The following is a 55,752-nucleotide window of genomic DNA, read 5'->3' as shown; positions in this document are numbered from 1 at the left end:
CGCGGGTCGACGAGGAGGCACTCGCCCTGCGGATGCTCGCCCCGTACGCCCCCTGGCCGATCTTCTGGCAGCCGGTCTGGCGCGGCGTGCAGGCCGTACCCCCGGACCGGCGCCTGCTGCTGGACCGTGCCACGGCGCCGCGCACCGTGACCCGGTGGCGCGCTCCCGAACCCGTGCTCGACCTGGCCACCGCCGCCGACCGGCTGCGCCGGGCGCTCGCCGACGCCGTGGCCGTGCGCACGGGCGGCCACGAGGTGATCGCCAGCGACCTGAGCGGGATGGATTCGACGTCGCTCTGCGCACTGGCCGCCCGGGGCGGCAGCCGGGTGGTCGGGCTGACCTGCGTGAGCCCGGACCCGCTCGACGACGACCTGCCGTGGGCCCGCCGGGCCGCCGCCGAACTCGGCTCGGTGACCCACGAGGTGGTGGCGGGCGAGGCGAACCCCCTGCCGTACGAGGGGATCCTCCGGGCGGAGGACCGCTTCGACGAGCCGACCGCCGCCGTGCTGTACCGGGCGAGCTTCCTCGCCGTGTCCCGCCGGGCTCTGGCGCACGGTGCTCGTGCCCGCCTCACCGGGTTCGGTGGTGACGAACTGCTCAGCGCCGACCCGGTGCTGCAACTGACCCTGCTGAGGACGCATCCCTGGCAGGCTCTTCGTCAACTGCGGCTGCTGGGCGCGGCCTACCGGTGGCGACGCCGGGACACGCTGCGGGCGGTCCTGGACAGACGCCCGTACGGCCGCTGGATGGCGTCGCTCGGCAGGGACCTCGACGCTGCCCAGGTCAGCCGTCCCCGTCCACTCCTCGACTGGGGCGCACCGGTCGCGACCGCGCCGTGGCTCACCCCGGAGGCTCGGGCGGCCCTGGGCGAGGCACTGCGCGAGCGGGCGGCCGAGGCGGCGCCGCTCGCCGACGACCGGGGGCTGCACGGCCGGCTCACCGGGGTGTACGCGGGTGCGGCGAACGCCCGGCACCTCGCCCAGTCGACCCGGCGGGTCGGGGTGAGGGCGGCCCTGCCGTACCTCGACGACCAGGTCGTCGAGGCGTGCCTGGCGGTACACCCCGCGCACGTCACCGCACCCCGGGACTACAAGCCGCTGATCCGCGCCGCCATGCAGGGGGTACTGCCACCGGCGCTGCTCGCCCGGGACACCAAGGCCGACACCTCGATCGCGGCTGCCCGGGGCGCCGACCGGCACCGCGACGACCTGCTCGCACTCGCCGACGATTCGCGGCTGGCCGGGCACGGCCTCGTGGACGCCGCCGCGCTGCGCGCCGCCGTACGCAGCCCGGACGACCGCACCTGGTACGACCTCGACCAGACCCTGGCCTGCGAGACCTGGCTGCGCACCGTGGAAGCCGTACCCGTACCCGCACCCGCTATCCGATGAGGGAAAGACCATGACCTGGAAGCTGCGCGACCGGGTGTCCTGGACACCGACCGAGTACGGCGGCGTGCTCCTCGACGCCACATCCGGCCAGTACTGGACGCTCAACCCGAGCGCGGCGGCGGTGCTCGCCTCGCTGCTGGCCGACGGGGATCCCGGACACGCGGCGGCCCGACTCACCGAGCAGTTCGACGGCGACCCCACGGTGATGGCCGCGGACGTGTCCGGGCTGATCGCCGACCTGGAGGCGGCCGGACTGGTGGTCGCGCGGTGACCTCGGAACAGGTTCTCCGGCACGACCCCGGGCGCCTCGGTGTGCGGCGGCGGCTCGTGGTGCGCGCGGTCGTCGCCGTGGCCAGGCTGCTGGCCGTGCAGAGGCCCGACCGCATCCGTCGGGTACTGCACCGGCTGAGTCGTGGCGCGCGTCCGGCGAGCCGTGCGGAGGCGGCCGCCGCACGCCGGGACACCGTCATGACCAGTGCCTTCTGTAGTGGTCCACTGGGATGCCTGCCGCGTTCGATCGCCACGGTGCTGCTCTGTCGGCTCACCGGCAGCTGGCCGGTGTGGCACGCGGGCGTACGCCGCTATCCGCCGTTCGGGGCGCATGCCTGGGTCTCGGTGGACGGCGTCGCGGTGGACGAGCCGTACCCGGAGGACTTCCACATCCCCCTGCTGACCGTCGCCGCCGACGAGCGCGTCGTCGAGGAGCGCGTCGTCGAGGGTCTACGGGAGTTCGGATGAGCGGGGTGCTCCCGTACCTCTCCCTGGTCTGCCGTGGCACCGTCGTCGTGGTCTTCGCGTTCGCCGCGCTCGGCAAGCTCCGCAGCCGGGCCGCGTACGCCCGGTTCCGCCGTTCCGCCCGGCTCTTGACGGGCCTGCCGGAGGAGCCGGCCTCGGCGCTCGCGCGGCTCGTCGTCGCCGGTGAGGTGACCGCGGCGCTGACCGCCGCCGCCGGCCCGCTCTCGTCGGTCGGGCTCGGCCTGGCCGGCGTACTGCTCTGCGGCTTCACCTGGGCGCTGGCCCGGTCCCCGAGGTCCGGGCAGGCCCTGGAGTGCGAGTGCTTCGGCTCGTCGGTCTCGGCCACCCGCCGCACCGCCCTCGCCCGCAACCTCCTGCTGCTGGGCGTGGTCTCCGGCGGCCTGCTGAGCACCCGGATCGCCGCCGGAGCGGTGTCGATGCGTTGGGACGCCACGCTGATGTGCCTGGTCGGCGCCGTGGCACTGGCCGCCGTCATCACCCGGCTGCACGAGATCACCTCCCTCTTCACCGCTCGTCTGTGAGGCCGCGCCATGTCCGTGCTCGTCGCCGTCGTCGTGCTCAGCAGCGCCGTGTGCGCGTTCAACACCGCCCTGCTGGTCGCGGTGGTGCGACGCCTGCGCTACCAGTCCGAACTGCTCTCCGAGGTGGAGCGGCAGGGGGTTCCGGCGCGGGCGCTGTCGCGCGGTGACGCCGTGCGGGATTTCCTCGTCCACGACACCCAGGGCCGTCCGGTCACCCCGGACGTACCGGCGGCCACCCTGGTCGGGTTCTTCAGTCCGACCTGTGCGTCCTGCCGTCGTGAACGCGCACGGTTCCGGGCAGTGGCGGCGGGCTGGCCGGGTGGTCCGGCACGGGTGCTCGCCGTGGTGACCGGGCCGGACGCGTCGGCCCGGTTCCTCGCCCGGCTGGAGCCGGTGGCCCGGATCGTCGTCGACGCGGACGGCACGATGCGGCGGGCGTTCGGCATCGAGGGCTTCCCGGCGATCTTCGTACTGGCGGAGTCCGGGTGCCTGAGCTGGACCGGCATCCACGCCGATTCGGTGCCGGGGCTGAGCGCGGAACCGGTCGCCCCGCAGGCGCGGTGACCGCCAGCAGGGGCGCGGCGGGGGCAGGACTCGATCGCGATGACCTGTTGTCATGTGATTGACACTTGCGCCAATAGGTTTGCAATGGAAACCTATTGGCATGACCACTGATTCGGTTCCCGCCGCCGGCGATCCCCGTCGGCTGCTGGCTGACGCGCGCGACCTCGCGCGCCGAGTTCGTCTCGCCCAGCGGGTGACCTGGTTGCCGCTGCTGGTGCTGGCCCTGGTCACCTTCGGGGCGATCCTGGTGTACCGGTTCGGCGACCCGGTCCTCAGCGACTGCCAGCCGGTGGACCGCGGCCAGGTCTGCAAGGTCTGGTACCGGAGCGCCCAGCTCTACTGGTGGACGGCGCTGGTGCTGGCGTACGTGGTGATCGCCGGTGGATACCTGCGGGTCGCCCGGGCCCGGGGACTCGGCACCCGGGTACGGCCGTACGTGCTCACCGGCGTCGCGCTCGTCGTGCTCTCCGCAGCCGTCACGGTGGCGTGGCGACTCCTCGACAACCCGTACTTTCCCGACACCCCGCCCGCCCTCGTCCAGTTCCTCTTCCGGCTCTTCGACCCGACCGGAGCGATCGGGTTGGCCCTGCTGGTGCTGGCCTGGCTGGAACGGCGCGTCGCGCTGCTGCTCTTCGCCCTCGGATACCTGACGGTGGTGCTGGTACCGATCAACTTCGGCTGGGGAGTCGGCTGGGGTGACCGGTGGGGAATGGCCCCGCAGCTGGTCATCAACGGCGGCCTGCTGTTGCTGGGCAGCGCCGGTTTCGCGCTGGCGCAACGGCTGCGGCGACCCCGGTGACCGGCCCCGTCGACACCCCGGCACCGGACGAGACCGAATCCCCACACCCGGTCACCGGACTGGACGACGTGGTGCACCAGCGGGTCCGGCTCGGCATCCTCACCATCGCGCACGAGGCCCGCCGGGTCGAGTTCGGCTACCTGCGTACCCAGTTGGAGCTGACCGCCGGCAACCTCTCCAAGCACCTCGGCGTGCTGGAGGCGGCCGGCCTGGTCGAGGTCGAGAAGGGCTACGCCGGCCGGCGCGGCCGTACCTGGATCACCCTCACCGCCGCCGGCAGCACCGCGCTCGCCGAGGAGATCGCTCGGCTGAAGCTGCTCATCACCCGGATCGAGACCACCGACACCACGGAGGACCGATGACCAACGCACTGACCCGCCGACGTCTGCTCACCGCCGCGCTCGCCACCGGAGTCGCCGTGCCGCTCGGTGCCGCCGGCCACCGGTCGGCGACCCCGGCGCAGGCCGCGCCCGGCCCGGCCCGGCTCATGCTGCCGCGACCCACCGGGCCGCACCGGATCGGCACCGTGTCGCTGCACCTCGTCGACAGGTCCCGCCCGGATCCGGTCGCCGGCCCGGGACACCACCGCGAGCTGATGGCCGGCGTCTGGTATCCCGCCGCCCGGGACGCCCGGCGGCATCCGGTGGCGCCGTGGATGACCGCCGCGCCAATGCGCGACCTGCTGGCGTCCGCCGGGTTCGACGCCGATGTCGCGGCGCCGCGCACGGCCGGCCAACTGGGAGCGCCGGTGCTGCGCACACCCGGACGGCTGCCCGTGATCGTCTTCTCGCACGGCAACGACGGTCACCGTGCCGAGACCACCGTCGTGGTCCAGGAACTCGCCAGCCACGGCTACGTGGTGGTCACGGTGGATCACACGTACGACGGTTTCAGCGAGTTTCCCGACGGCCGGCTCACCGTCCCGCTCGACCTGTCGTTCACACCGTGGGACTCCACCCGCGATCTCCGGTTCGTACTGGATCGCATCGAGGACCTCGCCGCCGGCCGTAACCCCGACGCCGGGCACCGTCGGCTGCCGGCCGGCCTGGGCGCCGCGCTCGACCCGCGTCGCATCGGCATGTTCGGCTGGTCGAAGGGCGCGACCGCGACCGCGCTCGTCATGAACACCGACCGGCGCGTCCGGGCCGGGCTCAGCTTCGACGGCCCGATGCAGTCGAACCCACCGATCACCGAGATCGACCGGCCGTTCATGCTGATGACCGCCGAGTTCAGCCGGGCCGCCGAACCGAGCGTCGAGGACATCTGGGCGTACTACCTGCGCGGGTGGCGGCTCAACGTGCACGCCGAAGGCGCGGCCCACGGGTCGTACTGCGACCACCAGTGGCTGATCCCGCAACTGGCCAGGCTCATCGGGATGAGCGACGAGGAACTCGCGAGCTGGGTCGGCACCCTCGACCCGGCCCGGGCGGTACGGATCCAGCAGGCGTACCCGCTCGCCTTCTTCGACCTGCACCTGCGCCACCGCCGGCAGCGCCTGCTCGAAGGCCCGAGTGCGGCCTTCCCGGAGGTGCGGTTCATCCCCTGACCGCCGCAGCCGGAAGGATCCAGATTCGTGCCCGGGTCCTCCTACGCTTCCTCGGCACCCATTCCTCGGCCGAGTACCGCCACAGCAGGATGGTGAGCCCGGGCGCCTCCGCTAACCGAACCGGTCGGCGAGCTTCGTCAGCTTGCTGACGTACGCCGGCCAGTCGTAGTCGTCGGGGAGGTTGCTGCTCTCCCGCCGCAAGCCGATCGCCATGTCGTGCTGCTCGCGCATGATGTCCGCGTGACCGGCGTGCCGGGCGAGGTCGCAGATCACGTGGACGATGATCCTCTGCAACGTCACGACATCCTGCCCCGGCCGCCACCACGGCACCCGCCCAGGCGCGTCGAGCGGTAGCTGTTCGATCGTCTGATCCGCGAACTCCCCGACCCGGCGGTACAGGTCGATCAGCCCGTCCTTCGTCTCGTCCTCCCGGGCGTACCAGTCCGCCTGCGGGTCCTCCTCGAACGCCTGCAACGGGACCAGTTCCTCAGGCGTCGGGAACTCCCGTCCGAAGGTGGACCCGAAGTAGCCGGCCTCGACATTGAGGCAGTGCTTCAGAACTCCCAGCAGGTTGTTGCCGGTCGCGGTGCGGGGCAGTCTGGCCTCGCGTTCGCTCAACCCGTCGAGCTTCCAGATCAGGTTCTCGCGAATCGCCCGGAGGTAGTGGTGCAGCGCAGCCTTCGGATCGCTCAGATCAGCCATGGCTGCCAGTCTTCCCTATCAGCCCGAGCCACCGTACGAGGAGTCGCTCGCAGGATCAGGGGTCCGCCGGAGGAGCCGGCATCTGTCGAGAGAGCATCTGCCATCCGCGTTCCTGCCAGGGCTCGTCCCGCCGCCGGAGTGCCCCGGACGGATACCGGAGGGACGCCGCTGTCGTGCGGGGCACCCCAGGGTGCACCGGCCGCGCCCCGCAGCCAGGTCCCGTCGCCGTCTCGACGGATCTGCTGAAGCTCGAACCAGAAGACGCTCCCAGGGCGCTTGATCGGGTGCTGTCACCCGCCGACGCGTCGTATCTTGACCGGGATGACGACCTGGATCACGCGCTTCGGGTCACCGGCCGACTCGGACGGGCGTCTCCGGGTCGCCGTCAAGGACGCGATCGACATCGCCGGTGTGGTCACGACGGCCGGGTGCGCGGCGGTGCGTGCCCGGGCGAGCCCTGCCCGGACGGACGCGGGGTGCCTGGCCGGTGTGCGGGCGGCGGGCGCACTCATCGTCGGGAAGACCACGCTGACCGAACTCTGCGTCAGCCCGGTCGGCGACAACGCGGTGTTCGGTACTCCGGTCAATCCGCTGGCGCCCGATCGCATCCCCGGCGGCTCGTCCAGTGGCAGCGCGGTAGCGGTCGCCAGCGGCGAGGCGGATGTCGGGCTGGGCACCGACACGGGTGGGTCGGTGCGGATCCCGGCCGCGTGTTGCGGGATCGTGGGACTGAAGACGACCTGGGGCCGAGTGTCGACCGCAGGAGTCTGGCCGCTGTCGCCCAGTCTGGACACTGTCGGCCCGCTGGCCCGTGACGTCGCCGGCGTCGTCACCGGAATGCGCCTGCTGGAACCGGGCTTCACGGTCGCTCCGCGCCCGGCCCGCCTCGTCGGTCGACTGCGGATGGATGGCGTCGACCCCGCGGTCGAAGACGCCGTCGACGCCGCACTGGGCGCGGCCGGGATCGCCGTCCGCGAGGTGCGACTGCCCGGATGGCAGGCGACCTACGGCGCCTTCGGCACGATCATCCTGGCTGAACTGTGGCGGGCACACCGTACGCTGCTGGACGCCGAGGGCGTCGGTACCTTCGTCAACGACGGCCTGCACGCGGGCCGCGCCGTCGGTGCGGACCGGTTACGCCGGGCGATGTCTGCCCGCGCGAGGTGGCGGTCGGAGGTCGCGGCCGCGCTCGACGAGGTAGGCGTGCTGGCGTTGCCGACCCTGGTCGCTCCGCCGCCGTTGCTATCGGATTTCGCGGGCTTCCCACTCACGCAGCTGACCGCGCCGCTCAATCTGGCCGCCGTTCCCGCGCTTGCGATGCCGGTACCGTCACCCGGCCTTCCCGTGCCCGTCAGCATGCAACTTGTCGGCCCCGTGGGCGGCGAGAATCTACTCTGCGCCACCGGGCTGGCGATCGAACGCGCACTTCAGCCGGCCCGGTAGGACGGAGCTCGACGAGCAGTGCCGGCTCGGATCATCCGACCGGCGCGGCCGGGTCGGGTCATCGACCGGCTGTCGACGCGCCCGAGCGCAGGGCCCGCGAGCGGCCGTACGCGGCAAGGGCATGGAAGGCGGCCTTCGGCGTCCACGAGCCGTCCGGCAGTACCCGCACGATCCCGCGCGCGGCCAGGTCGAAGTCGCGCTCCGGGTCGCCGGTGGTCGGCAGGTGCCGGTTCGCGAAGGTGTACACGAAGGCTGCCTCGACTCCGCCCGCCTCGTAGTCGCGCAGCAGGTCCACGACGTAGCGGGCCTGCCCCTCCTCGTCGCGCTCCAGCTCCGCGGTGAGGCTCGCGGCGCGGCCGTGCTCGTCGTACGTCACCGGTTCGGTCCGGCCCGCGACGTCGGCCGCGCCGCGGAACGTGCAGCAGCCGAACTCCGTCACGGCGTAGGGCTTGCCCTGTCCCACCGCGGCCGACAGGGTTTGCGGGAACGCCGCGGCGTTGGTCGCGTCACGGTACCCGGCGTCGCTGACGATGATGTCGAACGGTGACCAGTCCACGGCCTCCATCGGAATCGAGGCGTAGCCGACGGGCCCGCCGAAGCGCTTCCGCACCGCGGGCACCGCCTCGGCGAGGAAGTCGTGCACGGCGGCGCGGGCGGCCGGGACCGCCTCCCGCAGCCGCATCGGGTCGGTGAAGAGCGCCATGCGCTCGGCCAGGTCACGGCCGGGCAGGAAGCCGTCGGTGAACATGGCGATCTCCGAGCCGGTGAGGTAGACGACCGACGCCCCGCTCTGCCGCAGCCGTTCGGCCCGCTCCGCGCCGTCGAGGACGAACGCCATCAGCGCGTCGCGGTCGAGGCCGTTGGTGAACGGGCAGTACCAGACTTCGAGCCCGGCCTCGGCGGCGAGTCGCGCGGTCAGTTCGAGCCGGTCCTGCACCCCGCCGGTGACGCGGACCGCGTCGCAGTGCAACTCGTCGCGGATGACGCGCAGGTCGCGCCGCACGGTCTCGGGGTCGAACGGCTCGTGCGTCGTGGAGCCGGCGCTCACGAAACCGGTGTCGTAGTTCATGCCGAAGACGCGCATCGGACGACTCTCCTCACTCGTAAGGTACGCCGCGTACCCTATAGGGTACGTGCAGTACCCTGCAAGCCATGGGCACGAGGCGCCGGGGCGAGGAGTTGGAGCGGGCGATTCTGCACGCGGCCGCGGAGGAGCTGCGCGAGTCGGGCTACGCCGGGATGACCATGGACCGGGTCGCCGCCCGAGCGGGGACCAACAAGAACGCCATCTACCGCCGGTGGCCGCACCGGGCGGCGCTGGGCATCGCGGCGTACCGCCACCTCTCCGACGCCGTGATGCCGAACCCCGACACGGGCACCCTGCGGGGCGACGCGCTGGAGATGCTGCAGCGGGCGAACGAGACGTGGTCGTCGCCGCACGGGGCGATCCTGCGCGGACTGCTCGCCGCCGCGGCCGACGACCCCGAACTGCTGACCCTCATGCGGCAGCGGTCCGGCGCGGACACCATGGACCGGGCCTGGCTGGCGATGCTGGAGCGCGCCGTAGCCCGGGGCGAGGCACCCGCTGCCGCCGCACGCCACCGGGTGGCGACGACACCGATGATGCTGCTGCGCGCCGAGTACGCGACGCGCGGCGTCCCCTCCGTGCCCGACGAGGTACTCGTCGAGATCGTGGACGAGGTCTTCCTGCCACTCGTGCGCGGCCACGCCTGAACACGGCGGGCGTTGCCCTGGGCTCTACGGCGTAGCGATGCTCGGTCCGACGGCCTGCTCGATCTCCTCGACAAGCCGGTCGGCGGGGCGTACCCCGAGAAGCACGCGCTGCATGACGCCCTGGTCGAAGAGCACCGAGGTCGGGGTCTGGGTCACGCCCCAGGCCCGGGTGGTGACCGGGTTGGTGGCCACGTCGACCGTGGCGACCAGCAGCCCGTCACCCAGACGCTGCGCGACCTCGGCGAGCACCGGGGCGAACGCCCGCCGAACCTCGCCGCCGGAGGGCAGGAACACCAGCAGGACCGGTGTCGGGCTCTCCACGACCCGGGCCCGGTAGGTCGCGTCGGTGACCGGAACGACGTAGCTCATAGGTCCTCTTCCGGCTGACGCTTCCATTCGAAGGCGGTCCGCCATCGGTTGTCGTCGTAGAGGTAACTGAGGAATGCGTCGGTGACCGCGTCCTTGGTCTGCGGAAACGGCGCGGCGTAGGCCCGGTCGGGGCCACCCTCGCGGTAGTCCACGTCCAGCCGGCCGTCGTCCAGCGCGTAGGTCTGGATGTAGTAGTGCGGCCGGATCCGGAGGACGGCGAACCGCGGGCCACGACTGTCCAGGCGGTCGATCCCGGCCCGGATGTCGGCCTCCGTCGCGTCGTCGATCGGATCCCGGTCCTCGATGTCAAGATTCATCGTCGACGCCCTCGGTGAGGAACCTGTGCGCGTACAGCAGCAGGTCGGTCAGCTCGATCTCCCGACCCTCGCCGCCCTCGGAGGCCAGCCGTAGGCCGTCCTCCCAGTACGCCCGGCGCAGCTTGTTCTGGAAGTTCTGGAAGTCGATCCACGCGCCCTCGGCCTGATCGAGCTTGCGCAACTCGCTGTACAGCAGGTCGGTCCTGGCGAGGCCGAGTTCGCTGCCGATGCTGCCGCCGCCGGTCTTCGGGTTGTCGAAACGCATCTTGAGGAATGGTTTCGGCAGGCGGTGGATGTCGGCGGATTCCAGGAACTTGTTGAACCGGTCGGCCGCCTCGATGTGCGACTCTCGACCGGAGAACTCGCAGCGCCATGCCGGAAACACCTGATAGGTGACCTCGGCGAGTTCGGGAATCTTTTTGTGCAGCCGATAGACGGCGGGGATCACAGCGCCGACCGTGTCGAACTCGTAATTGGAGCCCTCCGGTGGCGTGTAACCCTCGAGAACCGCGAACGGCACGGCGGCCAGCACCTCGGTGCTGCGCTCCCGGGCGAAGGACAGGACGCTGGCCATGAGTTCCTCGTCCCCCTCGCCGCGCACGTTCATCTGCACCGCGTGCGCGCCGTCGGGGGTGAGGGCCAGTCCGTAGGTGAACATGGTGCCCAGCGACCAGGTCCACGCGTCCTGCACCCCCGGCAGGGGGCGCACGCCGCTGAAGCCCTGGACGATGTTGGCGATATCGGTCACGACACTCCAGTTCGGTTACCGGCAGCTACGCGTCCTCGGGGGTCGGACATCAGGAGGCAGTATATCCGTCGCCCGTTTCCTGCTCGTATCTCAACCCCAATGTCGCGCCGCCTCTGGAATTCTCCGACCGCAGCATGGGCTGGAGATTATCGACGTTATTGTACCAGTCATTTCGATACTGCCTGGTATTGAACCGGCCATTCTCATTCCAGTCCTGCACCACTGGTTTGTTGTGTTCGTAGGTGATCGCGTCGCCCTCTGGAACGTCGATAACCTCACCGTTGTCGTCGAGCCAGGTCAGGTCTTCCTTGGGCACCCGCTGACCGCCGGGCGAGCGCGGCCACTCTCCGGCGACCGCACCCTCCACCGTGTATCTGCGGGCCATCTCGTCGTGCGTGGACTCGCGGTAGCCGCCGGGGTACTCGGTGTCGCGGTTGTGCGCGCCAGGCGGGGCGGTCGGGTCCTTGGCGTACCCGCCGTCCGGCCCGTGCAGCCGCCCGTTGTCGTCGTACTTGTAGCCCTCCGGTAGCGGCTCGCCGGTGATGGTGCTGTTCACCGGCGCCCGGGTGGTGGAACCGGCCGCGCTCGCGTTGCCCACCCGACCGGCCTCGAACGCCGCCTGTACGGCCGTGTGGCCCCCGTCGACACTGCTGGCGTTCCCGCCGGAACTCCTCCTCGGCGACGGCGCGACGTCACCGTCGTCGCCGGTACGGGTCGTAGAAGGAGTGTCGGTGCCGGTATGGGATCCCCCGCTGCCTCTGGCCATCGGCGCCCTACCAACCCTCGGCCGCGAGGCGAATGGCCGGCTCGGTCATGACGACGCCCCCAGTCGTACGGAAACTCCGGTCACGCTCATGCTCAGCTGCCCATCAGCGTCTTCAGGTTGGTGAGGCTGGTGATCAGCGCGCTGGTGTAGCTGGCGATCCGGCCGGCCCACTTCAACACCGCCGACACGATCTGCGCGGCGACCACCGGAATCGTGACGATCAGCAACGCCTCCGCCGCCCAGACGATCACCCGGGCGACCAGATCGCAGATCAGATCCCGGACGATGTCCCGGGTGAACTGCACCAGGTTGCCCGCCGCCTGGGTCGCCGAGGCCATCGTCGCCGCCAGCACGGAGAGACCGCCGATTCCGTCGACGTTGTTGGCCATCTTGCTCTGGTACGCCTCGGCCGCGCTGCCGCCCCAGTCAGGCAGATCCGACGCGAGGCTGGAATAGAGGTCCTCGGCCATGGTCTGCAGCGCACCGGCCATGTTCTTCCACGTCTCGGCGTGCGCGACGACCAGATCCGGGATACCGGTCAGCTTGTCGAGCACCTCACGCAGCGGCTCGAAATGCTCCATCGCCCAGCCGAGCCCGTTGGCCAGCAGGGCGCTGAACGGATCGATCACCGTGGCCGCGGCCTCCATCGCGAATGCCCCGCCGGCCAGCAGCCCGTCGACCCAGGAGCCGCTGTTCACCGACTGGTGGAGGCCCTGGAACCCCTCGGCCAGCGACGACCCCGTCCACGCCGTACGCGACGAGGTCGGTGTGGCTACCAACGCGTTGTCGGCGACCATGACGGCGACCTCACCCCATTCCGCCGGACCGGCGCACCCGGTCCGAGGACGAACGGTCAGCGGACTCGTACGCCCGGGCGGCGGTGGTCAACGCCTCCGACGCCAGCGACAGGTTCTCCTCCACGTACGCGTAGAGCGCGTCCTGCCGTTGGTGCCGGGCCTCGAGAATCCCGGCGATCCACCCGCACAACAACCCGTAGGCCTCGTCGTTCTGCGAGATCGCGCGGCTGGCGCCCTTGATCGCTTGCAGCTGGTCCCGCACCGCCAGCACCTTGGCCGCATGCCGGTGCAACTGCGCGGGGTCGACGTTGAACGCGTCAGCCATCGCCTATCCCCTGCCCAGTCCCGGGGCGGGCGGCCCGGGGACGCCGTCGGTGGAATCCGGCCGCTCGAGCAGCTGCTGCATCCGATCACCGATCGTGCGCGCCGCCACCGAGTCAGGCCCCATCGTCTCGATCGCGATCTCCCGCGAGCGATCGGCCGCCTGCACCCGCGCCTGACGCAGTGCGGACATCACCGCCCGCGCGACCACCTCCGGATCGAACCGGTGGATCCGCTCCGTGAGCTTCAGGTCGACCAGTACGCCCGTGGAGTCGACCGTCACCTCGGCCAGCCCGTTGCCGTCCCGCGCACTGGCCCGCAGCTGTCCGATCTGGTCGCTCATGGCCTGCGTCTTCGCCGCCATCGCCTCGACGCGCTGCTTCCACGACCGCAAATAGTCACGCGCGCTGTCCGGATCCAGAAACGCCTCGCTGTCCGGGATCCCCGCCATGGCCGCCACCCCCGCTCGCCGCTCGACGACCTGCCGAAGTCTAACAACGACATGCACAGTTGATCACATGGCCGTACCGCACCGCCACGGCCGTCCGAAGTGGTGTCAGCGACACCAGCCGGTCGCGGTGCGGGCCCCGGCACGGGAGCCACGGTGCCCCGGCCGGCGGGCACCTCCGCCGGTCGCGGCCGGTCTCCTCGGCACCGTCCGACTCCGCCACGAACCCTCCCCGACGGGCGACGCAGCGCAGTGGACCGGCGACCCGTACCGTCCGAGAACTCGGTTTCGGCTACGCGACGGCGCCATCGCCGTGCGACCAGGTTCCAAGACCAGCGCGACAAGAGCGGTCGGGGGTGACGGAGTACGCCGACCACAGCGCCCGTCGAGGCAGCCTTACCATTCCGGCCAAACGCAGAGGCATTCCGCAGAGAATCTATGTCGGATGTTTCGGTACCTGTCGCGTCGACGATGGACACGACCGAGCGTCGTCCCCGCAGCCAGGCCCGACCGCCCGGTCACATGCCTCTGCTACCTGGCCGAACACGCATTCGCCGACGTCCCGGCCCCTCGATTGTTTCCGGAATATTTCCGGAAGTCGTTGACAGTGCGGACGGTCGATATCGATACTGGCCCTTTGGAAGACATGCATGCGCGTCGATCAGTGGTCGTCAGCGTCGAGGAGGTCCGGTGAACAGCACCCTGAGACAGCGTAGGAAAGTTACTAGAATGGCCTTGCCGACGGCGATGTTGTTGCTAGTGGGCAGCGCTGTGACGGTCCAGTCCATCGGCCCGGCCGCTGCGGCCGAGACCACCCTGCGGGCCGCGGCCGCCAAGGCCGGGCTCTTCTTCGGCGTCGCCGCCTCACCGGGCCGGCTCAGCTCGATCGTCGGTCAGGAGTTCAACCAGCTGACTCCCGAGAACGACATGAAGCCGTCCACGATCGCCACGTCGAGCGGTGGACTCCAGAACACCGGAAACGCGGACACCCTGGTCAACTACGCCCAGACCAACAACATGCTGGTCCGCGGCCACACGCTGGTCTGGCACTCACAGGCCGGCGCGCTGCAAGGCGCCAACCAGGCGACGCTCAACACCTTCATCGGCAACGCCCTGAACCGCTGGGGCAACAGGATCGCGTACTGGGACGTCGTCAACGAGGCGCTGGACGACAACAACACCGGCAACCGCCGCAGCCAGTGGCCGCACACCCTGAACCGGGACGCGAACGGCGACGGCGACCTCTTCGACACCGGCGACACAGACGTCATCCGGGACTCGTTCATCCGGGCGAAGCAGGTCGTGCAGGCTGGTGGGCTGACCACCAAGCTCTGCATCAACGACTACGACGTCGAGGGCCTGACGGTCCGGGGCGGTGTCCAGAACCGCAAGGCCAACGCACTGTACGAGATCGTCCGCAACTACCGGCAGTACATCGACTGCGTCGGGTTCCAGGCCCACTTCAACGACAACCCGAACAGCATCATCACCGACGACCTACAGGCCAACATCCAGCGCTTCGCCGACCTCGGCGTGGAGGTGCACCTCACCGAGCTGGACATCGACGACGACCTGAGCAACAACGACATCGGCGCGGGCCAGGCGGAGAACTACCGCAAGGTCGTCCGGGCGTGCCTGAACGTCGCGAAGTGCACCGGCATCACCGTCTGGGGCATCGCCGACAGCGAGTCGTGGCGATCCTCGGAGCGGGGCCTGCTCTTCACCGGCGGCAGCGGAAACTACCAGAAGAAGGCCGCCTACCACGCTGTCCTCGACGAGCTGAACAAGGGCCGTGACGTCTCGACCGACCCGACCTCGCCGGGCACCCCGCCGACCCCGTCAGCGTCGCCGTCGGTGACGCCGTCCGTCCCGCCGACCACGCCGCCGAACCCGACCACCGGCTGCTCGGCCACGGTCTCACTGAACTCCTGGACCGGCGGCTTCGTCGCCACCGTGAGGGTCACCGCCGGCACCGCACCGATCAACGGGTGGACCGTCGGGATCACCCTGCCGTCCGGGGCCACCGTGACCAACAGCTGGAACGCCAACCGTACCGGCACCAGTGGCACCGTCCAGTTCAGCAACGTCAGCTACAACGGGTCGGTGAACGCCGGCCAGTACACCGAGTTCGGCTTCCAGGGCTCCGGCACGGCCACCGGCCTCACCCCGGTCTGCACCGCCTCCTGAGCACCGCCTGCCCCCCGCAACATCAAGATCTGATCGCGTACTCGTGCAGGGTGGACGTACCGAGGCGGCGCCTCGGTACGTCCACCCGCGGCCCACCCGTCCCGCGATCGCCCGAAGCTCGACGTTGATCCAGATCTCCGTCGTCTCGCCTCTCACGGGTTCGCGGCTGCACCGGCCAGTGCTTCGAGGGGCACCCCCGGATCGGCGAGCCGGGCGGGATCGACCCTGGCGTGTCGTCGGGCGAGCTGCTGGAGGTGCTCGTTGACGTCCCAGGTGTTGACGTTCATGCCGGCGGCCACCCCGCCGCCGGTGAGCCAGAAGGCGATGAACTCGCCGCTGCGCGGGTCACCACGGAAGACGACCTGGTCGAAGTGCGGGCTGTAGCCGGCGTACTCCATGCCGAGGTCGTACTGGTCGGAGAAGAAGTAGGGGGTGTCGGTGTAGGCAGTGGCTTCACCCAGCATGTTGACGGCGGCGGCCCTGCCCTGGTTGATGGCGTTCGACCAGTGCTCCACGCGGATGTGCTCCCGGTAGCCGGGATGCCAGGCCCGTGCCACGTCACCGGCGGCGTAGATGTCCGGGTGGCTGCTGCACAGGTACTCGTCGACCACGATGCCGTCGTCGACGGCGATGCCTGCCGCAGCGGCGAGCCCCGTACGCGGTACCGCGCCGATGCCGACGACGACGAGGTCGGCCGGGATGGCGGTGCCGCCGGTGGTGCGGACCTCCTCCACCCGCCCGTCTCCGTGCAGCGACCGGACGCCTTCCCCGAGGTGCAGGGCGACTCCGTGGGCGGCGTGGAGGTCGCGGAAGACCGCACCGACGTCTCCACCCAGGACCCGTTCCAGCGGGACGGTCCCAGGGTCGATCAGCGCGACCGGCAGTCCCCGCTGCCGTAGCGACGCGGCGACCTCGGTGCCGATCCAGCCGGCACCGATCACGGCGACCGCACTGGCGTGGGTTGCCGCGGCGAGGAGGCGGTCGGCGTCGGCCAGCGTCCGCAGGTAGTGGACGCCGTCCAGGTCCCCGCCGGGCGCCGTCATCTCACGCGGTGTGGCACCGGTCGTGAGCAGCGCCTTGTCATAGCGGATCTTCTCGGTGCCGGCGAGCGTGACGGTGTGCTCGGCCGGGTTCAGCGCGGTGACGGTGGTGGACGTGCGCAGCTCGATCGAGTGTTCGGCGTAGAACGTCTCGTCGTGGACGTGCACGTCCTTCGCGGCGCCGCTCAGGTGGGCCTTGGACAGCGGCGGACGCTCGTAGGGACGCTCCGGTTCTTCGCCGATCAGGACGAGGCGTCCGTCGAAGCCCCGGGCGCGTAGCGCTTCGGCGGCCTTGGCGCCGGCGAGGCTGGCGCCGACGATCACGAAGGTCTGCTCGGTGGGCATGGGTCCTGCTCCGTTTCTGGTCTGGGCCGACGCTGTCAGCGACGGACGCCGGTGAGGGCGAAGAACTCCTGCCGGGTGGCCGGGTCGTCGCGGTGCAGGCCGAGGAGGGCGGAGGTGAGGGTGCGGGCGCCGTAGGCGCGGACGCCGCGAAGTGACATGCAGAGGTGTTCGGCTTCCAGGACCACGGCGACGCCCTTCGGGCGCAGGTTCTGCTGGAGGTAGTCCGCGACCTGCCGGGTGAGCCGTTCCTGCACCTGCAGCCCCCGGGCGAAGTGCTCGACGACCCGGGCGAGCTTGGACAGCCCGACGATCCGCTCCTCGGGCAGGTAGGCCACGTGTGCGACGCCGTGGAACGGCAGCAGGTGGTGCTCGCACAGCGATCGGAACGGCACGTCGCGGACGAGGATCAGCTCGTCGTACCCGCCGTCGTTGGGAAACGTGGTCAGCGTGAACGCCTCGGGGGTGAGTAGTTCGGCGTAGGCCGCGGCCACCCGCCGGGGAGTGTCACGCAGGTGTTCCGAATCGGCGTCCTGGCCGAGCGCGGTCAACAACGCGCGAACCGCGTCCTCGGCGGCCGCCAACTCCACCGGCGGCGCGGCCCTGGCCAGCCGCAGATACGGTGGCCGTGGTGCCGGGTCCACCGGCGGGCACTCGGTCCAGGCAGTGCTGGTCATGGTCGTCTCCGTCCCTGTCGCCTCACCCGCTCCGTTCGGCTCGGCTCAGCGGCCCGACCGGTTCGGCGCGTTCACGGCAACGGCGAGGCGGGCCAGGGTCAGCGCTGCGAGCATGAGGCCGACGTCCCGGAGGGCGACGTCGAAGAAGTCGCCGAGCAGCAGCAGGTTGACGATGATGCCGCCGAGCCAGGCGGCGACCAGGTATCCGCCGAATCGGGGCAGGACGGCGACGGTGATGCCGGCGACGATTTCGATGACGCCGACGGCCAGCATGGCCTGGTGGGCCGTGCCGGGTACGAGCCGGTCGACCGCCGGGGCGAGGTAGCGGTCCCAGTCGGTGAGGAGGCCCGAGAACTTGTCCAGGCCGAACGTGACGGGCGCGACGGTGAAGGCGATCCTCAGCAGCCAGAACGCCTGGTACGTCGGGTCGGTCCTGAGCCGCTCGGCGGACGTGCCGGTGCTGGCGGATCGGGCGGCGGCGATATTGGTCATGGCGACTCCCTCTAACGGATACTATTGCCGACGTTAGAGTGCGAGAGTCTGTTTCGTCAACGATCATGTCCGTTACACTCGACCGGAGAGTAGGAGGAGCCCGGATGCCCGAGGAGTTCGATACGCAGGTCGAGCGGATCGCCGCGCTCGGCGAACCGGTCCGGCGCGAGCTCTACCAGTACGTCGTCGCGCAAGACACCCCGGTCGGGCGCGAGCAGGCGGCAGCCGGTGCCGGGGTAGCACACCACACCGCCAAGTTCCACCTGGACAAGCTGGTGGCCGACGGTCTGCTCGACGCCGAATATGCCCGCCCACCCGGACGGGGCGGTCCCGGCGCGGGTCGCCCTGCCAAGCTCTACCGGCGGGCGGCTCGCGACATCTCGGTGAACCTGCCCGACCGCCGCTACGAACTTGCCGGCCACGTCATGGCCGAAGCCATCACGATCGCCGCCCGGGACGACATCCCGATCATGGAAGCGCTGCGCGCCGCCGCGGCGGCCACCGGCCGCAGTCTCACCGGTGGTGCCGCGACCGGGGAAGACCTGGGGCTGGGCGGCCCGATCGAGAGGGTCGGTGAGCTGCTCGCGTCCAACGGCTACGAACCCAGGACCGCTGACGGCACCATCACCATGGCGAACTGCCCCTTCCACAACCTCGCGCAGACCTACACCGAACTGGTGTGCGGGATGAATCTCGGGCTGATCGACGCGCTGCTCGACGGCCTCGGCAGGACCGAACTCCGTGCCCGTCTCGACCCCGGACCCGGCCGATGCTGCGTCACCGTCACCACCCGATGAACGCGGCCCACCGCGAGCACGGACGAGCCGTGCCGTGACCCACCCACTCATCACCGTTGGGCACGGGACCCTCAGTCAACAGGAGTTCGCCGCCCTCCTGAAGACCGCCGGAATCGTAGAGCTGGTAGACGTCCGCCGCTTCCCGGGAAGTCGACGCCACCCTCACTTCAGCCGGGAAGCCCTCACCGACTGGCTCCCCGCGGCCGGCATCCGCTACCGGTGGGAAGAACGCCTCGGCGGACGCCGCCGGCTGCCGCCCGAATCACCGGACGTCTGGTGGCAGGTGGACGCGTTCCGCGCCTACGCGGCCCACATGCGCACCCCGGAGTTCCAGGACGCCATGACGACCCTCACCACCCAACTTGAGGTCTCCAGGTTGGCGGTGATGTGCAGCGAGAGCGTGTGGTGGCGCTGCCACCGCCGTCTCATCGCCGACTTCGCCGCCAAGGTCTGTGAGATTCCAGTACGCCACCTCGCCCACAACGGCCGGCTCACCGAACACGCCGTCGCACCGGGCGCGAGACTGTCAACCACGGGATCGCTGGTCTACGACCTCGCCTGACCGGTCCGCCTCGATTGACTGCGCGGGTGTCGTCGGCATCTTCATCCCCGGCGACGAGATCGTGGTGATCTTCTCCGCGAGGAGACCGGCGCGCCGGCAGCACGGCCGATCCTTCCGCCACCGCACGAGGAGCTGACCAGGACTGTGCAGACCCGCGACGGGCGGCGGCGGGTCGAAGCCGCTCCCACCCGCACGACGCTCCTGCCGTGCCGCACTGCCCGCGCCGCCGCGAGCCGGACGTCGTCGGTGATGTGGTTCAGAGTCCCGGGCTCGTCATCGTCGCCCCACCGTCCCCATGGGCCGGGGACGGCACTGCCTACCGTCCTCCGTGTCGAGCGGTCAGATCGTGTACGTGGCCGGCGGGAACGGTGCGGCGCCGCTGAACCCGGGCAGTGTGGCGATCACCGGCAGGCCGGGCCGGTGATCGGCCGGTACGGACCAGCGCGGGGTGTCGCTGATCTCGGCGGCGATGACGGGCGCCGGGAAGAAGTCGTAGAACACCTCCGGCAGGTCGATGTCGTCGAAATGGTCCTCGGGCCGGCCGGGTAGCCCGTTGGCGTCCATCCACTCCTGCTCGAACGCCAGCGGCTCGCCGGTGCAACCCTCGGCGTCACCGAGGTCGAAGGTGCGGACGGTCGCGCCGTCCCGGGCGACCAGCCACGTTGACCCGCCGTCCCGTTCGCCGTGGTAGAACGCGTGGGCCTCGCCGAATTCGGCGCTCAGCCGCTCGACGGTGGCGCGGGCCTCGGCCGGGCGGCCGGGATGGTCCGGCAGTTCGTAGAACACGTCGCACCAGGGCCCGGTGATCGTCGTCCATCCGTCGCTCGGCGGGCTGACGTAGACCAGCGGTTGCCCTGCACGGCAGTGCTCGATCGTTTCGAGGACGGTGTTGGCGAGTTCGAGGGTGACCGGGCGAGGGTCGTGCAGGCCGATCGACGCCATGACGGCGGCCTGGTCGTCGCTGCGCACGGACCACCACCGCAGCCAGCAACCGGAGAGCACGCTCGGGTCGTCCCGGTGCAGCCGGATGCGGACCAGACGCTCGACGAGGGCTACGTCGGCCGGGTCGAGGCCGGGTTCGCCGGCCACGCAGGCGAGGGCGTGGAGCGCACCGCCGCGCAGCCTGCCCGGGCCGTGCCGGCGCACCGCGACCAGCGCCTCCCGGGTCGCGGGATCATTGTGATCGAACTTCCACAGTACGTCGGTGCGCTCGTACTGGCTGGCCGCCCGCAACTGTTCCAGCAGCGCCCGCACCTCACCGGTCATGGCCGGCAATGTACGGCAAACGAACCCCTCCCCACGCGGGACGACCGGTCGACGACGCACAGCACGCCGTCCCAGAGCTCCGCACCCGGCAGCGGCTTCCACGCGGCGTCACCACCATCGTGGATCTTCGCCGGAGTCCGCCGCAGGGCGGACTTCCGCGTACCCCCGGGTTTTGAAAGGTTGGTGGCGTGTTGGCGGTCAACGGGCGAGAACAGGCCGAGCGCGTGCTGGTCCGCGTGTTCGGGGCGGTCCGGCTGGCACAGTACGCCGCAGCCGGGGTCGCCGCCGTGTCGACCGACCGATCGGCATATCCGCGACCGGGCGTCGTGTTCGGCCTCTACGCCGTCGCCGCCGTGTGGTCCCTCGTGCTCTACGGCGGCGCCCTGCGGGGCCGGCGCATCACATGGGTCGCCGTCCTCGCCGACGTCCTGCTGATCGGGGTGTCGCTCGTCGTCGTCGGCCGGTTGACCGCGCCCGGCCAGGCGGTCGGGTGGGCGAACTGGACCGTCGCGCCGGCGAACGCGGCCGGCGTGCTCGTCGTCGTCTTCGGCCCGCGCTGGCTGGCCGTACCGTCGATTCTGCTGCTCTCCGGCTGCTACCTCGCCGGCGTCTGGCGGGATCTCACCGCCGACTCCTCGCTCCTCGCCTCCGTGACCGGCAACATCGGCTCGCTGGTCCTGTTCACCGCCGCCGCCGGATTCGCCGCGACCTGGGTCCGTGCCTGGGCGCGCGCCGCGGACGAGGCCCACGCGTCCGCGCTGGCGGCCCAGCGCCAGGCCGCCGACGCGGCCGCCCGGATGGCCTCGGTCGAGGCCCGGGACTGGGAGCGGCGCCGGCAGTACCGGAACCTGCACGACACGGTGCTGTCCACGCTGACCGTCGGCGCGATGGGGCAGATCGACCTCAACACCGAGCAGTTCCGCAGCCAGTGCGAGCGCGACGCGAGATACCTGCGCTCCCTGATCACCGGGTCGGACGAGGCGATGTCGACGGACCTCGGCGCCGGGCTCGGACGCGTCGTGCGCGACCTGGCGGCTCTCGGGCTGCGGATCGACCACAACGCGGCGGAACTGCCGGCGGGCGTGCCGGGGCACGTCACCGAGGCGCTGCTGGGCGCGACCCGGGAGGCGCTCAACAACGCGCGCAAGCACGCCGGCACCGGACAGGCGTGGTTGACGACCCGGGGCGACGGCGCCGGCGGGGTGCGCGTCACGGTCGTCGACCGGGGCGCGGGCTTCGTGCCCGCGACCGCGCGGAGCGGGTACGGCCTGCTGGGCTCGATCCGGCACCGGGTGGTCGAGGCCGGCGGCCAGTGCGACATCACCAGTACGCCCGGCGAGGGCACCACCGTGGAGATCACATGGAAACCGTCATAACAATCGGCGCGATCGACGACGAGAAGATGCTGCTCCAGTCGTTCGCGAACTGGTTCGGCAGCACGCCCGACATCCGTCTGACGGCGATGGCCGGTTCCGTCGACGAGTACCTCGCCGGACCCGACGCCCCGGCGATCGTGCTACTGGATCTCGACCTGGGCAACTTCACCGACCCGGCGCACAACGTCGCGCAACTGACCGCCACCGGCCGTCAGGTGATCGTCATCTCGGTGGTGAAGGACCGCCGCTGGGTGGTCTCGGCGACCGAGGCCGGCGCGGTGGCCTACATCCCCAAGGAGCGCGATCTGCACGATCTGGCGGACGCGATCCGCGCGGTGCATCGCGGGGAGACGCCGACGTCGCCGGAGCACGCGTTCCTGCTCAGCGACGACGACCGTCGGGGTCCGTCGCTGACGCCCCGGGAGCGGCAGATCCTGCTGGGGGTGGCGGAGGGGATGACGCACGCCGCGATCGCGCGCCGGCTCGGCATCGAGAAGAGCACCGTGAAGACACACCTGGAGCGGGTTCGGCAGAAGTACCGGGACGACGGGCGGCCCATCACCAATCCGGGTGACTACGTCAAGCGCGTCGGCGAGGACCCGATCCGGGGTGATCTGCATTAGGCCGTACATCTGGTTTCCAACTGTCTGCCGTGGTGCACGGCGCGCGGCGCGGCGATCCTGAGAGTCGAGTCGATCCGAGCACTCAACGACGTCGTCCTGGGGAGCACGAGTGAGTGAGGTGGCGATCGCCAGCCTTCGGGAGATGGCCGGGCCGGACCTCTACCGGCACAACGCCTTCCGAGTCACCGGCCTGCCGGTGGACGTGGACCGGCGCACCGCGCGAGCGCGGCAGCAGCAGCTGACGGCGGCGCTACGGGTCGGTGCGGACGTGAGCTGGCAGGGTTCCTCGGCGACCACCGAGGAGGTACGCGCCGCGTTCGACGGGGTGTTGGGTGACCCGCGCCGCCGCCTGGTGCACGAGGTGTTCGCGGTGTGGGGTACGCCGGACGGCTGCGAATGCCCCGCCGGTGTGCACCACGACCACGACGCCGCGGTACGGGCGCACGCCGCGGCGCTCGACGTGCAGCCGGACGACCTGCTGGCCGCGACCATCGGCGGCGGGCTGCCGGGCCAGTGGACGGCGGCGGCCGCGGGCTGGACGAAGACGCTCCGGTCGGCGTCGTTCTGGCGGCACCTGCACCACCGGGTCGAGCGGCTCGACGACCGGCAGCTCGACGCCTCCACAGTGGAGGCACTGCGGGCGGAACTGCCGGTGGCGTTGGTGCGCCCGCTGCTGCGGCTGGCGGCGTCCGCCGCCTATCCGGCGCCGCTGCGGAAGAACCTGGCCGAGTGGCCGGTGCCGGCCCGGGACCGCGACCGGCTGATCGAAGAGGTCGCCGAGCCGCTGTACACGGAGCTGGAGGCCGCCGTCCGGGACCTGCACACCGGGCTGGACTCCGGTGACGCCGACGAGGTCGTGACCGAGATGCGCGCGCGGGTGCAGCCGCTGCTGGCCCGGCTGGAGGGACTGGCGCCGCGCGACCGGCACCGCCGCACGGACGCCGTCCGCGACAAGATCGCGGTACTGCTCAACAACTGCGCACTCGCCCGCAACCGGGCCACCGGACAGTACGAGGGCACGGTCAAGAGCTGGCTGGCGGAGGCGCAGAAGCTCGCCACCGATCCGGAGACCCGACGTCGGATCCAGGAGAACCTGCGCGGCTTCGACGAGGCGGACGGAGCGCTCAACCAGTTCCGGTTCAACGTCGACGAAATCCGGCGGACCCGTGGGCGGTACGAGGCCGCGAGGTTCCTGCGCGGCGTCCTCGCCCAGGTCACCGACGAGGCGCTCGCGGCGGCCATCCGCGACATGCTCTCCGAGCTGGAGGCCGGCGGGCCGGTCTCCTACGGCACGCCCAGCCGACCGGTCCGGTACCGCCAGCCGATCCGGCTGTCCGACTGGGAGGAGCGCCTGGAGCGGCGGCAGCGGTTCAAGGTGTTCGGTGTCCTCGCCCTCTGTGCGGTCCTGGTGGTGGCGCTGGTGCTGATCGTCAACGCGATGTCGGAGGCGGAGGAGAACTCGGTCGACATCCATCCGGCCGACTACGGCGCCGTTTCGCAGGAGATTCTCTGTGTCCGGGACGCGAACGACTGGCGCGACGGCGACACGACGGTGACGACCGTGCCCTGTGGGCGGGATCACGCCGGCGAGGTGATCGCCTATCTGGGGCTGCGGGAGTCGATCATTTCCTGGCCCGACGCCGACTACGACTACCTGGCCGGGCTGGCGCGCTTCAGCTGCGCGGAGCAGGCGATCCACTTCGGACTTTCGCCGGACCGGTACGCGACCGAGGTCGTCCTGCCCGCCCCGAACGTCGTCCTCAGTTCGGAGTCGGTCTCCAACTACGCGACGTGTCTGGTCCTGCGGGCCGACGGCGAGCGTTGGTCGTTCCTGGCGGCCTCGCGGCAGACCGGGGCCCAGCTCGCCGTACCACGGCCGGTGACGTCCCGTCAGGGTCGGGACCACAACGCACCGGCGGGATACTGCGTGGAACTCAAGCAGGAGCCCGACGGCGCGGACAACGTCTGGCCCATCGTGCGCTGCGACAACCCCCACTGGGCCGAGATTCTCGGTTACCAGATCCTGACCTGGCCGCCACCCGGGCCACAACTCGACGGGGACGCCACCCGGACCCGGCTGGCGGAGGAGGCGGCCCGGGCATGCCAGCGGCTGGCGAGCCAGCTCCAGGTACCCGGCACGTTCGCGGTCACACCGGTCCGGTCCGACTGGTGGTCCGAGCAGAGCCGGGAGCGGATGTACGCGGCCTGCGTGGCACACCGCAAGGACCACCAGCCCTTCGACGGGCGAGCCCGGTAACCCGGCATGGCACCGCAGAAGGAGTTGGCAGTGGGTGAGGAAACGCGCGCGGGCGGAAGCGTGACGTTGCGCGTCACCTCGCCCGAGGGGAGGGTCCGGGGCGTGGAACTGGCGGACGGGCCGGTCACGGTCGGGCGTATCGCGCCGGACCACACCCCGGACGTGGCGCTGGAGCCGGATCCGCAGCGCTGGGTCGGCCGGCTGCACTGCACCCTGGACTACAGCGACGGCGGCTGGACGGTCACCGACAACGCGAGCGTCAACGGCACCCTGCTCCGCTCGCTGAGTGGACGCACCGAACGCCTGGTGGGAAACCGCCGCCTGCGGCACGGAGACGCGCTGCTGATCCTCGGCGACATGTCCCCGGACGGCGAGCCGCTGTACTGGGAGCTGACGCTGCTCGACCCGCACACCACCCAGCCCGCGCCGTTCGAGTCGACACCTGCGGCGCCGACCCGCGGGCCGTGCCTGCGCTACGACTGGGTGGCCGCGCGGGCGTACCGCGTCGACGACAGCGGTGAGACCCCGGTCAGCGGGCTGCGGCCGCAGGGTCACCAACTGTTGCGGTACATGGTGGGTCGCAGCAGCGCCGGTGCGGCGGTCGCCTGCGGGCACGAGGAACTCATCACCGCGCTCTGGGGGCCCCGGGAGGAGTGGCCGGTCGGCCGCGCCTACACCCGTGCCGACCTGGCCGGCGTCGTACGCGCGGTGCGCCGCGCCATCGAGGCGGATCCGTCCGTGCCGCGCATCCTGGAGACCATCACCGGCATCGGGTACCGGCTCATCGTCAGCGATCCCGGGGACGACCGGTGAGCCTGCTGGAGAGCGGTGACCGGGTCACCGAGACGCTCGTGGTGGACCGGCTGCTCGGTGAGGGCGCCTTCGCCGAGGTGCACCGGGTACGCCACGAGTACCTCGGCTGGCAGGCCATGAAGGTCTTCAAACGGGTCGCCTCGCTCGACGAGACCCGTACCCTGCTGGAGGAGGCCCGGCTGCTCTCCACACTGGGGCATCCGAACATCGTCCGGGTGTTCGACGCCGGCACCGTGCGTACCCCGCAGGGCGTCCGGGGGTTCTTCACCATGGAGTACGTGGCCGGGGGCAGCCTGGAGCGGCTGATCCGCGCACACGGGCCGACGATTCCGGTCGAGCTGGCGGTCGAGGTGGCCGAGCAGATCGCCTCCGGGCTGACCGCCGCGCACGAACAGGACCCGCCGATCCTGCACCGTGACCTCACGCTCGCCAACATCCTCGTCGGATACGAGGGCAGCGGCCTGCGGATCCGGATCAGCGACTTCGGGCTCGCCAAGCGCGCCGACCCGTTCACGATGCTGGCCAGCGCCCAGGGCACGTTCGCCTTCATGGCACCGGAGGTGCTGCGCCGCGAGGGGTACTCCCGGGCCAGCGATGTGTGGTCGGTGGGCACCATCGTGTACCTGCTGCTGACCAACCGCCTCCCCTACGACGACGGTGCACCCCTGTCGTCGTACTCGCCGGGCCGGTTCGCGCGGGTACCGCTGCCGCCGAGCCGCTACCACCCGGAGGTGGACCCGGAGCTGGACCGGATCCTGCTCTCCGCCCTGGAGGTCGACCCGGCCGACCGGCCGGCCACGGCGGGAGTGCTCGCCGCCGAACTGCGCGGCCGGCGAGTCGGCGGCGGCTCCTCCCGCAGCGAGGGCGAGCCGGCGGACGCCCGGGCCCGGCGGCTCGCCGAACAGGCGCTGGCGCTGGCCCGGCACGCCGGTCAACTCGACCGAGCGGCGGGCCTGATGGCACAGGCGCTGGAGCTGTCACCGGACCTGCGCGCCCGCTACCTGCCCAAGCTGAATCTCTGGCGACGAGGGGTGACGATGTGAACCGCATGACGCGACTGCGCGAGGAGCTTCGCCAGCGCCGGCATCATCGGGAGTTCCGGATCGCGCCTCCGATGTGGACGGAGTCGCAGCGGGCCCGCCTGGAGGTCCTGCTGACCGCGGTCCGGGACGCGCAGCCGGACGAGAGGGAAGCACCGCCCGCCGAGCCGGACGAGGCGGCCCTGGCGACGGCCGTGACGAACCTGTGGCGGGCCCAGCGCAGGCTCGCGGCGGCCGGCGAACGCCCCTCGCCCCGGGACCGCCAGGCCGGCCGCTACCTGCGCACGTCCACCGAGGCGCTGGCCGACGCCGGCCTGGTCGTCCAGGACCACGACGGCGACGTCTTCAACGTGGGGCGGGAACTCGAAGTCCTGGTCTACCAGGAGAACCCCGCCCTGACCGCCGAGACAGTCATCGAGACCGTACGGCCGTCCGTCTATCTGCACGGCCGGCTCATCCAGGTGGGGCAGGTCATCGTCGGCACCCCCACCCAGCCCGTTGACGGAGGAAACGAGCATGCGTGACACCATCGACTTCGGCATCGACCTTGGCACCACCAACAGCGCGATCGCGGTGGTGGAGGAGGACGGCGGCGTCGCCGTCATCAAGAACAACGACGGCTGGGACATCACGCCCTCGGCGGTGTGGATTCCGAAGCCCGGCGTGGTGCACGTCGGTCGTCGAGCGCGCGAGCGGGTGCAGAGCGACCCGGAGAACGCGACCGCCGAGTTCAAGCTGGAGATGGGGCTGGCCGACGCCGGCAAGCGGTTCGGCAGGGCCGGCACGACACTGACCCCGCCGCAGCTCTCCGCCGAGGTGCTCAAGTCGCTGCGGGCGGACGCCGCGCACCACAGCGGCAGCCCACCGGACGCGGCCGTCATCACCGTGCCGGCCGCCTTCTCGCTGAACCAGAACAAGGCGACTCTGGAGGCGGCGGCGCTCGCCGGGCTCAGCGCCGCGTGCCCGCTCGTCCAGGAGCCCACCGCGGCGGCCTTCGCGTACGGCTTCCACGACGCCGACGACCGGGCGTACTGGATGGTGTTCGACTTCGGCGGCGGCACGTTCGACGCGGCGGTGGTGAGCAAGCGCGACGGGGACCTGCGGGTGCTGAACCACGCCGGTGACCCGTACCTGGGCGGCAAGCTCATCGACTGGGCGGTGGTGGAGCGGATCCTGGCCCCCGCCGCTGCGGCCGAGTTCGGCTTCGCCGACTTCCGCCGGGACAACCCGGAATGGCGGGTGCACTTCGCCAAGCTGAAGTGGCTCGCCGAGGAGGGCAAGATCGAGCTTTCCCGCCGGGACGCGATCGACCTGTCGATGGATCTGACGGTCGGCGGAGGGGAGGTCGAGACGTTCGAGTACACGCTCCGCCGGGACGAACTCGACCGGGTCGCCGAGCCGTTCTACGCCCGGGCGACGAACCTGTGCCGCACCGCGCTCGCCGACGGCGGGCTGGACGCGGGCGACATCGACCGGCTGCTGCTGGTCGGCGGCACCACCCTCGCGCCCGGACTGCGGGAGCGCCTCGCCGACAGCCGCGACGGGCTCGGGATAGCGCTCGACACCAGCCTGGATCCGACCACCGTGGTCGCCCGGGGTGCCGCCATCTTCGCCAGTACCGTCCGGCGCCCCGACCCACCGTCGTTCCAGCCGGCGGCGGGCGAGTTCGCCCTGCAACTCGCGTACGAGCCCAGCGTCACGACCACCACCCCGGTGGTCGCCGGCAAGGTGCACGCCGCCGCAGCCGTGGACTGGACCGGGTACGGCGTGACGCTGCGCAACCCGGACGGGCAGCCGCCGTTCCGCACCGGACGGCTGGAGCTGAACGCCGAGGGCGCCTTCCTGACCGAGGTCGCCATCGATCCACACACGACCTCGCGGTTCACGGTGGAACTCACCGACCGGTCCGGTGTACCGCAGAAGATATCCCCCGACACGCTCTCCATCACGCACCGGGAGGTGGAGTTCGGCGGTGCCCGACTGACCCACTCGCTCGGCATCCAGCTCGCCGACCGGGCGTTCGCGCCGCTGCTGCGCAAGGGCGCGACGCTGCCGACCCGGGCGCGCGAGGTGTTCCGCACCGCCGCCGCGCTGCGCCGCTCGGACGCCGATGCCGTGGTCCGGATCCCGGTGGTGCAGGGCGAACGGGACCGCGCCGACCGCAACCGCCCGGTCGGCATGCTGGAGATCCGCCCGCTGGACGTGCGGATCGACCTGCCCGCCGGAACCGAGGTCGAGGTGACGTTCGAGGTGGACACCTCCAGCCTGGTCACCGTTGTCGCCGACGTACCGCTGATCCAGGCCCAGTTCGAGGCGGAGATCAACCTCGACGAGGTTCGCACGCCGCAGGCGGACGAACTGGCGACCGCGCTGGCCGAGGCCGAGCAGCGGATGGCCGCGCTGCACGAGTCGCGCGCGTCGGACGTACCGGAGGTGCGCGACCGGCTTCAGCGGCTCGACGACGAGGGCACCCTGACCACCGCGCGGGAGCAGGTCCGGGCCTCTGGCGTGGACGCGGGCGCGGCCGCCACCGCCGAGGACCGGCTGCGTGAGGTGCAGGCGCAGCTCGACGACATCGAGGAGGCGGCCGACCGGCCGGCGCTGGTACGGGAGCTACGTGACCTGCTCGGCGAGGCCGGTCGGCTGGTCTCCGAGGTGGGGCATCCCGCCGACCGGTCGGCGCTGGCCGAGTTCGAGCAGCGCGCGAACGAGGCCATCGAGAGCGGCATCTCGGCGCGGATCAAAGCGGAGACCGAGCGGGTCACCGAGTTCCTCATCGAGCTCGAACGGCGGCAGCCAGGCTGGTCGGTACGCCTGTTCTACGCGCTCTGCGAGCAGCAGGGTCGGATGCAGCCGGCCGGTGAGGCGCGCGGGCTCGTCCGGGAGGGCAAGGAGGCGCTGGCGGCCGGCGACGAACGCGCGCTCGACGCGGTCAACTCGCGGCTGGTCCGGCTGCTGCCGCGCGAGGAGCAGCCGAAGATCATCGGGCTGGTCGGCCGGTGACCGCGCCGGCCCTGAGCACCGACCTGGCGCTGAGCCGGGCCACGGCCGCCGCCCGGCGCGGCGACCTGGACGCTGCCGCCGAGATTCTGGTCGCGTTGGACGGCGACGAGCCGGCCAGCCTCGACCTGCTCGCCCGGATCCGTGCCCAGCAGGGGCGCTGGCAGGAGGCAGACGAGTGCTGGGCGGCGGTCCAGGCGATCGACCCGGGGCACGAGGGCGCCGCCGAGGGCCGTCGGGCGGTCGCCGCCATCCTCGCCGGTGATCGCCGGCCACGTCCGGTCGTCCCGCCGGTGCGCCTCGCGGCGGCCGGCGCGGTGCTGGTGGTCGCGGTCGCCGCCGGTACCGTGGTCGTGCTCCCGTCGCTGTCAGCCTCGCCGCCTGCCAGGCCCGCCGCGTCCGTGACCACCCCGGCGCCGGAGACGGTGGCGCTGGACGTGGAGCGGCGCCGTGCCGCGGAGTTGCAGGGCCGGCTGGAGCAGATCGAGGCGGACAGGGCGGCGGCCGCCCAGGCGTTGGCCGCCCGGCTCGACGCGATAGCTCGGGGTGTCACCCTGCCCGGCGTCGTGGTGAAGCGCCGGCCGGACACGGTGGAGGTCTACTTCCGGAGGGGTCTGTTCAGCCGCGACGCCTGGTTGACCTCGTACGGCGCCGACGTGCTCGCCGACGTCGGCCGCCGGCTGCCCGACCTCGACGTGTCCGTGACCGTGATCGGACACAGCGTGCCGGTGCCGGGCGGACGCACCAGCGGCGGCTCGGGTACGGCGCTGAGCCGGGCCCGGGTCGCGGCGCGGGAGCTTGCGGAGGCCGGTGACCTGCCGCTGACCGCGTTTACCCTCCGCTCCGCCGACCAGTCGCAGGGCCCGTTCCGCGAACCGGCCCGCAACCGCAGCGCGAGCCTCGTCCTCACCCCGTCGTGATTCAGGACGTCCGGCAGGTGCAGCAGTCGCCACCGGGGCCGCCCGCCGACAGCGCCTCTACGAGCGTCAGGTCTGCTCCGGCCCGCCGACGGCGCGGCCCTCCGGCGTGTGCCGCGGGCAGCCGTCGGGCGCGGAGGTTCGCTGATCCCCAGCGCCGCGCCCGATGAGCTGCTCGGCCGGCCCGGACGGCTCCTCGCAGCCCAGAGCGCTCAGAGCCCGTCACGCTTCATCGCCGCGACGATCCACACGTGGCGGTCCGCGTTGGTCTGGCTGAACTCGTTGTCGTAGTTGAGGCCGTAGGGCCAGAAGTGTCCCCCACCGGTACGGATGACCGCGTTCGGGCCGTCGTACTGCCGTACGAGGGCTGTGGCTTGCGCGCCGGTCCAGGTGCCGCTGCCGCCGAGGGATTGCCAACCACCGCTCAGACCCACGCCCAGGGTGTGGGCCGTCTCGTGCAACGCCGTCCGCTCAGTCATGTAACTGCGGTTGCTGCCGAACCGGATGCTTCCGTTGATGTTGCCGTCAGCCGTCGGTACGCCGGGCACATAGTGCACGGTGATCGACTTACCAAGGTCGCTGAGGGCGTTGTACCGTGCCACAGCGGCGTTCATGGCCGACGTGATGCGCGCATATGCGTCCTGTTGATCCGCGGTCGGGTTCTGCGCCCGGGCAAGGGTCCAGGTGATCGTCGCCGCTGGCGCCGCCCTGGTCTGCGTGGCAGCCGGGGCGGCGTGGACCGCGCTGGGGCTGGCTACGACGCCGATGGCGAGAATGGCGAGAGCTACCTGCCTGAGGCGAGTTAGGGTCATTGTGGACTCTCCTTCAACTGCACCGCCCAGCGCTCTGACGTGGGGCGAACGGGTGACGACTCCGTAGACCATGCGTTGTCACTCCGGCCGGACTGACTCGTGTTCGTGACAACAGCTCGCGATGACGGACGACGGGTCCACGCATTCGTCGTACGGCGTGGGGCCAGTGACGCGCGAACACCGACCAGACATCGAAGACCATCGACCCCCTGGGGTCGAAAGCTCCTACATGGACAAGTGTTAGCGATCACATCGATACATGTCAAGCAATCGGACAGGGTCGTTCAGCAAGGCTCCAGCGCCTCGTCCCGGGCCAGAACTGGTTCGACGACGGTGGCTTGGTGCGCTGAGGACCGACTCGAACTGCACGGTGGTACCCGTTGGTCACTCCGCCGAGCACGACCGGGCCGCCACCATCTCTGCCGGCCCGGCGCGAGGCGGCTCCGTGACCTGCCCATCACCCGGAAGCGTCCCCTCCTCCGGGAACTGTACCGGTATGGTGCATAAGCCAGACAGATCCATTAGGAGGCATAAAAACGAATACGTCAGCGTGCGGACAGAATTGAGGATCGCCCATGCTTACGGCCATTGCCACCACGGTCGATGAGCCGCTCACGATCACCGAACGCGAGGTGCCCACGCCGGGGCCGGGCGAGGTCCTGGTCAGGGTCACCGCGTGCGGGATCTGCTACACGGACCTGGACCTGATCCAGGGACACTGGCCAGTCGCCCGCTTCCCCGTCGTTCCCGGTCAGGCCCGCCCGCGCTCGACGAGGCCGAAGTCCCCCAGGTGATCAGTGGAGTGGCGCGCCGGCCAGCCTGATCCCGCGCGTTCCCGGCTGGTGGCGTCAATTGTTTTGAAACGCCACTGCGCAGTCGCCACCCGCTACACCAAAAAATTGCCATACGCTACCCAGCCGCCTGCGCATTAGACGCATCTAGCGGCGGCAACGATTGAACGCCGCCGAACGGCCCCGGCGGCGGCCGTGTCACTACCGGCCGGGCCACCGGGGCCGCTGGTCGTACCGAATTTCTAGTGGTTGTCGACGTCGGTGCGCGGGTCGATGTCCCTGCTGCGGCTGCCGGCCTTGGCCAGACCCCGGCTAACCATGTAACCGACGGTGAGCAGGGTGATGAACCACCACGCCTTGTCTGCGGCGAACAGGTCCTGGCCATCGTTGTTTCCGCTGTCGCCGACCACGCTGGAGGCGATCAGCACACCGATGACAGCGAGCACGTAGACGACCAGTTCGCTGGTCTTGAACGACGGCTTCGTCTCGTCGCCGCGCGCACGGATGCGCGAAATCCCGGTAGTGCCGTTGTTCCCGTGGGTGGACGAACTCATCTGGCACTCTCCTGATGCTTGTCAATTGTCGGCGATGTCACCGGTCCACTCATTTCCTCCGGCGGGGCATCATCTACCCCCATCAGTTCGCTCTCACACATCGCTATCAGCGTCCGCCGGCGCTCGGGCTTTCGGGCGAGGTGCGGGACATCGCCAGCGCGCCGGAGTTACCCGAGCCTGCTGTCCGCGCGGGCGGCGGTGACGGCGGCTGCCATCCGGGCGAGGCGAGCGCCCTGGAAGCGGGCCGCTTCGAGGACCGCCTTGGCGTACTCGGGATCCCGGCTGGCGCGGCTCTCCACCTGGCTGACGCCGTACGGGTTCCCGCCACCGGCGTGGGCGACGGCGTAGTTCAGGTAACCCGTGGGCAGGATGATCGACCCCCAGTGGTGGAACGTCTGGTAGAGGCTGAGCAGGGTCGCCTCCTGGCCACCGTGTTCCTCGTAGCTGGCGACGAAGCCAGTCGCCGGCTTGTCGGCCAGCTCCTCCGCCTGCCACGGGGCGGTCGTGGTGTCGAGGAACTGGCGCAGTTGGGAGCAGACGTTCCCGAAACGGGTCGGCGTGCCGAAGGCGTACCCGTTGGCCCACCGGAGGTCGTCCAGGGTGGCCAGCGGGACATCGGCGGTGGCGTCGAGGTGTGCCCGCCACTGCGGCTTGGCATCGACCACCTGATCCGGCGCCAACTCTGCCACCCGGCGCAGGCGGACCTCCGCGCCGGCGTCGGCGGCGCCGTCGACAAATGCCTGCGCGAGACGGTGCACGGTGCCCGTGGCGGAGTAGTAGATGACGGCGATCCTGGCGTCCGCCTGCATGGTTGCCTCCTCTGGTCGGCTCGGTTCCCGATCAACCGTGCCGGGCAGGCTTACCGACTGCTGACCGTCCTCTTACCGATGCCGTCGAGCGCAGGTTCGTCGAGGTCGAGCCGCGCGCCGCGACGCATCTCGGCAGCGAGTTGCCCCTCGCTGAGCGCCTCGCGGAGACGGGAGGTGATGCGCCGTACGTCATGCTGCTCGCCGGCGGGCAGCGGCGCTCCGGCTGCCTCGCGCAGCGTCCGGGCCGCGCCCAGCAGCCGCGCGGCCCGGCGATGGTCACCGGCGAGGCTGGCGGCGCCGGCCAGGCCCTCAAGAGCCAGGGCCACGGCCCGGTGGTCTCCGGTGGCCCGCGCCGCGTCCAGCGACTCACGGTGGCGACGCTCAGCGAGGGCGGCATCACCGCGGTGTTCGGCGATGAACCCCAACTCGGCCAGTGTGAGCGCGCAGCCGGGCAGGTAGCCCGCGTGCCGGTTCCACTGCAGCAGGTCCCGCTGCCGGGTCTCGGCGGCGTCGAGGTCACCCCGCCGGCGTTCTACCATCGCCAGCCCGGTGCCGGCGAAGGCGGCGGCCGACCGGCTCGACTGCTCCCCCGCCACCTGTAACGCGCGGTCATGCCAGGCAACGGCTTCCTGGTAGTCGCCCCGCAGTAGGGCGAGCCGACCGAGGTTCGCCAACTGCCGGGACACCAACGTCCACAGCCGCAGGTGTTCGGCGATGCGCAGCGCCTCGCGGTGGCACGACTCGGCGCGATCGTAGTCGCCACGGATCTCCGCCAGACTCCCCAACAGACTCGTCGGATGCACCTGACCCCAGCGGTCGCCCAGTTGCCCGAACAACGACCGGCTGACCTCGCAGTCCCGCTGGGCGGCGGACAGATCGCTGCGGAGTACGAGCGCGAGGTCGGCCCGGGTGGCACAGGCCGCGGCGATGCCCCACCGGTCGCCGTGGGCGCGGAACGCCGCCAACGCCGCGTTGACCAGTACGGCGGCCTCGCCCGGGTCACCGGAGCCGAGCATCATGGAGGCGAACAGCCACTGCGCGAACGCCCTGTCCGGCAGGTCGGCGTCCGGGTAGCTCGCCAGGACCCGCTGCCGGGGAGCGGCCGGGTCACCGTCCCGGGTGGCGAGAGCGACCAGCCACATGTCCGCCTGTCGGCGAAGGGCGTCCGGCGCGACATCCTCCTCGCTCGTCGGGACGATCTCCAACGCCGTGCGCAGTGACCGGCTCAGCTCTCCGAAACGGCCTCGGAGCAGCCGGTACCAGGTCAACGAGGTGGCGAGCGTCAATCCGGCGCGGGCGTGCCCGTCGGTGGCGGCGACGTCGAGTGCCGCCCGGAAGTTGCCGTTCTCGGCGTCGAGCTCGCCGAGCGCGCAACTCTGGTCATGGCCCCGGAGCCGTCCGGTGACCCGCTCGGCGAGACGGGCGAAGCAGGCGGCGTACCGGCGACGGGTCTCGGGCAGTTCGCCGGCGCTGTCGAGTTGGTCGAGACCGTAGGCGGCCACCGTCTCCGACAGCCGGTAGCGTCGCGGACTCTCCCCGTGCCGCACCATGACCAGTGACCGGTCGATCAGGCGCGCCAGTACGTCGAGCACGTCGTCCGGGGACACCTGCCCGGCCGAGCACACCTGCTCGGCGGTCGCCAGGGTGGCGCCGTCGGCGAAGACCGCCAGCCGGCGCAGCACCGCGCGTTCCGGAGGCGACAGCAGCTCCCAACTCCAGTCGATCATCGCGCGAAGCCCCTGCTGGCGCGGGGGCGCGGTCCGCCGGCCGGAGGACAGCAGCCGGAAGCGATCGTCGAGCCGCGTCGCCAGTTCGTTCGGATCGAGTACCGGCAGCCGGGACGCGGCCAGTTCCAGCGCCAGCGGCACTCCGTCGAGACGCCGGCAGATGGTGGCGATGGTCTCCGTGTCTTCCTGGTCCACGCTGAACCCGGGCTCGATGGCGCGGGCGCGGGCTACGAAGAGCCGAACCGCCGGGGTCTCGACGATCTGCTCTGCGGTCGCTCCGGGCTCCGGCAGGGCCAGCGGCGGCACCGGGAAGACGACCTCGCCGGCGATCCCGAGCGGTTCGCGGCTCGTCGCCAGGATGCGCAGGTCGGCCGCGGCGCCGAGAAGTTTCTCGGTCAGTTCGGCGATCGGCTCCACCACGTGTTCGCAGTTGTCGAGCAGCAACAGCATTCGCCGGTCCCGCAGCGCGGCGACGAGCCGGTCCGTCGGCTCACGTGGTCGGTCGCCGGGCGGGCTGTCGTCCCGGATCTCCAGCGTCGCCGCCACCGTCTCGACGACCTCGGTGCAGGTCGCCGGGTCGCCGCAGTGCGGCTGGCCGGCCAGCTCGACGAGCCACACTCCGGCGGGGAACGTGTCGGCGAGCATTCGCGCGGCCTCGAGCGCCAGTCTGGTCTTCCCTACCCCGCCGAGACCGGTCAGGGTGACCAGCCGCCCGTTCGCCAGACGCTCCCGTACCGCTTCGACGGCCTCGTCGCGGCCGATCAGTCCGCCGTAGGGACCTGGCGACAGCGGTGCCGGCAGGTTGGTTCGGGCCGGATTCAGCGGTGGTGCCGGCGGCTGTAGCGCGGGGTCCTGACGCAGGATCGCCCGATGCAGCTCGGCCAGCTCCTGCCCGGGGTCGATGCCCAGTTCGTCGCGCAGTTGCCGACGGAACCGCTCGTAGGCGGCCAGGGCGTCACGCTGGCGCCCCGAGCCGTAGAGGGCGCGCAGGTGCGCGGCCCGTAGTCGCTCGCGCCACGGGTGGCGTGCGACCAGGTCGGCCAGCTCGCCGACGAGCAGGTGGTGCTCACCAAGCGCGAGCCGCGCCTCGGCCAGTTCCTCCAGCGCGGCCAGATACTGGTCGTTGAGCCGCTCGGTCGCCTGGCGGACGAATCGCTCGTCGCTGAAGTCCGCGTACGGGGAACCGCGCCAGAGCGACAGCGCCTCGGTCAGCGTCGCCGCCCGCTGCGCCGGCTCCCGCTGCCCGCGCGACCGTGCCAACAGCGCGGTGAAGCGTACGGCGTCGATCGATTCCGCCGACGTCCGCAGCCGGTAGCCGGCGTCACCGGACTCGACCAGCGCACGGCCACCGGCCTCACCCGCCTCCAGCGCGCGGCGCAACTGCGACACCTTGGTCTGCAGGGCCCCCAGCGCGTTGCCCGGGGGCTCGTCACCCCAGAGATCCTCGATCAGGCGATCGGCGGTCACCGGGCGTCCCTCGTGAACCAGCAGGTCAGCCAGGAGACCGCGAACCTTCAGGCCGGGCACGGTGACGGGTTCGCCGTCGGACGTCCATACGGCGATCCCACCCAGCACCCCGAAGCGCACAGCTTTCACCCTAGCCATCCAGCTGTCCCGGCCAGCGGGCTCCGCCGTCCGTCGGCACCGCTGACCAGGACCCGCGCCGACGTCACGGTGATGCGTAGGACGCGGAAGCGGCTCCGCCCGACCAGCGCCGACTGCCCGCGGCTGCGTCCGCCCGCCCGCCGTTGGACGGGCGGCGGCAGGTTTCATGCCTGCCCGACGCGTACGTCAGGCGACCGTCAGTAGACGGTAAGGGCGCTGGGCAGGCTCGATCCAACCGACCGACCGACAGCGGAGGATTGCGATGGATCACCTACAGCGCGACGCGGCCGCTCGCCACGGCAGACAGCCCGGACCGGAGCGGGTGTCCACACCCTGGCTCGCCCTGCTGGCCGGCCCGCTGTCGTACGGGATCTCCGCGCCGGCCCTGGTCCTCGACGACCTGGCGCGGGCGATGGGGACCGGGAAAGAGGCAGCGGCCGCCGGCGTGACGGCCTTCGGCTGGGGGATCGCGCTGGGAACACCACTGTTGGCGGCGTTGCTGGCGCGCCGCGGCGTACGGGCGGTCCTGACCGTCGCGACCGCGTTGGTGGTAGCGGGGACGGTCCTCCTCGTGCTGAGTTCGAGCGTACCGGTGTTGGTGGCCGGTGCGGCGGTGCAGGCGCTGGGGTCTGCCGGGCTCACAGTGACGGCCATGAAACTGGCCGGCTCGGCTCGGCGGATGGGGGTGGTTGCCGCGTCGCTGGCGGTCGTCGGCGCCACCGGCCCGCTGACCGGCGCGCTGGTGACCGACTCCTTCTCGTGGCAGGCGGCGCTGGCGTTGCCACTGCTGGCGGTGGTCGCCGTGCCGGCGGCTCGCCGCGGCGCGTCACCGCCGGACGCGGTACCGGCGTCGTTCGATCCCCTCGGCACGGCTCTCCTCGCCATGCTGGTCACCGCGGCGGTTCTCACTCCGCACCGGCCGCTGGTGGCCGGCCCGGCCACCGGCGCGCTGCTGTTGTTGCTCGTGGTCCGGACGAAGGTGCGCCCCGACGGTTTCCCGCCCGCCGCGGTGGCACGTAACGGCAGGTTCCTCACGGCGTGCGCGCTGGCCTTCGGACTGGCTGTGGCGAACTTCGCCGTGCTCTACGCCGCGCCGGATCTGCTGCGAGAGCACGCGGGATGGGACGGCACCCTGAGCGGAGTCGTACTGCTGGCGCCGTACCTGCTCGGCGGCTTCGGATCGGGATTCCTGGTGGCGGCGTCCGTGCGGGTGCCGCACCGGGTGGTGGCCGCCGCGTTGCTCGCCGCCGGCGCCGCCGCGCCGCTGCTGGCGGCGGTCACCACCGTCGTACCGTTACTGCTCGCGGCGATGGCGCTCGGCTCCCTGGCCGCCGCGACCGGCCAAGGCGTGCTCGCCCTGCGAGCGGCCGGCGTCGTGCCCGCCTCGCACGAGGCCGAAGCCCTGGGGTTGTTCAACCTCGCCTACCTGCTCAGCGTCGCGTTCGGACCGGCGATCGCCGTGACGCTGTCACTCTGACCGGTGCAGAGCCGGCGGCGCGGCGACCAGGTCTCGTGCCGACCGTTCGCCGTCGCTGTCAGGATCGATAGCGGGCCGTACGATCTGACCTGAGCTGCCAACGCCGCTGGCCGCGCCCGTAGAGGCTGCGCAGGTCGCGCCGGGCCCGGTCCGGTCGAACCGGGAACGCAACAGCCCCCGCCGCCCTACTTGCGTCACCGCGCCTTCGGTGCGGAAGAATGCCGTCATGACCGAGGATCGGGAGTTCCGCTCGGACTCCAAACTGGACACGACGGTTCCGCACTCGGCGCGGATCTGGAACTACTGGCTCGGCGGCAAGGACAACTTCGCGGTCGATCGGGCCGTCGGCGATGAGGTGATCGCACACATCCCGGACATCCCCGTCGGGGCCAGGTCCGAGCGCGCGTTCCTCAAGCGCGTGGTCAGGTTCCTGGTCGAGGATGCCGGCATCCGGCAGTTCCTCGACGTGGGCACCGGGCTCCCCTCGGCGGAGAACACCCACGAGGTCGCGCAAGCTCTCGACCCAGGCTGCCGGGTCGTCTACATCGACAACGACCCCCTCGTCATGGTGCATGCGCGTGCGCTCCTGAACAGCGCGCCGGAAGGCATCTGCGACTACGTCGAGGCCGATCTGCGGCAGCCGGACACGATACTCGCGTCGGCGCGGCAGACGCTCGACTTCTCGCAGCCGATCGGGCTCATGCTCCTCGGCGTCGTCAACCACCTCATGGACGACGACGTGGCGTACGGCTCCGTCGCGCAGCTGGTGCGGGCGATGCCCGCCGGTAGCTACCTGGTGCTCACCCACTCCACCGCGGAGATCCACGGCGAGCCGATGCTGCGCGTGATGCGGGAAACCACCGAACGCGGCGGCACGCCGATCCGCGCCAGGACGAAGGTGGAGCTCGAACGCTTCTTCGACGGGTTGGATCTGCTGGAGCCCGGCGTCGTCACGTGCTCGCGGTGGCGCCCCGACCCGGAGTCCGACGAGCCGGAGGTCTACCTCTTCGGCGGCGTCGGCCGCATCGGCTGAGCTGAGCCCCTCGACGCCGGCCAGCCACGAGGGCAACCTATTCGTGGGTACGGAGGTGACCGCTGGCACCGACCCTCCTGTTTTGTCGCAGGCCGGGCGCCATGAGCCTCGGCTCGCTGTCCGGGGTGCGTTCGTTCCGGCACCTGGTCGAAGAAGAACCCCGTCACGCTGCGCGCTGTGCCCCACGTGCCGGATCTTGGTGTGCTGTTGACTGCGTCGTATCGAGTGGAGCGAGATGGGATCGCCTACCACGTCGAGCCGTGCGAGCTTGGGCCGGTGGTACTGCCAACGGGCAACGTGGTGGCGTGCGATCCGCTGGTGGCGCACACCACGCCGTTCGTCGACGCGGTGACACCGGGCAGGTACCAGTTGCGGGCTTGGGTAGCGGTGCTACACAAGGACGGATGCGAGTGGCAGCGACGGATCACCGCCCTGCAGTTGGTGGTGGTCGACGAGCCGGCGGCGACCTGGAGCATGGCGCTACTACCGGGCCAGGACGTGGCCACACTCGATGACGAGGACTTCTTCGGCTACGCGGTCGATGCGGGCACCGGGACGCTGGCCGACCAACTCGCCATCGAGGCGCTCGGCAAATGGGACTACGAGAGGCTGGACGAGGTATTCATCCCGGCGCAGGTCCCGGATGACCCCATCGAGGCTGTCACAGCCGCAGTAGTGGAGGAACGAACCCAGGCGAACGTGTACGTCGTCGGTTCCGGCTGGGGTGACGGCGTCTACGCCACCTACGTAGGTCGCACCGTCGACGGGCGCATCGCCAGCTTTGTCACCGACTTCCGCGTCGTGAGCAGCTCATCCCCTTCACCGTAGGCGAGGTCCGCGTCTCCTGGCACACCTGACCACCACCGCCCGACCGATCGCGCTACGGCTGAAGTACCGGGTCCGCGGCCGGACGGGGCGCGGCGAGCGGCGGATCTCGCCAGGTCCGACCCGGTGGCCGGACTCCGGAGCGGGTCTTGTCCCCCGTGCGAGCTACCCGCAAGTGTCCACCGCACGGGGACGATTGTGGCGGCGCAACTCCATAGGTTTCTTCGTGTCCGCGGCGCTCCGGTCGCGGTCTGCGAAGGAGTCATCATGCGTTTCGTCAAACAGCTTCTCGCCGTCGCCGCCGTCGCCCTCGTCGGCGGGCAGAGCGTCGCCGCCGTCGAGGGCAATTCTTTCCTCACCTTGGTTATCGGCGCTGTGACGGCGGTGCTGTGCGTGGTCGTCTACCGGTGGGTCGTGCGGCGCACCGAGCGCCGCGAGCCGACCGAGCTCGGCCAGGACGGCTGGGGCGGGAAGCTGGGCCGCGGGACACTCATCGGCTTCGCCATGTTCGCGGCCGTCATCGCCAACATCGCGTTCCTCGGCGGTTACCACGTCGAGGGCTGGGGTTCGCCGACGCGAGCGCTAGGTCTGCTCGGGTTCATGGCGGCCACCGCCGTCACCGAGGAGCTGCTGTTCCGGGGAGTGCTGTTCCGGATCATCGAGGAGCGTACCGGCACCTGGATCGCCCTCGCCCTGACCGGCGTGGTGTTCGGCGCGATCCACCTGGTGAACCCGGACGCCACCCTGTGGGGGGCGACCGCCATCGCCATCGAGGCCGGGTTCATGCTGGCCGCCTGCTACGCCGCCACCCGGAACCTGTGGGTCCCGATCGGCCTGCACTTCGGCTGGAATTTCGCCGCCGGCGGCATCTTCAGCGTCGCGGTTTCCGGCAACGGCGAGTCGAAGGGGCTGCTCGAAGCCTCGACGTCGGGGCCGGTCGCGCTGAGCGGTGGCGCCTTCGGGCCGGAGGGCAGCCTGTACGCGGTGCTGGCCGGCGTGGTGCTGACCGTGGTATTCCTGTGGCTGGCCAAGCGCCGCGGGCACATCGTCCCGCGCCGCCACCGCACGGCGCCGGCCCCGGCAACCGCTACAGTCACCCGGTGATCAAGCTCCGGAGGCTCCCGGATCTGTGGCGGCAGTGGCCGATCACGGTCCGGGATCTCCCGTTCGCCCTGGCTCTCGCCCTCGCGACGGTGGTCCCGGCTCTGGAGCGGCAGGGTACGCAGCTCGGCGAACTCCCGGACCGCCCGTACGACGCGCTGACCGTCGGTGTCGTCGCCCTGGAGTGCCTGCCGCTGGCCGTACGCCGTCGGTGGCCGGCCGCCTGCCTCGCGCTGGTGTCGCTCGGCTTCGCGATCGACCAGCTCCGCGGCTACCACACCATCGCGGGTACGGGACTGGCCATCGCGCTCATCAGCGCCGGCGCTTACCTGGAACGGCGCCGCTGGGTCGTCGCGGCTCTCGCCTCGGCAGCGTACGTGCCCCTGGCGATCTCCCTCGACCGGCTCGGCTCGGGTGAGGGCGTCACCGGGTTCACCACCTTCTACCTGCTGCTGGCACTCGCGTGGGGCATCGGGGCGTGGCTGCGCCAGAACCGGGCCGCCGAGGCGGAACGCCGCCGCCATGTCGAGGAGGCCACCCGTACGGCGGAACGCACCCGCATCGCCCGGGAGCTGCACGACGTCGTCACCCACCACGTGACGGCGATGGTCGTGCAGGCAGAGGCGGCGCGCTACCTGACCGGCGCCCCGGACAAACTGGAGCAGACCTTGACCGCGATCACCGGCACCGGCCGCCGGGCCGTCGGCGACCTGCGGCAGCTGCTCGACCTGCTCAACCCGGATCACCACACCGACGAACCGCGTACGCCCCCCGTCGGTGACCTGGACGCCCTCGTCGACCAGACCCGGCAGGCCGGGCAGCCGGTCGAGTTTGTCCGGGAGGGCAGGCCGGCGGCGGTGACCGGCAGCGCCGAGGTGGCGACCTACCGGGTGGTGCAGGAGGCGCTGACGAACGCGCTGAAGTACGCGCACGGCAGCCGGACCAGGGTTCACGTCCGCCACGGGGAAGGGGAGACGACCGTGGAGATCAGCACCGACGGCTCCGGATCCGGCGGCGCGTCCCCGGGCGGCAGCGGGCGCGGCGGCGCCTTCCCGGGCGGCAGCGGGCGCGGCCTCGCCGGGCTCCGCGAGCGGGTCACCGTCATCGGTGGCGACTTCAGCGCGGGCGCGCAGGCCGGCGGAGGTTTCCTCGTGCGGGCCCGGATCCCGGCCGGAAACCCGTCGTGACCGCGCCGATCCGGGTACTGGTCTGCGACGACCAGGAGCTGATCCGCGCCGGCTTCGCGACGATCATCGACGCCCAGCCCGACATGGAGATCGTCGGCGAGTGCGGCGACGGGCGCGCGGCGGTCGGCCTGGCCGCTCGGCTCCGGCCCGACGTGGTGGTGATGGACGTCCGGATGCCGGTGCTCGACGGCATCGAGGCGACCCGCCTGCTGGCCGGCGCCGGGGTCCCCGAGCCGGTGAAGGTGCTCGTGGTGACGACGTTCAACCTCGACGAGTACGTCTACGAGGCGCTGCGCGCGGGCGCCAGCGGCTTCCTGCTCAAGGACGCCCCACCGGCGCAGCTCCTCAACGGCATCCGCACGGTCGCGACGGGCTCGGCGCTGCTGGCCCCGGAGGTGACCCGGCAGCTGGTGGGCCGCTACGCGGCGCGCATCCGCCCGGCCGAGGGCGCCCCGGACGGCGGCGCGCTGACCCCGCGCGAGCTGGAGGTGCTCCGCCTCATCGCGGAGGGCCTGTCCAACAGCGAGATCGCCGCGGCGCTGGTGATCAGCCAGGAGACGGTCAAGACGTACGTGTCCCGCATCCTCACCAAGCTTGACCTGCGCGACCGGGTGCAGGCCGTGGTGTACGCGTACCGCCGGGGCCTGGTGACCTGAGGCGGCCCGCTACTCCTCGCGGTGTCCGTGCACACGAGCACCACGACGCCGGGCGTGGCGGGGCCGGTTGCGGTCGGCGCTGGCGATACCGCCGTCGCGGCAGTCCCCGGGCCGGGCGCTACCGGAGACTCTGTCGCCGTGGTAGGTGCCTTCGAAGGCGGCGGTGGCCTCCAGGCGATCGTTGCCGCCGAGGATAATTTCCTGCGGGTCTTCAGTACAGGGATGTTGGTGGACGGTGTGGATCAGCGGGCCGATCCGTCTGCGATCATGCTTCGCCATGGACTACTACGGACGGTTGCGCCACGAGGCAATGGAGCGGGGCATCCCGGTGGCCCAGGTCAGCAAGCTCGCCGATCACCTTCGATTTGCGATCTGGGTGGGTGCCGGCAGTGACTGGGACGGAGATGTCGTCGGGCAGAGCGGTGGGCTGCCCCGGCTACCGGCGGGCGCGGAGTGGCCGTCCAACGGCGAGAATCCGTTGCCGTTCGTCGCTTCCCTCGACTGCGCGGCGCTTCCGAAGATCGAGAAGCTCCCCTTGCCGGTGGACGGCTCGCTGCTCTTCTTCCTGGATCATGAGGGCGCTTTCGACGCCATGTGTAGCGGCCACGACGAAGAGTACGCGCGGGTCCTGTACGTCCCCGCAGGCACCGAGACGGTCCCGCCGCCGTCGTCTGGCCGCGATATCCCGGACCCCGACCCGGAGCGCCGGCTTTGTGCCAAGGTCGAGCCGCAGTTTCCGAACTGGCTCGAGCCTGATGACGAGGAGGTCGACCCCCTGGAAGGCGCGTCTGAGATCGCAAGGCAGCTCGCCAGTGAGCTGACCCACGCCGACGAACTCATCGCACTGACCTACGAGCTCTGGCCGGCGGAGACTCGCGGAGGGGAACTCTGCGTCGGCGGCTACACCTGGACCATCGGAGGCTCCGAGTCCCCCGAGATGCAGATGGCGCGTGAACGACTCGGTGTCCGACTGAAGACCGGACCCGACCTTCCGCGCTCCGACAGGTGGCACTGGCTCGAGGAAGAGGAATTCAGGCTCACGCAGGAATGGGTGCCGCTCGTCCAGTTCGCCACGGAATCGGACCTCCACTACGGACGCTTTTTTATCAGCTTTGCCGACCTGGCCGCTGGCCGCTTCGACAAGATGCGCTCGTTCCCCGGATTCACGGAATAGGCCCGGGGCCGGCACCGACATCCGAAGAGTAGATCGTGGGCCATCGTCGACTTGCCAGTCTGACATCTAGGTGTCGACCGTGACGGTCACGCCGACATTTTCGTCTCGGTGCGTGGTCGTCGTTCTGCATGGACGGCGTCCGGCCCGGGTTCACCGATGTCGTTGTCTGCGGACGGCCCTGCGGCTGTCCGGTGCACCGCCGAACCTTGGATCAACGGCGTGAAAGCCTCCCGCAGACTCGGTGCGGTTCGCGACGAAGGTGGAGACGGCTCGCACCATGCTCGCCCGAGCCTTCGATGCTGGGGTGCCGGTGGGCTGGGTGACGATGGACGAGGCGTATGGCCAGTCGAAGTCGCTGCGGGTGTGGCTGAAAGAGCGGGACATACCGCATGTGGTCGCGACCCGCCGCAACGACGACCTGGCCACCACCAGCATGGGACGCGCCCGCGCCGACGAACTGATCACCGCCCTGCCCGGTCAGGCGTGGTGCCGGCTGTCCGCCGGCGCGGTTGCGCACGGACCACGCGAGTACTGGTGGGCGCGGATACCGATCCGGGTGCCCGTCTGGTGGAGACCCGGCCGTGGGCACTGGCTCCTCGCCCGACGCAGCATCACCACCGGACAGATCGCCTACTACGTCTGCTACGGTCCCCGCCGCACCCGCCTGGTCGACCTCGCCCGGGTCGCCGGCGTCCGGTGGGCGGTCGAGGAATGCTTCCAGCAGGCGAAGAACGAAGCCGGTCTGGACGAGTACCAGGTTCGGGACCGGCGGGCCTGGTACGCCCACATCACCCTCGCGATGGCCGCCTACGCCTGGCTGGTCGTGGCCCGATCCTTGCCGTAAAAGGGGAACCGCCGCCAGCAACGGCATGATGATCGGCTACACCGTACCCGAGATCCGACGACTGCTCACCGCACTGACCGTGCGACGACCCTGCCCAGCAGGGCAGGTGCGGGCCTGGTCCCGATGGCGCCGACGACGCCATTACCAGGCACGACTCTGCCACTACCGACGACACGGCTACCCCTGACACTGCCGTTGCAGTACTGACCGTCTGTCGCCCGGACGGGGGTCAACTGCTTCCTCTCCTTGGCTGGCTCGTCCGGCCAGGTCGCCTCGATCCGCTGCTGAATGGCCGTCCGGGCGTTCATGAACCTGTCTATCGGAGCGGGCACCAGCCTGTTCGCCTACCAGGCGCGGTCTGGCCGGTGGGGCCGGAATCGGGCGGCGCGCCGCGTTGATCCTCTGCTAACGTTGCCTCCGTGGGCACGCTGATTCTTTAGTACGGGACACCGCGTCGAGGGTTCTCCGCGGTGGGTCCTATGCGCGTTGTGCAGGCATGTCGCCGGCCGCGCGAGGTTCCCGTACGTTCACGCGCTCGCAGGAGCGCGGATTCTGCGGTGCATATGTGCGCCGTGGGGAGGAACTCCCGTGACCCATACCCCGCAGTCCCTGTCCCAGATGTCCGCGTCGCGCCCGCATCGGGTGTGCGTCATTCGTGGCGGAGCCGTGAGGTTCGCCGAACGCACCGTGCTGGCCGGGGTCGACCTCGTCGTCGGCCCCACCGAGCGGATCGCGGTGGTCGGCGACAACGGTGCCGGCAAGTCCACGCTTCTGCGAGTGCTCGCGGGAACGGTACGGCTGACAGCCGGCGACCGTGAAGTCGAACTGCCCGGTGGCATAGCGATCGCCGAACAACAACCGCAATTCACCCCCGGCGCCACCGTTGCGGCCGCGCTTGACGACCTGCTCGCCGACATTCGCGGGCTGCAGGACGAGATCCAGCGGACCGCGGAACGGCTGGGGCACGTCGGCCCCGACGAGCAGGCTGTGCTGCTCGCGAGTTTGAGCGCGGCGATTGACCGGTTCGAAGCCCGTGACGGGTATCAGCTTGATCAGAAGGTGGACGTGGGGCTCGAAAGGCTGGGATTGGGCGGTCTCGATCGATCCCGGCTGGTGAGCACGCTGTCCGGCGGCGAGAAGGCGAGGCTGGCGCTCGCGGCGGCGCTGGCGTCCGAGGCGGACTTGCTGCTGCTCGACGAGCCGACCAACGATCTCGATGGCGCCGGTATCGCATGGCTGGAGGAGCGCCTGGCCGCGCACCGTGGGGCGCTGATTGTGGTCACCCATGATCGTGCGCTGCTGGACCGTTTCGCGACCGACATCGTGCACGTCGAGGGTGGCGCGTTGCGCCGATACGGCGACGGTTACGCCGGGTATCTCACCGCACGTGAGAGTGAACGGCGGCGGCTGCTGACCGAGTACGAGGCGTGGCGGCACGACCTTGCACGCCAGGAGGCTCTCGTCGCCGCCAACGCCTTCCGGCTCGACGCGATCCCGCGGAAGCTGGATAGATCGCTGTTCGGCCACGCCGCCTTCCGGGCACGCGGCCGAGATCACGGTGCGATGGGACGCATCCGGATCGCGAAGGAGCGAGTAGCTCGGCTGCGCGCGGCCCCCGCCCCGCGGCCCGCTGATCCGCTGCGGTTCACGCCGGCCTTCACCGAGCCCGCGTCCCCCGATGCGGGTTCCCTGATCCGCGCGGACGGTGTCCGCCTCGGAACAAACGGGTCGGCGCCGAGGCTTTTGCTGGAGTCGCTCGAGGTGTCGGTCGGTGACCGGCTGCTGATCTCGGGACCCAACGGGTCGGGCAAGACCACGCTGCTGCGCGTTTTGGCGGGCGAACTCGCACCCCAACGCGGGACCGTCCGGCACCGACGCGGTATTCGTGTTGCATGGTTGCGGCAGGACATCACGACCGGTTCGCCCGCGACACTGCTCGAGGTCTTCGCCGCTGCTACCGCCGCCTACCAGGAGGACGCTGCGGACACGCTGCTGCGCCTCGGACTGTTCCACCCTGACGACCTGGGCCGGCCGGTGGCGCACCTGTCGGTCGGGCAGCGTCGGCGCCTCGAAGTCGCTCTCGCCGTCACACGCCCCAGCGATCTTCTGCTGCTGGACGAGCCCACGAACCACCTGGCTCCCGAACTGCTTGAGCAACTCGAGCAAGCGCTGCTCACCTACCCCGGCGCCGTCCTCACCGTCACCCACGATCGGCGGTGGCGCGAGCGAGCGGAAACCGCGGCCTCAACGGCGCAGATCCACGTGGCCCCCGGCGGCTTCGTCAGCCTTTCCGGATCGAAAAGCCTACAGCAGGCAATCCTCACCGACGGTCATCGGGATTTGGTCAATGTGGCGCGGCATCCAAAGACTGATCTGAACCCTCAAACGGTCCTCCAAGAGCGTGTTTGAGAAGTGATCTCGGTTGTCGTTGGCGTGGTCGGCAGCGAGGTCTATGTCGATCGGTGGGCTTGGCAGATCGTTGCGAGGTGCTGGTTTCGGACCGTGATGAGCTCGGTCATGTATCGGTTGAGTAGCAGGGCTTCGGTGAGCCGGCCGAGTAGACCGTACGGTGCGGCGAAGTCGATGACGTCGCGCATGAGCGTCGCGTCGTCGGTCTGTGGTTCGAAGTAGTGGGCATGCCACCACACGGCGAACGGTCCGGAGATCTGTTCATCGACGAAGTGCCTTGGCCGGGTATGGGCGGTGATCCGTGAAATCATTCTCCAAGACCGGCCCAGGTGTCGTGCCTGCCAGGTCACCTCGTCGCCGAGCTTCAGCTGTCCGGTGGTCACGCCGCCGATGGCCCGTTCACCGCTGACTGCCATGGAGGCGGTGTGGACATCGACGGCAAGCGAGGTGTCGAACACGAGCTCGGCTGGACCGCGCCCCATTCACGCCCGTCGCCCGAAACCACCTCAACCCTGCCAATCAGAAGCCCTCTTCTAGAACACCGCTTCGCACCGTGTGCTCAGGGTGAGGCGCCTTGCCTGTCCTCACCCTGAGCCCGGCGAAGTATCACTCCCTCCACTGCTGCGCCGGGGATACACCGGGCAGCGGCTTGCCGATGAGGGCCAGCGGGATGAAGAAGCTGACCTGGCCGATGGCCATGATCAGCGTGGCGAGGGCTTTGTCGTCGTAGTACCGGCTCGCTTCGGCGTACAGGTCGTCACTGACGCGCTCACCGGTCGGGTTGGCGGTGAGGACGGCTTCGACCAGCATCAGCGCGATGCGTTCGGCGTCGGTGAAGGAGGAAGCGTCGCGCCAGAACGCTACAGCGGCGATGCGGTCCTCGGGTTCGCCGGCCTTGCGGAGGTTGCCGGTGTGCAGGCTGGTCAGGTAGTCGTTGCCGACGATCTGTCCGGCGCGCAGCTGGAGCAGGCTGATGGTGGTCTGCGGCACGGAACCGTTGCCGGTGGCCTTGAACAGGGCGCCGCCGATCTCGCCCAGCTCGGGGACGAGTCGCATGGGGTTCGGCAGACGGGACTGGAGTTCGCGCATGGTGGCGTACCTTTCTGAATCTTGGTGGTCTCTCATCGCTCTGACGGATCCGGCGTGGCGAAGGTGACCGCCTGCAGGCGGCCCGGCTCGCGCGTCGGCAGCAGGACGGTGCCGAGGATGGCGGCCAGGTAGAACGCGCCCGCGCCGAGCATGCCGGCGGTGTAGCCGCCGGTGAGCGCCTCGGGCACGGGCGTGCCGGGTGGCTGGTTCGTGGTGGCGGTGACGGCGATGCTCGCCAGGACGGCCAGTCCTACGGCGCCGCCGATCTGCTGGCTGGTGTTGACCAGCCCGGAGGCGATGCCTGAGTCCTGGGGTGCGACGCCGTGCACGCCGCCGATGGTGGCGGCGACGAAGCCGATCCCCAGGCCGATGCCGCCGAGCAGTTGTGCGGGCAGCAGCACGAGCACAGCGTTCTGGTCCGGGGTAAGCAGGCTGAACCAGCCCATCGCCGCGGCGGCCACCGCCATGCCGATCGCGAGGACGTTGCGGGTGCTGGTGCGGGCCTGCAGTGCCGGGCCGATGAGTCCGGAGCCGATGCCGACACCGATCGCGAACGGCAGGTACGCCAGGCCGGTGATCATCGGCGAGTACTGCTTGATCGTTTGCATGTACAGGGTGAGGAAGTAGAAGGTGGCCAGTTGCCCGGCGCCCATCAGCAGCATCACCAGGTTGACGCCGAGCCGGTCGCGGTCACTGAGTACCCGGCGCGGCAGCATCGGGCTGCGGGCGCCGTGCTGGATCAGCACGAACGCGATGAGCAGCGCGACGGCGGTCGCGGCGAAGGCCACGGTGAGGCGGTCGCCGAGGCCGTGGGATCCGGCGCGGTTGATGGCGTAGACCAGCGACCCGAGGCCGACGGTGACGGTGGCCGCTCCGGGCAGGTCGATCCCGCCGCGTTCGCGGGTGCCGGGTACCACGGCGGCGGTGCCGGCTAGGACCAGCAGGGCGATCGGGATGTTGATGAACATGATCCATCGCCAGCCCAGGTATTCGGTGAGGGCGCCGCCGAGCAGCAGGCCGACCACCGAGCCGAGGCCGCCCATCGCCCCGTACACGCCCAGTGCCTTGTTGCGTTGCGGACCGGCGGGGAACGTGTCGGCCAGCAGTGACAACGCTGCCGGGGCGACGATCGCGGCGCCGACGCCCTGCAGGACCCGGGCGGCGATCAGGACGCCGCCGTTGCCGGCCAGGCCGCCTATTAGTGAGGCGGCCATGAAGACCAGCAGGCCGATGCGGAGCATTCTGCGGCGGCCGAACAGGTCGCCGGTGCGGCCGCCGGCCAGCAGCAGGCCGCCGAAGGCCAGGGCGTAGGCGGTGAGAACCCAGTCCAGGTCGGCCTCGGCGATCTTGAGTCCGTTGCCGATCACCGGCAGGCCGACGGTCACGATGGTGCCGTCCATCACCATCAGCAGTTGCGCGGCGGCGATCACCAGCAGTGCCGGGCCGCTTCGTTCAGGATGTCCGGTGTACGAGGTCATGTGTGCGTTCCTCAGTCGCTCGTGGCGGCCTGGTGGACGGCGGCGGCGAGCCGGTCGTGTTCGGGATAGGTCCAGCCGAACCCGAACTGGCGCCGGGTGTAGCCGAACGCGATGCCGCTGTGTGGGTCGGCGAACGACTCGGAGCCGGCCGAGCCGTCGTGTCCGAACGCGTTCGCGCTGAGGAACGGGTAGCGCAGGCCCTTGCTTGGAATCCGAGCGCGTAGTTGCCCTGCTTGCCCCGGACCAGGTCGCCGCCGGTGGAATGCAGCATGGCGAACTTCCCGATGGTGTCGGGCGTGAGCAGCGAGGGCCGGCCGTTGCAGCCCCAGACGGCCGCGGCGTACAGGCCCGCCAGACCGCGTGCGCTGCCCACTCCACCGGCGGAGGACGGGCCGTTCCCGCGTACCGCACGGGTGTTGGCGAAGGCCACCTGGTCCAGCGGCGGCGTGCTGTTGAGCCCGTAGCCGATGCCGGTGATGCTGTGCGGGCCGGGCACGTTCGCCCAGAACGCCGCTTCCTGCTCCGGTGTGGCCGACCACCTCTGAATCGGCAGGAAGCGCTCCTCCTGCGCCTCCGGCAACCCCAGATAAAGATCCAATGCGTACGGGACACGGACGCGCTCCTCGTACATCTGCTGCAGCGACTGACCGGTTGCCCGCCGAACCACCTCGGCGATCACGGCGAACGTGACGAAACCGCCGTAGCCGTACGCCGAACCCGGCTTCCAGTACGGCCGCTGCCCGGCCAGCCGGCGGGCGGTCATCGCGTCGTCGGCCAGTTCCGCGGCGGTCAGCCCGCCGTCGACGCCGATCACACCTGAACGGTGGGTGAGTACGTCGCGTACCGTGATCGCGTCCTTGCCGGCGGCGGCGAACTCCGGCCAGTACCCGGCCACCGGCCGGTCGACCTCGACGATCCCCTCCTGCGCCAGCAACGCCACCACCACCGTCGCGGCGCCCTTCGTGGACGAGTAGACCCCCGTCAGCGTGTCACCGCTGACCTGCGGCCCCGCCCACAGGTCGACGGCCAGGCGGCCGCCCGCATAGGCGGCGAGCTGCGACCCCACCTGGCCGCCCTGCTCGGCGACCACCGCCGCGTACTCCTCGCGGACCTGGGCGAATCCTTCCGCGACATGGCCGTACACTTCCGGATGACTCATGATCAGCAACCTCTCGTTCGAATGATCGCCGTCATGACGGATCCCGATCGGCGATGGTGACCGGTCACCTTTTCGCGGACTGCCGCGTCAGCGGTACGACGCAGTCGAGGAGAGGCAAACTTCACCGTGAACGCCGACAACTTTCTGGCCGTGCAGTTCCAGGGCCATCGTCCCCATCTGAAGGCGGTCGCCTACCGCATGCTCGGCTCGCTGACCGACGCCGAAGACGCGGTGCAGGAGGCCTGGCTGCGCCTGGCTCGCGCCGACGCCGACGACATCGACAACCTCGCCGGCTGGCTGACCACCGTGGTGGGCCGGGTGTGTCTGGACATGCTTCGCGCACGCAAAGCACGCCGTGAAGAGCCGATAGAGGATCGGCTACCGGATCCGGTGGTCAGCCGGGAAACCGGCACCGACCCGGAGCAGCAGGCGCTGCTGGCCGACTCGGTAGGACTGGCCCTGCTCGTGGTGCTGGAGTCGCTGACGCCGGCCGAACGGCTGGCGTTCGTGCTGCACGACATGTTCGGCCTGCCGTTCGAGCAGATCGCCCCGATCGTGGACCGCACACCCGTGGCCGCCAAGAAACTCGCCAGCCGTGCACGCCAACGGGTCCGCGGCGCGACCCCGAGCCCGGATCCTGATCTGACCGGTCAGCGTCGCGTGGTGGACGCCTTCCTGACCGCCGCCCGCGGCGGCGACTTCGACGCGCTGCTGGCCATCCTCGACCCGGACGTGGTGCTGCGCGCCGACGGCGGCGTACTCAACGGCGGCATGAAGATCATCCGTGGTGCCGCAGCCGTGGCCGGCCAACTGGCTACCTTCCAGCGCATGGCCACCACCTCGCACACGCGTCCGGCCCTCATCAACGGGATCGCCGGCCTGGTCAACACCGTCGACGACCGACTCATCTCGGTGATGAGCTTCACCGTCGCCGACGGCAGTCTCGCCGCGATCGACATTCTGTCCGACCCCGACCGGCTCGCCCGACTCGATCTCACCAATCTGCAGTCGTGACTCGCGCCATCCGTCTCTTATCGGCAGCAAGATCCTAATTCGCTCGTCGACGGCACCTGGCCCGCAGGACGGTAAACGGACGGGGCACAGTCACTCGCGAAGATCGGGTGCTCGCTCATCGGAAGCAACGGGTACGCGATCACGGCGGTGCGTATGCCATCCCGACTACAGCACGTCGCGCTGAGCATGGGATTTCGATCATGAGGGTGGGGCCAAGGGGGCTGTTGCGTTCTCGAGTCGGTAGACATGTCGAACTGCGGATCCCGGTCGGGATTCAGACCGTTTGGGCGAGTTCAGTGAACGTTGCGGCGACGCAGAGCGTCGGTGGCGCTTCGTCTCCGAGTTCGTGGTGTCCGCGTCGCAGGTCTTGCATGAAGGCGTGTCCGGCGATGATCAGCAACCTGCGACGCAACAGAGCCCGCTCGGGTCCAGAGGACCGCTGCGGAACCACCTAAATAATCATGTGCTCCTACTTTGCTCCCAACGTAAGGAGCGGCAACAAAATGGCTCATTACCGATGATTTGGTAACGGACCATTTGACCTGCTTATATACGTGGTGGGCGATACTGGGTTGAACCAGTGACCTCTTCCGTGTCAAAAGGAACGATCCACAACCCTCTGACCAGCAGGAATACGACTGCCCCTGGTAAGCGCGGGGCTGATCAGAGCAGCTCAGACAGGTTGACCGCCGTTCGGGGCCATTGGGAGCGCCCACCTGCTCCCAACTTGCTCCCCACCACCCGCGTCCAGCGCCGACAGCAGTCCCGGCGAGTGCGTTGTCATGCCGATGAGCGGATACGCGCGCGGCGTCTGGCACCATGCCCCCGTGAGGCGATATCCAAGCGGTCCACCGACCTCAACACTGGCGGGCGCCGACGTGATGCTGGTAGGCCTGTTCACGGCGAAGGACAAGAAGTTCGACGCAAAGCTCGATTTCCTGGCGGCTTCAGTGGAGGCACATGGTGGGCGGGTGGTGGGCCGGCACGTCCAGCGGCGCGGTGTCTCGCACGGCGGTGCGGCAAAGATGACTTCCCCGTTCTCACGGCGGACACTGCTTGGCCCCGGCAAAGCCCGCGAAATCGCGCAGGCGTCCCGGGCTGCGGGGGTCGACGTTGCGGTGTTCGTAAACCCGCTCACGGAGCACCAACGAACTGTCCTCGGCGACATGTTCGGATGCCTGGTAATCAGCGGCGAGGACCTCTTCCCCACCGGTCGATGAGCGGCCACAGATGGCACCGATGGACTACGGCGCGGTCAGCCATCCGCTTCTGCCACAGATAGCGCGCGGGCCGTCGGTTACGGGCCTGACGGTCGGCGCAGCCAGGCCGGGATGGCGTCGCCTCGACTCACCTGTTCGAGTCCGTCAAGCATCTCGACCAGCCGTTGACCCGTGATGCCGTCTTCGCCCCCGACGAACATCCCGTCTTCGAGACGTTCGAGCAGGAATGCTGAAACGTCCACGTGCGGTCCGTAAAACAGGTGCACCTCAGCTTCGACCAACGGCCCGGACAGACGGAGGATCCAGGTGGCGTCCATACCCAGTTCATCAAGCGGATCTTCGAGTCCGAAGGACTCCGAACTCACGGTCGCCCACCTGGTCGCATGGGGTGAACTCTCCGAACTCATGAAGAATGCCGCGGAGATCGGTCAACTCCGGCTGGTGCGCGCCGCGTCGAGCTGACCGATCGTGCCGACCGGACGGCGACCCACGGCACCCAGACCAGTTCCAGCAGGATGCGCGGCCACACCGGCCCGACCGGGGTGCCTGGCAGCATCACCAGTCCCCGGTCGACGGCGCCGAGCAAAGCGAACACGCCGAGCGCCAGGGTGAGCCAGCCCAGCCCGCGCCGGCCGGTGCGGCGCAGGGACCAGCCCACCCCCAGCCAGCCGACGCCCAGTAGCGCCAGGCCAAGGGAGGTCAGCCAGGTGCCCTCGTACGCGGTGCCGAAGACGCCCACCACCAGACCGGCGAGCGCTACCGCACTGGACGCAGTCCAGAGTGGATCGCGTCGACCCAGCCGGGCCCACAGGACCAGAATTAGCACGCCCAGCAGCACCGCCTCGCCGGTGGCCGCCCGCACCTCGATCCGGTCCAGCCCACGCGCCCCGAACCAGTCGCAGCCCGCCGGGATCCGGCGCTCCGACAGCGAGTAGTCGGCACAAACGTACAGCTTGAGGGTCTTGCCGGGCTCGGCGACCGCGCGGTTGACGCCGAGCCCGGCGGGCATCTCGTCGGCGCCGCAAGCCGGCAGCACCCGCGGCTCGGCGCCGGCCGCCGGGCGTTGCCAGCAGGACCCCCGGCCCTGGCCGTCCCACCAGAAGTCCATCCCGTTCGGTGCCCGCGTGCCATCGCGGCGGACGCCGAGCCGGTTACCGAGGTACCGGTTGTGGTGCGAGGTGTCGAACTGGGCCGCGAATCCGGTGTCGCCCCGGACGAAGCCGGGCACCCACGAGGTGACGAAGCCGGCGTACGCGTGGCCGAACACCCAGTTGTCCCGCCAGATGTTGTAGTTGCCACCCGGGTTGATCACTCCGGTGCCGGGTGGCAGACCGACCGCCGGGCACACCACGCCGTCCTCGTAACCCCGCTCGGCGTACGGCTTGGCGCAGGTGCCGTCCCGGACGTACCGGTAGTAGTCCTCGTTGTTGTCGCCGATGACGTTGCGCTCGAACTTCGCGTGGTTTTGCGGCATGCCGGGGTGGTCGGGAAACGCCGAGTCGGTGGCCACCCCGGCGGCGTTGTTCGTGAACTCGTTGTCGTGCGCCCACACCGAGTCCCCGGCGGTCCCCGAATAGCCGAGCAGGTTGTGGTGCGACTTGCAGCCCGTGATTTCGATTGCGTACCGGTCGACCTGATGACCACGATCCGCGTTGATGTTCGAGGCCGCGCCCGGGTAGACACCGGAGTCGCCGTTGCCGTACGCCTCGCAGCCGGTGTAAAGGCCGTGGTCATCGGCAAAGGTGAGGAACCCGTACTCGTCGTTCCACCGGCCGATCGCCCGGTCGATGACGAAACCGTCCGTCTCCAGGATGTAGACGGCGTTGAAGGTGGTCCGCTGGGCCGTCAGGTTGCGCAGGTAGAAGCCGTTGGCGCGGTCAGCCCGGATGGCGTTGAGCTTCTGGTACTGCCCGTCCACCACCACGTCCAGCGGACCGGCGCCGGTCCCCTCGATCTGCAGGTCCCGCTTGCCGATGACCGCCACCAGGTTCTGCACGTGCGGGCAGGCCACCTGTTGTTCGTAGGACATAACCTGGTAGAGCCGGTTGCCGGACCAGGGAGCGTCCAGCGCAGAGCAGGCGCCGGTGGGCGGGGCGAGGCTCGGCTCCTCCCGGTAGACCCCCGGCAGCATCAGGATCCGGGTGCCGGGCAGCCGGGCCGCGTCCACCGCGTCCTGA

Annotated in this window: 55 protein-coding genes and 2 pseudogenes (2 of these 57 only partly in view); 33 read left to right on the top strand and 24 right to left on the bottom strand. The window is 70.5% G+C overall.

The genetic code is table 11. The annotated features are described in order from the left end of the window. The 8 genes from C6W10_RS16335 to C6W10_RS16300 all read left to right on the top strand — a co-directional run. Nucleotides 1-1,391, top strand: the 3' portion of a protein-coding gene (locus tag C6W10_RS16335) for an asparagine synthase-related protein (RefSeq protein ID WP_107258818.1). The gene continues 451 nt to the left of window position 1, outside the view; 1,391 of the gene's 1,842 nt are visible here — the last part of the coding sequence; its start codon lies off the left edge, out of view; it ends in the stop codon at nt 1,389-1,391. Between the two features lie 10 nt (nt 1,392-1,401). Then, entirely contained in the window at nt 1,402-1,662 is a 261-nt protein-coding gene (locus C6W10_RS16330; RefSeq protein WP_107258817.1) for a lasso peptide biosynthesis PqqD family chaperone, read from the top strand. Next, nucleotides 1,659-2,129 carry a lasso peptide biosynthesis B2 protein gene (locus tag C6W10_RS16325; protein ID WP_107258816.1) on the top strand — a complete coding sequence of 157 codons (471 nt, stop codon included), beginning with the start codon at nt 1,659-1,661 and terminating at the stop codon, nt 2,127-2,129. The genes C6W10_RS16330 and C6W10_RS16325 overlap by 4 nt, the downstream gene beginning before the upstream one ends. Beyond that, the gene (locus C6W10_RS16320; RefSeq protein ID WP_107258815.1) at nt 2,126-2,668 is read left to right on the top strand and encodes a MauE/DoxX family redox-associated membrane protein; all 543 of its coding nucleotides are present in this window, start codon (nt 2,126-2,128) and stop codon (nt 2,666-2,668) included. The genes C6W10_RS16325 and C6W10_RS16320 overlap by 4 nt, the downstream gene beginning before the upstream one ends. A 9-nt stretch (nt 2,669-2,677) precedes the next feature. Continuing rightward, entirely contained in the window at nt 2,678-3,232 is a 555-nt protein-coding gene (locus tag C6W10_RS16315; protein WP_107258814.1) for a TlpA disulfide reductase family protein, read from the top strand. Between the two features lie 100 nt (nt 3,233-3,332). Then, nucleotides 3,333-4,031 carry a hypothetical protein gene (locus C6W10_RS16310; protein WP_107258813.1) on the top strand — a complete coding sequence of 233 codons (699 nt, stop codon included), beginning with the start codon at nt 3,333-3,335 and terminating at the stop codon, nt 4,029-4,031. Continuing rightward, on the top strand, nt 4,028-4,393 hold the full coding sequence (locus tag C6W10_RS16305; RefSeq protein WP_107258812.1) for a transcriptional regulator: 366 nt from the start codon (nt 4,028-4,030) through the stop codon (nt 4,391-4,393). The genes C6W10_RS16310 and C6W10_RS16305 overlap by 4 nt, the downstream gene beginning before the upstream one ends. Next, nucleotides 4,390-5,577 carry an acetylhydrolase gene (locus C6W10_RS16300; protein WP_107258811.1) on the top strand — a complete coding sequence of 396 codons (1,188 nt, stop codon included), beginning with the start codon at nt 4,390-4,392 and terminating at the stop codon, nt 5,575-5,577. The genes C6W10_RS16305 and C6W10_RS16300 overlap by 4 nt, the downstream gene beginning before the upstream one ends. 111 nt (nt 5,578-5,688) lie before the next feature. Here the strand turns inward: C6W10_RS16300 and C6W10_RS16295 are convergent, their stop codons facing one another. Further along, a complete protein-coding gene (locus tag C6W10_RS16295; protein WP_107258810.1) occupies nt 5,689-6,279 on the bottom strand; it encodes a DinB family protein in 591 nt (196 codons plus the stop codon). A 321-nt stretch (nt 6,280-6,600) separates the two neighbouring features. Between C6W10_RS16295 and C6W10_RS16290 the strand changes: the two genes are divergently transcribed. Then, nucleotides 6,601-7,722 (top strand): amidase, encoded by a 1,122-nt coding sequence (locus C6W10_RS16290; protein ID WP_107258809.1) that lies wholly within the window; start codon nt 6,601-6,603, stop codon nt 7,720-7,722. Nucleotides 7,723-7,780: 58 nt separating this feature from the next. Here C6W10_RS16290 and C6W10_RS16285 read toward each other — a convergent pair whose 3' ends face one another. Beyond that, a complete protein-coding gene (locus tag C6W10_RS16285; RefSeq protein WP_107258808.1) occupies nt 7,781-8,806 on the bottom strand; it encodes a hypothetical protein in 1,026 nt (341 codons plus the stop codon). 68 nt (nt 8,807-8,874) lie between these two features. Here C6W10_RS16285 and C6W10_RS16280 point away from each other — a divergent pair, with 68 nt between their 5' ends. After that, entirely contained in the window at nt 8,875-9,456 is a 582-nt protein-coding gene (locus C6W10_RS16280) for a TetR/AcrR family transcriptional regulator (protein ID WP_107258807.1), read from the top strand. Nucleotides 9,457-9,480: 24 nt separating this feature from the next. Here C6W10_RS16280 and C6W10_RS16275 read toward each other — a convergent pair whose 3' ends face one another. The 7 genes from C6W10_RS16275 to C6W10_RS16245 all read right to left on the bottom strand — a co-directional run bounded on the left by C6W10_RS16275 (nt 9,481) and on the right by C6W10_RS16245 (nt 13,225). After that, on the bottom strand, nt 9,481-9,825 hold the full coding sequence (locus tag C6W10_RS16275) for a co-chaperone YbbN (RefSeq protein ID WP_159079537.1): 345 nt from the start codon (nt 9,823-9,825) through the stop codon (nt 9,481-9,483). Next, nucleotides 9,822-10,142 carry a hypothetical protein gene (locus C6W10_RS16270; RefSeq protein ID WP_107258805.1) on the bottom strand — a complete coding sequence of 107 codons (321 nt, stop codon included), beginning with the start codon at nt 10,140-10,142 and terminating at the stop codon, nt 9,822-9,824. The genes C6W10_RS16275 and C6W10_RS16270 overlap by 4 nt, the downstream gene beginning before the upstream one ends. After that, nucleotides 10,132-10,890, bottom strand: coding sequence for a hypothetical protein (locus C6W10_RS16265; protein ID WP_107258804.1), 759 nt, complete (start codon nt 10,888-10,890; stop codon nt 10,132-10,134). The genes C6W10_RS16270 and C6W10_RS16265 overlap by 11 nt, the downstream gene beginning before the upstream one ends. A 49-nt stretch (nt 10,891-10,939) precedes the next feature. Further along, nucleotides 10,940-11,446 carry a hypothetical protein gene (locus C6W10_RS16260; RefSeq protein ID WP_159079539.1) on the bottom strand — a complete coding sequence of 169 codons (507 nt, stop codon included), beginning with the start codon at nt 11,444-11,446 and terminating at the stop codon, nt 10,940-10,942. A 302-nt stretch (nt 11,447-11,748) separates the two neighbouring features. Further along, nucleotides 11,749-12,453 (bottom strand): WXG100 family type VII secretion target, encoded by a 705-nt coding sequence (locus C6W10_RS16255; RefSeq protein ID WP_107258802.1) that lies wholly within the window; start codon nt 12,451-12,453, stop codon nt 11,749-11,751. 10 nt (nt 12,454-12,463) lie between these two features. Further along, nucleotides 12,464-12,778 (bottom strand): type VII secretion target, encoded by a 315-nt coding sequence (locus tag C6W10_RS16250; RefSeq protein WP_107258801.1) that lies wholly within the window; start codon nt 12,776-12,778, stop codon nt 12,464-12,466. A gap of 3 nt (nt 12,779-12,781) precedes the next feature. After that, nucleotides 12,782-13,225 (bottom strand): YbaB/EbfC family nucleoid-associated protein, encoded by a 444-nt coding sequence (locus C6W10_RS16245; RefSeq protein ID WP_107263990.1) that lies wholly within the window; start codon nt 13,223-13,225, stop codon nt 12,782-12,784. A 756-nt stretch (nt 13,226-13,981) separates the two neighbouring features. On the opposite strand from C6W10_RS16245, the gene C6W10_RS16240 reads away from it, so the two are divergent. Next, the gene (locus C6W10_RS16240) at nt 13,982-15,409 is read left to right on the top strand and encodes an endo-1,4-beta-xylanase (protein WP_234361788.1); all 1,428 of its coding nucleotides are present in this window, start codon (nt 13,982-13,984) and stop codon (nt 15,407-15,409) included. 152 nt (nt 15,410-15,561) lie between these two features. Here the strand turns inward: C6W10_RS16240 and C6W10_RS16235 are convergent, their stop codons facing one another. The 3 genes from C6W10_RS16235 to C6W10_RS16225 are packed head-to-tail and all read right to left on the bottom strand — an operon-like array spanning nt 15,562 to nt 17,960. Continuing rightward, nucleotides 15,562-16,794 carry an NAD(P)/FAD-dependent oxidoreductase gene (locus C6W10_RS16235; protein WP_107258799.1) on the bottom strand — a complete coding sequence of 411 codons (1,233 nt, stop codon included), beginning with the start codon at nt 16,792-16,794 and terminating at the stop codon, nt 15,562-15,564. Nucleotides 16,795-16,829: 35 nt separating this feature from the next. Continuing rightward, a complete protein-coding gene (gene folE / locus C6W10_RS16230) occupies nt 16,830-17,468 on the bottom strand; it encodes a GTP cyclohydrolase I FolE (RefSeq protein ID WP_107258798.1) in 639 nt (212 codons plus the stop codon). Between the two features lie 45 nt (nt 17,469-17,513). Continuing rightward, entirely contained in the window at nt 17,514-17,960 is a 447-nt protein-coding gene (locus tag C6W10_RS16225) for a hypothetical protein (protein WP_107258797.1), read from the bottom strand. A gap of 104 nt (nt 17,961-18,064) precedes the next feature. Here C6W10_RS16225 and C6W10_RS16220 point away from each other — a divergent pair, with 104 nt between their 5' ends. Next, on the top strand, nt 18,065-18,757 hold the full coding sequence (locus tag C6W10_RS16220; RefSeq protein WP_107258796.1) for a metalloregulator ArsR/SmtB family transcription factor: 693 nt from the start codon (nt 18,065-18,067) through the stop codon (nt 18,755-18,757). Between the two features lie 34 nt (nt 18,758-18,791). Then, nucleotides 18,792-19,319, top strand: coding sequence for a DUF488 family protein (locus C6W10_RS16215; protein ID WP_107258795.1), 528 nt, complete (start codon nt 18,792-18,794; stop codon nt 19,317-19,319). Between the two features lie 339 nt (nt 19,320-19,658). On the opposite strand, the gene C6W10_RS16210 is transcribed toward C6W10_RS16215, so the two are convergent. Further along, a complete protein-coding gene (locus C6W10_RS16210) occupies nt 19,659-20,585 on the bottom strand; it encodes a hypothetical protein (protein ID WP_107258794.1) in 927 nt (308 codons plus the stop codon). Nucleotides 20,586-20,773: 188 nt separating this feature from the next. On the opposite strand from C6W10_RS16210, the gene C6W10_RS16205 reads away from it, so the two are divergent. The 8 genes from C6W10_RS16205 to C6W10_RS16170 all read left to right on the top strand — a co-directional run bounded on the left by C6W10_RS16205 (nt 20,774) and on the right by C6W10_RS16170 (nt 30,614). Next, the gene (locus C6W10_RS16205; RefSeq protein WP_107258793.1) at nt 20,774-21,961 is read left to right on the top strand and encodes a sensor histidine kinase; all 1,188 of its coding nucleotides are present in this window, start codon (nt 20,774-20,776) and stop codon (nt 21,959-21,961) included. Next, nucleotides 21,946-22,584, top strand: coding sequence for a response regulator transcription factor (locus C6W10_RS16200; protein ID WP_107258792.1), 639 nt, complete (start codon nt 21,946-21,948; stop codon nt 22,582-22,584). The genes C6W10_RS16205 and C6W10_RS16200 overlap by 16 nt, the downstream gene beginning before the upstream one ends. A 109-nt stretch (nt 22,585-22,693) precedes the next feature. Beyond that, on the top strand, nt 22,694-24,841 hold the full coding sequence (locus tag C6W10_RS16195; protein ID WP_107258791.1) for a hypothetical protein: 2,148 nt from the start codon (nt 22,694-22,696) through the stop codon (nt 24,839-24,841). 30 nt (nt 24,842-24,871) lie between these two features. Next, the gene (locus C6W10_RS16190) at nt 24,872-25,654 is read left to right on the top strand and encodes an FHA domain-containing protein (protein ID WP_159079543.1); all 783 of its coding nucleotides are present in this window, start codon (nt 24,872-24,874) and stop codon (nt 25,652-25,654) included. Further along, nucleotides 25,651-26,697, top strand: a complete 1,047-nt coding sequence (locus tag C6W10_RS16185) for a serine/threonine-protein kinase (protein ID WP_107258789.1) — start codon at nt 25,651-25,653, stop codon at nt 26,695-26,697. Before C6W10_RS16190 ends, C6W10_RS16185 begins: the two co-directional genes overlap by 4 nt. A 5-nt stretch (nt 26,698-26,702) precedes the next feature. Further along, a complete protein-coding gene (locus tag C6W10_RS16180) occupies nt 26,703-27,218 on the top strand; it encodes a hypothetical protein (protein ID WP_159104605.1) in 516 nt (171 codons plus the stop codon). After that, on the top strand, nt 27,211-29,697 hold the full coding sequence (locus C6W10_RS16175) for an Hsp70 family protein (protein WP_107258787.1): 2,487 nt from the start codon (nt 27,211-27,213) through the stop codon (nt 29,695-29,697). The genes C6W10_RS16180 and C6W10_RS16175 overlap by 8 nt, the downstream gene beginning before the upstream one ends. Continuing rightward, nucleotides 29,694-30,614, top strand: a complete 921-nt coding sequence (locus C6W10_RS16170) for a hypothetical protein (protein WP_107258786.1) — start codon at nt 29,694-29,696, stop codon at nt 30,612-30,614. The genes C6W10_RS16175 and C6W10_RS16170 overlap by 4 nt, the downstream gene beginning before the upstream one ends. A gap of 209 nt (nt 30,615-30,823) precedes the next feature. Here the strand turns inward: C6W10_RS16170 and C6W10_RS16165 are convergent, their stop codons facing one another. Then, complete coding sequence (locus C6W10_RS16165; protein ID WP_107258785.1) at nt 30,824-31,423, bottom strand: hypothetical protein; 600 nt, start codon at nt 31,421-31,423, stop codon at nt 30,824-30,826. Between the two features lie 575 nt (nt 31,424-31,998). Here C6W10_RS16165 and C6W10_RS39465 point away from each other — a divergent pair. After that, nucleotides 31,999-32,217: an alcohol dehydrogenase catalytic domain-containing protein gene (locus C6W10_RS39465; RefSeq protein ID WP_107258784.1), complete on the top strand. Its 219-nt coding sequence runs from the start codon at nt 31,999-32,001 to the stop codon at nt 32,215-32,217. 239 nt (nt 32,218-32,456) lie between these two features. Here C6W10_RS39465 and C6W10_RS16155 read toward each other — a convergent pair whose 3' ends face one another. From C6W10_RS16155 to C6W10_RS16145, 3 genes are all read right to left on the bottom strand, one after another. Next, on the bottom strand, nt 32,457-32,768 hold the full coding sequence (locus C6W10_RS16155) for a hypothetical protein (protein ID WP_107258783.1): 312 nt from the start codon (nt 32,766-32,768) through the stop codon (nt 32,457-32,459). Nucleotides 32,769-32,935: 167 nt separating this feature from the next. Continuing rightward, complete coding sequence (gene wrbA / locus C6W10_RS16150) at nt 32,936-33,577, bottom strand: NAD(P)H:quinone oxidoreductase (protein WP_107258782.1); 642 nt, start codon at nt 33,575-33,577, stop codon at nt 32,936-32,938. 50 nt (nt 33,578-33,627) lie between these two features. Further along, entirely contained in the window at nt 33,628-36,909 is a 3,282-nt protein-coding gene (locus tag C6W10_RS16145) for a BTAD domain-containing putative transcriptional regulator (RefSeq protein WP_369938509.1), read from the bottom strand. Between the two features lie 262 nt (nt 36,910-37,171). On the opposite strand from C6W10_RS16145, the gene C6W10_RS16140 reads away from it, so the two are divergent. From C6W10_RS16140 to C6W10_RS16115, 6 genes are all read left to right on the top strand, one after another. Further along, the gene (locus C6W10_RS16140; RefSeq protein WP_107258781.1) at nt 37,172-38,386 is read left to right on the top strand and encodes an MFS transporter; all 1,215 of its coding nucleotides are present in this window, start codon (nt 37,172-37,174) and stop codon (nt 38,384-38,386) included. 226 nt (nt 38,387-38,612) lie between these two features. Then, nucleotides 38,613-39,419 carry an SAM-dependent methyltransferase gene (locus C6W10_RS16135; RefSeq protein ID WP_107258780.1) on the top strand — a complete coding sequence of 269 codons (807 nt, stop codon included), beginning with the start codon at nt 38,613-38,615 and terminating at the stop codon, nt 39,417-39,419. A gap of 177 nt (nt 39,420-39,596) precedes the next feature. Further along, nucleotides 39,597-40,247 carry a DUF4241 domain-containing protein gene (locus C6W10_RS16130; RefSeq protein ID WP_107258779.1) on the top strand — a complete coding sequence of 217 codons (651 nt, stop codon included), beginning with the start codon at nt 39,597-39,599 and terminating at the stop codon, nt 40,245-40,247. A 264-nt stretch (nt 40,248-40,511) separates the two neighbouring features. Continuing rightward, entirely contained in the window at nt 40,512-41,348 is an 837-nt protein-coding gene (locus C6W10_RS16125; protein WP_107258778.1) for a CPBP family intramembrane glutamic endopeptidase, read from the top strand. Next, the gene (locus C6W10_RS16120) at nt 41,345-42,532 is read left to right on the top strand and encodes a sensor histidine kinase (RefSeq protein ID WP_107258777.1); all 1,188 of its coding nucleotides are present in this window, start codon (nt 41,345-41,347) and stop codon (nt 42,530-42,532) included. The genes C6W10_RS16125 and C6W10_RS16120 overlap by 4 nt, the downstream gene beginning before the upstream one ends. Continuing rightward, complete coding sequence (locus C6W10_RS16115) at nt 42,529-43,188, top strand: response regulator transcription factor (protein ID WP_107258776.1); 660 nt, start codon at nt 42,529-42,531, stop codon at nt 43,186-43,188. Before C6W10_RS16120 ends, C6W10_RS16115 begins: the two co-directional genes overlap by 4 nt. Nucleotides 43,189-43,197: 9 nt before the next feature. On the opposite strand, the gene C6W10_RS16110 is transcribed toward C6W10_RS16115, so the two are convergent. Further along, complete coding sequence (locus C6W10_RS16110; protein WP_107258775.1) at nt 43,198-43,467, bottom strand: hypothetical protein; 270 nt, start codon at nt 43,465-43,467, stop codon at nt 43,198-43,200. On the opposite strand from C6W10_RS16110, the gene C6W10_RS16105 reads away from it, so the two are divergent. From C6W10_RS16105 to abc-f, 3 genes and pseudogenes are all read left to right on the top strand, one after another. Further along, nucleotides 43,466-44,362 carry a DUF1963 domain-containing protein gene (locus C6W10_RS16105; RefSeq protein ID WP_159104604.1) on the top strand — a complete coding sequence of 299 codons (897 nt, stop codon included), beginning with the start codon at nt 43,466-43,468 and terminating at the stop codon, nt 44,360-44,362. The genes C6W10_RS16110 and C6W10_RS16105 overlap by 2 nt on opposite strands. Nucleotides 44,363-44,597: 235 nt before the next feature. Further along, nucleotides 44,598-45,235: pseudogene (locus C6W10_RS16100) on the top strand (transposase); the annotation flags it as partial. Nucleotides 45,236-45,824: 589 nt separating this feature from the next. Further along, nucleotides 45,825-47,456 (top strand): annotated as a pseudogene (abc-f, locus tag C6W10_RS16095) (ribosomal protection-like ABC-F family protein); the annotation flags it as partial. A 200-nt stretch (nt 47,457-47,656) separates the two neighbouring features. On the opposite strand, the gene C6W10_RS16090 reads toward abc-f, so the two are convergent. From C6W10_RS16090 to C6W10_RS16075, 4 genes are all read right to left on the bottom strand, one after another. Next, entirely contained in the window at nt 47,657-48,073 is a 417-nt protein-coding gene (locus tag C6W10_RS16090; RefSeq protein ID WP_234361783.1) for an SRPBCC family protein, read from the bottom strand. 148 nt (nt 48,074-48,221) lie between these two features. Next, nucleotides 48,222-48,704, bottom strand: a complete 483-nt coding sequence (locus tag C6W10_RS16085) for a carboxymuconolactone decarboxylase family protein (protein WP_107258773.1) — start codon at nt 48,702-48,704, stop codon at nt 48,222-48,224. A 32-nt stretch (nt 48,705-48,736) separates the two neighbouring features. Beyond that, nucleotides 48,737-50,182, bottom strand: coding sequence for an MFS transporter (locus C6W10_RS16080; RefSeq protein ID WP_107258772.1), 1,446 nt, complete (start codon nt 50,180-50,182; stop codon nt 48,737-48,739). Next, complete coding sequence (locus tag C6W10_RS16075) at nt 50,157-51,272, bottom strand: serine hydrolase domain-containing protein (RefSeq protein ID WP_199853947.1); 1,116 nt, start codon at nt 51,270-51,272, stop codon at nt 50,157-50,159. Before C6W10_RS16075 ends, C6W10_RS16080 begins: the two co-directional genes overlap by 26 nt. Nucleotides 51,273-51,467: 195 nt before the next feature. On the opposite strand from C6W10_RS16075, the gene sigJ reads away from it, so the two are divergent. Together sigJ and C6W10_RS16065 are read left to right on the top strand one after the other, a co-directional pair. Next, the gene (gene sigJ / locus C6W10_RS16070; protein WP_107258771.1) at nt 51,468-52,355 is read left to right on the top strand and encodes an RNA polymerase sigma factor SigJ; all 888 of its coding nucleotides are present in this window, start codon (nt 51,468-51,470) and stop codon (nt 52,353-52,355) included. Between the two features lie 827 nt (nt 52,356-53,182). Continuing rightward, nucleotides 53,183-53,575, top strand: coding sequence for a hypothetical protein (locus C6W10_RS16065; RefSeq protein WP_199853946.1), 393 nt, complete (start codon nt 53,183-53,185; stop codon nt 53,573-53,575). A gap of 77 nt (nt 53,576-53,652) precedes the next feature. Here the strand turns inward: C6W10_RS16065 and C6W10_RS16060 are convergent, their stop codons facing one another. Beyond that, on the bottom strand, nt 53,653-53,940 hold the full coding sequence (locus C6W10_RS16060; RefSeq protein WP_159104603.1) for a hypothetical protein: 288 nt from the start codon (nt 53,938-53,940) through the stop codon (nt 53,653-53,655). A 38-nt stretch (nt 53,941-53,978) separates the two neighbouring features. Then, a protein-coding gene (locus C6W10_RS16050) for a right-handed parallel beta-helix repeat-containing protein (RefSeq protein WP_199853945.1) crosses the window boundary here: on the bottom strand, nt 53,979-55,752 show its 3' portion. Its footprint extends 272 nt past the window's final position; the window shows 1,774 of its 2,046 coding nt (coding positions 273-2,046); its start codon lies beyond the right edge, outside the window; it ends in the stop codon at nt 53,979-53,981.

The sequence above is a fragment of the Plantactinospora sp. BB1 genome (genome assembly GCF_003030385.1).
GTDB lineage: Bacteria > Actinomycetota > Actinomycetes > Mycobacteriales > Micromonosporaceae > Plantactinospora.
This window is presented reverse-complemented; position numbering and strand designations above follow the sequence as displayed.

Excerpts from the sequence above, each read along its gene's own strand:
- C6W10_RS16330 (WP_107258817.1), top strand. The coding sequence starts at position 1,402 with ATGACCTGGAAGCTGCGCGACCGGGTGTCCTGGACACCGACCGAGTAC.
- C6W10_RS16320 (WP_107258815.1), top strand. The coding sequence starts at position 2,126 with ATGAGCGGGGTGCTCCCGTACCTCTCCCTGGTCTGCCGTGGCACCGTC.
- C6W10_RS16315 (WP_107258814.1), top strand. The coding sequence starts at position 2,678 with ATGTCCGTGCTCGTCGCCGTCGTCGTGCTCAGCAGCGCCGTGTGCGCG.
- C6W10_RS16310 (WP_107258813.1), top strand. The coding sequence starts at position 3,333 with ATGACCACTGATTCGGTTCCCGCCGCCGGCGATCCCCGTCGGCTGCTG.
- C6W10_RS16300 (WP_107258811.1), top strand. The coding sequence starts at position 4,390 with ATGACCAACGCACTGACCCGCCGACGTCTGCTCACCGCCGCGCTCGCC.
- C6W10_RS16295 (WP_107258810.1), bottom strand. The coding sequence starts at position 6,279 with ATGGCTGATCTGAGCGATCCGAAGGCTGCGCTGCACCACTACCTCCGG.
- C6W10_RS16290 (WP_107258809.1), top strand. The coding sequence starts at position 6,601 with ATGACGACCTGGATCACGCGCTTCGGGTCACCGGCCGACTCGGACGGG.
- C6W10_RS16285 (WP_107258808.1), bottom strand. The coding sequence starts at position 8,806 with ATGCGCGTCTTCGGCATGAACTACGACACCGGTTTCGTGAGCGCCGGC.
- C6W10_RS16280 (WP_107258807.1), top strand. The coding sequence starts at position 8,875 with ATGGGCACGAGGCGCCGGGGCGAGGAGTTGGAGCGGGCGATTCTGCAC.
- C6W10_RS16275 (WP_159079537.1), bottom strand. The coding sequence starts at position 9,825 with ATGAGCTACGTCGTTCCGGTCACCGACGCGACCTACCGGGCCCGGGTC.
- C6W10_RS16270 (WP_107258805.1), bottom strand. The coding sequence starts at position 10,142 with ATGAATCTTGACATCGAGGACCGGGATCCGATCGACGACGCGACGGAG.
- C6W10_RS16255 (WP_107258802.1), bottom strand. The coding sequence starts at position 12,453 with ATGGTCGCCGACAACGCGTTGGTAGCCACACCGACCTCGTCGCGTACG.
- C6W10_RS16250 (WP_107258801.1), bottom strand. The coding sequence starts at position 12,778 with ATGGCTGACGCGTTCAACGTCGACCCCGCGCAGTTGCACCGGCATGCG.
- C6W10_RS16245 (WP_107263990.1), bottom strand. The coding sequence starts at position 13,225 with ATGGCGGGGATCCCGGACAGCGAGGCGTTTCTGGATCCGGACAGCGCG.
- C6W10_RS16235 (WP_107258799.1), bottom strand. The coding sequence starts at position 16,794 with ATGCCCACCGAGCAGACCTTCGTGATCGTCGGCGCCAGCCTCGCCGGC.
- folE (WP_107258798.1), bottom strand. The coding sequence starts at position 17,468 with ATGACCAGCACTGCCTGGACCGAGTGCCCGCCGGTGGACCCGGCACCA.
- C6W10_RS16225 (WP_107258797.1), bottom strand. The coding sequence starts at position 17,960 with ATGACCAATATCGCCGCCGCCCGATCCGCCAGCACCGGCACGTCCGCC.
- C6W10_RS16220 (WP_107258796.1), top strand. The coding sequence starts at position 18,065 with ATGCCCGAGGAGTTCGATACGCAGGTCGAGCGGATCGCCGCGCTCGGC.
- C6W10_RS16210 (WP_107258794.1), bottom strand. The coding sequence starts at position 20,585 with ATGACCGGTGAGGTGCGGGCGCTGCTGGAACAGTTGCGGGCGGCCAGC.
- C6W10_RS16200 (WP_107258792.1), top strand. The coding sequence starts at position 21,946 with ATGGAAACCGTCATAACAATCGGCGCGATCGACGACGAGAAGATGCTG.
- C6W10_RS16180 (WP_159104605.1), top strand. The coding sequence starts at position 26,703 with ATGACGCGACTGCGCGAGGAGCTTCGCCAGCGCCGGCATCATCGGGAG.
- C6W10_RS16175 (WP_107258787.1), top strand. The coding sequence starts at position 27,211 with ATGCGTGACACCATCGACTTCGGCATCGACCTTGGCACCACCAACAGC.
- C6W10_RS16165 (WP_107258785.1), bottom strand. The coding sequence starts at position 31,423 with ATGACCCTAACTCGCCTCAGGCAGGTAGCTCTCGCCATTCTCGCCATC.
- C6W10_RS39465 (WP_107258784.1), top strand. The coding sequence starts at position 31,999 with ATGCTTACGGCCATTGCCACCACGGTCGATGAGCCGCTCACGATCACC.
- C6W10_RS16155 (WP_107258783.1), bottom strand. The coding sequence starts at position 32,768 with ATGAGTTCGTCCACCCACGGGAACAACGGCACTACCGGGATTTCGCGC.
- wrbA (WP_107258782.1), bottom strand. The coding sequence starts at position 33,577 with ATGCAGGCGGACGCCAGGATCGCCGTCATCTACTACTCCGCCACGGGC.
- C6W10_RS16145 (WP_369938509.1), bottom strand. The coding sequence starts at position 36,909 with ATGGCTAGGGTGAAAGCTGTGCGCTTCGGGGTGCTGGGTGGGATCGCC.
- C6W10_RS16140 (WP_107258781.1), top strand. The coding sequence starts at position 37,172 with ATGGATCACCTACAGCGCGACGCGGCCGCTCGCCACGGCAGACAGCCC.
- C6W10_RS16135 (WP_107258780.1), top strand. The coding sequence starts at position 38,613 with ATGACCGAGGATCGGGAGTTCCGCTCGGACTCCAAACTGGACACGACG.
- C6W10_RS16125 (WP_107258778.1), top strand. The coding sequence starts at position 40,512 with ATGCGTTTCGTCAAACAGCTTCTCGCCGTCGCCGCCGTCGCCCTCGTC.
- C6W10_RS16105 (WP_159104604.1), top strand. The coding sequence starts at position 43,466 with ATGGACTACTACGGACGGTTGCGCCACGAGGCAATGGAGCGGGGCATC.
- C6W10_RS16110 (WP_107258775.1), bottom strand. The coding sequence starts at position 43,467 with ATGGCGAAGCATGATCGCAGACGGATCGGCCCGCTGATCCACACCGTC.
- C6W10_RS16085 (WP_107258773.1), bottom strand. The coding sequence starts at position 48,704 with ATGCGCGAACTCCAGTCCCGTCTGCCGAACCCCATGCGACTCGTCCCC.
- C6W10_RS16080 (WP_107258772.1), bottom strand. The coding sequence starts at position 50,182 with ATGACCTCGTACACCGGACATCCTGAACGAAGCGGCCCGGCACTGCTG.